This window comes from Aquirufa sp. 5-AUSEE-100C1, assembly GCF_054558655.1.
Genome location: NZ_JBPXKO010000001.1, coordinates 522,977 through 580,647, shown reverse-complemented (window position 1 = coordinate 580,647; position 57,671 = coordinate 522,977). Strand labels below are relative to the sequence as shown.

Genomic DNA, 57,671 nt, shown 5'->3' with positions numbered 1-57,671 from the left:
TAAAATTAATAATAATAAATCGGCTCAAGATTCGAAGAATACTGAAATCGATGGAAAATTAGCGAGTCAAGCATCTGCACTAGCTCAAGAGAAAATAGATCGAGAAGCGGCTTTAGCAGCTGAAAAATCTGCACGGGAATCAGCAGTTTCAGCTGAAAATTCTGCTCGAGTTGCAGCTTTAGCGTCAGAAAAGGCAGAGCGTGAAGCCGTACTTTTAGCAGAGAAACTGGCTCGTGAAACAGCAATTAATCTTGAAAAAGAGGCTCGCGTGGCTGGATTAGCATCTGAGAAATCAAATCGTGAGGCTGCCCTGTTGGCTGCTAAAAGCGTTCAAGACACAAAGAACAGCGAGATTGATGGTAAGTTGACCAGCAATGCTGCGGCGATTACAACTGAAAAGTCGGATCGTGAAGTTGCAGTATTAGCAGAGAAGAATGCACGTGAATCAGCTATATCAACAGAGAGTGCTGCTCGTATTGCTGGATTAGCATCTGAGAAATCAGATCGCGAAGCTGCGATGTTAGCTGCTAAGAATGCTCAGGATACAAAGAATAGTGAGATTGATGGTAAGTTGACCAACAATGCTGCTGCAATCACGACTGAAAAGTCGGATCGTGAGGCTGCCGTATTAGCAGAGAAAACAGCTCGTGAATCAGCTATCTCAACAGAGAGCGCTGCACGTGTAGCTGGATTAGCATCTGAGAAATCAGATCGTGAGGCTGCCCTATTGGCCGCAAAAAATGCACAGGATACAAAGAATAGTGAAATCGATGGTAAATTAGCAAGTAATGCTGCTGCGATTACGACAGAAAAATCAGATCGTGAAGCTGCTATTTCTGCAGAAAGTTCTGCCCGTGTTGCTGGTTTGGCTGCTGAGAAAACAGATCGTGAGAAGGCGATTGCTAATTTGACTTTGGCAAATGGTGATGTAAAATCAGCTTTAGATGCAGAGAAAGCTGCTCGCGAATTAGCAATTTCAACTGAGAGTGCTGCTCGTATAGCTGGATTAGCATCAGAGAAGTCTGATCGCGAAGCTGCGATGTTAGCTGCTAAAAACGCACAGGATACAAAGAACAGCGAGATTGATGGTAAGTTGACCAGCAATGCTGCGGCGATTACAACTGAAAAGTCGGATCGTGAAGTTGCAGTATTAGCAGAGAAGAATGCACGTGAATCAGCTATATCAACAGAGAGTGCTGCTCGTATTGCTGGATTAGCATCTGAGAAATCAGATCGCGAAGCTGCGATGTTAGCTGCTAAAAATGCTCAAGACACAAAGAATAGCGAGATTGATGGTAAGTTGACAAGCAACGCTACGGCAATCACGACTGAAAAGTCGGATCGTGAGGCTGCCGTATTAGCAGAGAAAACGGCTCGTGAATCAGCTATCTCTACAGAGAGTGCTGCTCGTGTAGCTGGATTAGCATCTGAGAAATCAGATCGCGAAGCTGCGATGTTAGCTGCTAAAAATGCTCAAGACACAAAGAATAGCGAGATTGATGGTAAGTTGACCAGCAATGCTGCAGCGATTTCTACTGAAAAGTCAGATCGTGAAGCTGCATTACTTGCTGCCAAAAATGCCCAGGATACCAAGAATAGCGAGATTGATGGTAAGTTGACAAGTAACGCTACAGCGATTTCAACAGAAAAATCAGATCGTGAAGCTGCAGTATTGGCTGAAAAAACGGCTCGTGAATCAGCTATATCAACAGAGAGTGCTGCTCGTATTGCTGGATTAGCATCTGAGAAATCAGATCGTGAAGCTGCGATGTTGGTTGCGAAAAATGCTCAGGATACAAAAAATAATGAGATCGATGGTAAGTTGACAAGCAATGCTGCTGCGATTACGACAGAAAAATCAGATCGTGAAGCTGCAGTATTGGCTGAAAAAACGGCTCGTGAATCAGCTATATCAACAGAGAGTGCTGCTCGTATTGCTGGATTAGCATCTGAGAAATCAGATCGCGAAGCTGCGATGTTAGTTGCGAAAAATGCTCAAGACACAAAGAATAGCGAGATTGATGGTAAGTTGACAAGCAACGCTACGGCAATCACGACTGAAAAGTCGGATCGTGAAGCTGCAGTATTGGCTGAAAAGACGGCTCGTGAGTCATCTATCTCAACTGAGAGTGCTGCACGTGTTGCGGGACTAGCATCAGAGAAATCAGATCGTGAGGCTGCCCAATTGGCTGCTAAGAATGCCCAGGATACGAAAAATAGTGAGATTGACGGTAAGTTAGCAAGTAATGCGGCTGCAATTACCACGGAGAAGTCAGATCGTGAAGCTGCAATTAATGCAGAAAGTTCTGCACGTGTTGCGGGTTTAGCTGCTGAGAAAACAGATCGTGAAAAAGCAATTGCTAATTTGACTTTGGCAAATGGTGATGTGAAATCTGCTCTAGATGCTGAAAAAGCTGCACGTGAATTAGCTATTTCAACAGAAAGTGCAGCTCGTGTAGCTGCATTAGCAACAGAGAAATCTGATCGTGAGGCAGCGATGTTAGCTGCTAAGAACGCTCAGGATACCAAGAATACTGAGATTGATGGTAAGTTGACCAGCAACGCTACTGCTATTACAACCGAAAAGTCGGATCGCGAGGCTGCGATGTTAGCTGCTAAAAATGCTCAAGACTCGAAGAATACTGAGATTGATGGTAAGTTGACTAGCAATGCTGCAGCGATTTCTATTGAAAAGTCTGATCGTGAAGCTGCATTACTTGCTGCCAAAAATGCCCAGGATACCAAGAATAGCGAGATTGATGGTAAGTTGACAAGTAACGCTACAGCGATTTCAACTGAAAAGTCGGATCGTGAGGCTGCGATGTTAGCTGCTAAAAATGCCCAGGATACAAAGAATAGCGAGATTGATGGTAAGTTGACAAGCAATGCTACTGCAATCACGACTGAAAAGTCGGATCGTGAGGCTGCGATGTTAGCTGCTAAAAATGCCCAGGATACAAAGAATAGCGAGATTGATGGTAAGTTGACAAGCAACGCTACTGCAATCACGACTGAGAAGTCAGATCGTGAGGCTGCCCTATTAGCAGAGAAAACGGCTCGCGAATCAGCTATCTCGACTGAGAGCGCTGCACGTGTAGCTGGATTAGCATCTGAAAAATCGGATCGCGAAGCTGCCCTATTAGCTGCTAAGAATGCTCAAGACACAAAGAACAGCGAGATTGATGGTAAGTTGACTAGCAATGCTGCTGCAATCACTACTGAAAAGTCGGATCGCGAGGCTGCGATGTTAGCTGCTAAAAATGCTCAAGACTTGAAGAATACTGAGATTGATGGTAAGTTGACTAGCAACGCTACTGCGATTTCAACTGAGAAGTCGGATCGTGAGGCTGCAGTATTAGCAGAGAAAACGGCTCGCGAATCAGCTATCTCGACAGAGAGCGCTGCACGTGTTGCTGGATTAGCATCAGAGAAATCTGATCGTGAGGCTGCCCTATTAGCTGCTAAAAATGCTCAAGACACAAAGAACAGTGAGATTGATGGTAAGTTGACAAGCAATGCTACTGCAATCACGACTGAAAAGTCGGATCGTGAGGCTGCGATGTTAGCTGCTAAAAACGCTCAAGACACAAAGAATACTGAGATTGATGGTAAGTTGACCAGCAACGCTACTGCTATTTCAACTGAGAAGTCAGATCGTGAGGCTGCCGTATTAGCAGAGAAAACGGCTCGTGAATCAGCTATCTCAACTGAGAGTGCTGCACGTGTTGCAGGATTAGCATCAGAGAAATCGGATCGCGAAGCTGCGATGTTAGCTGCGAAAAATGCACAAGAGACGAAGAATAGTGAGATTGATGGGAAGTTGACTAGCAACGCTACTGCGATTTCAACTGAGAAGTCAGATCGTGAGGCTGCCGTATTAGCAGAGAAAACGGCTCGTGAATCAGCTATCTCAACAGAGAGCGCTGCACGTGTTGCGGGATTAGCATCTGAGAAATCAGATCGTGAGGCTGCCATGTTAGCTGCTAAAAATGCTCAAGACACGAAGAACAGTGAAATTGATGGGAAGTTGACAAGCATCGCTACTGCAATCACGACTGAGAAGTCGGATCGTGAGGCTGCCGTATTAGCAGAGAAAACGGCTCGTGAATCAGCTATCTCAACTGAGAGTGCTGCTCGTGTTGCTGGATTAGCGTCGGAAAAGACTGAACGTGAAAATGCAATTTCTAGTTTAACATTAGCTAATGGTAATGTTAAATCAGCTTTAGATGCTGAAAAAGCTGCTCGCGAATCTGCTATCTCTACAGAGAGTGCTGCTCGTATTGCTGGATTAGCATCTGAGAAATCTGATCGCGAAGCTGCGATGTTAGCTGCGAAAAATGCACAAGACACGAAGAATAGTGAGATCGATGGTAAGTTGACAAGCAACGCCACGGCAATTACGACTGAAAAGTCTGATCGCGAAGCTGCGATGTTAGCTGCGAAAAATGCACAAGACACGAAGAATAGCGAGATTGATGGGAAGTTGACTAGCAACTCAACTGCAATTTCAACTGAGAAGTCAGATCGTGAGGCTGCGATGCTAGCTGCCAAAAATGCTCAGGATACAAAGAATAGCGAGATTGATGGTAAGTTGACAAGCAATGCTACGGCGATTTCAACTGAGAAATCGGATCGCGAAGCTGCTATTGCTGCTGAAAGTTCAGCACGTACTTCTGCAATTTCAACTGAAAGAGCTGCACGTGAGTCGGCTATTTCTACTGAAAGTGCTGCTCGTTTAGCTGGATTAGCATCTGAGAAATCGGATCGCGAAGCTGCTATTGCTGCTGAAAGTTCGGCACGTACTTCTGCAATTTCATCTGAAAGAGCTGCACGTGAGTCGGCTATTTCTACTGAAAGTGCTGCTCGTTTAGCTGGATTAGCATCTGAGAAATCGGATCGCGAAGCTGCCCTATTAGCTGCGAAAAATGCTCAAGACTCGAAGAATACTGAGATTGATGGTAAGTTGGCTAGCAATGCTACTGCAATCACGACTGAAAAGTCGGATCGCGAGGCTGCCGTATTAGCAGAGAAGAATGCTCGTGAATCTGCTATCTCAACAGAAAGCGCTGCACGTGTTGCGGGATTAGCATCTGAGAAATCAAATCGTGAGGCTGCGATGTTAGCTGCTAAAAATGCCCAGGATACAAAAAATAATGAGATCGATGGTAGGTTGACCAGCAATGCTACTGCAATCACGACTGAAAAGTCGGATCGTGAGGCTGCAGTATTAGCAGAGAAAACGGCTCGCGAATCAGCTATCTCGACTGAGAGCGCTGCACGTGTAGCTGGATTAGCATCTGAGAAATCGGATCGCGAAGCTGCGATGTTAGCTGCTAAAAATGCCCAGGATACAAAGAACAGTGAGTTCGATGGTAAGTTGACAAGCAACGCCACGGCAATCACGACCGAAAAGTCTGATCGCGAAGCTGCGATGTTAGCTGCTAAAAACGCTCAAGACTCGAAGAATACTGAGATTGATGGTAAGTTGACTAGCAACGCTACTGCGATTACAACCGAAAAGTCTGATCGCGAAGCTGCGATGTTAGTTGCTAAAAACGCTCAAGACTTGAAGAATACTGAGATTGATGGTAAGTTGACCAGCAATGCTACTGCAATCACGACTGAAAAGTCGGATCGCGAAGCTGCAGTATTAGCAGAGAAGAATGCTCGTGAATCTGCTATCTCAACAGAAAGCGCTGCACGTGTTGTAGGATTAGCATCAGAGAAATCTGATCGCGAAGCTGCGATGTTAGCTGCTAAAAACGCTCAAGACACAAAGAATACTGAGATTGATGGTAAGTTGACCAGCAACGCTACTGCTATTTCAACTGAGAAGTCAGATCGTGAGGCTGCCGTATTAGCAGAGAAAACGGCTCGTGAATCAGCTATCTCAACTGAGAGTGCTGCACGTGTTGCAGGATTAGCATCAGAGAAATCGGATCGCGAAGCTGCGATGTTAGCTGCGAAAAATGCACAAGAGACGAAGAATAGTGAGATTGATGGGAAGTTGACTAGCAACGCTACTGCGATTTCGACTGAGAAGTCAGATCGTGAGGCTGCCGTATTAGCAGAGAAAACGGCTCGTGAATCAGCTATCTTAACAGAAAGCGCTGCACGTGTTGCAGGATTAGCATCAGAGAAATCGGATCGCGAAGCTGCGATGTTAGCTGCGAAAAATGCTCAAGACACAAAGAACAACGAGATTGATGGTAAGTTGACTAGTAACGCTACTGCAATTTCAACTGAAAAATCGGATCGCGAAGCTGCTCTATTAGCAGAGAAAATGGCTCGTGAATCAGCTATTTCAACTGAGACTGCTGCTCGTATTGCTGGATTAGCATCTGAGAAATCTGATCGCGAAGCTGCGATGTTAGCTGCTAAAAATGCTCAAGACACAAAGAACAACGAGATAGATGGTAAGTTGACCAGCAACGCTACTGCAATTTCAACTGAAAAGTCGGATCGTGAGGCTGCCCTATTAGCAGAGAAAACGGCTCGTGAATCAGCTATCTCGACTGAGAGTGCTGCTCGCTTAGCTGGATTAGCAATAGAGAAATCGGATCGCGAAGCTGCTTTACTTGCTGTTAAAAACGCTCAAGAAACGAAGAATAGCGAGATTGATGGTAAGTTGACTAGCAACGCTACGGCGATTTCAACTGAGAAATCGGATCGTGAGGCTGCTGTATTAGCTGAGAAGAATGCACGTGAGTCGGCTATCTCTACAGAGAGCGCTGCTCGTGTTGCTGCATTGGCAACTGAAAAATCAGATCGTGAAGCTGCAGTCTTAGCAGAAAAGAATGCACGTGAGTCGGCGATTTCCACAGAGAGTGCCGCGCGTGTCGCTGCTTTGGCATCCGAAAAAGTCGATCGTACTACTGCGATCAATGCGGAAAAAGCTGCTCGCGAATCAGCTATCTCGTCAGAGAGTGTTGCCCGTATCGCGGGATTGGCATCCGAGAAATCGGATCGTGAGGCTGCGCTACTGGCTGCGAAAAATGCCCAAGATACCAAGAATGCGGATTTAGATTCCAAAATCGCGACGCACGAAACAGCTATCACGGCTAACAAGTCTGCTCAAGATTCAAAAAATACGGAGTTAGATGGAAAAATCAACACGCAAGCCGCAGCGATTTTAGCTGAAAAGTCAACACGTGAGGCTGCATTTATCGCTGAGAAATCTGCCCGTGAATCAGCCATTGCTGCCGAAAATTCAGCTCGTATTGCTGCATTGAATGCCGAGAAGTCTGCTCGCGAAACAGCTATATCTGCTGAAAGTACAGCTCGTACCGCAGCGATCGCCTCTGAAAAATTAGATCGAGAAGCAGCATTACTTGCCGCTAAAACAGCACAGGATACCAAGAATACGGAAATCGACGGTAAATTAACAAGTCAAGGTGCCGACATTAGTGCACAGGGTACAGCTATTGCTTTAAATACGACGGCCATTAATTCAAACAAATCAGCCCAGGATGCGAAAAACAACGCAATTGACGCAAGTTTGAATTCGCATACGTCTTCAATCGCCGATAACACTGCCGCAATTTCTTCGCATGAAACCAAGATTTCTGCGAATGTTGCCTCAATCAATGCGAATGCCAATGCAATTATTGCCGAAGTAAGCGCAAGAGAATCCGATATCGCGAAAGAATCCGCTGCTCGTGCCGCACTTGCTAAGAAAGTAGATGATAACCTGGCTAGTATCCAAACTACCTTAGCTGCGGGTGTTACCACGGTTGGTTCAACCCTAACACAAGGGAATATCATCGTAGGTAATGCGAGCAATATCGCTGCCGCGGTGACGATGACGGGTGATGTAACGATTAACGAATCCGGTATCACGAGCATTACAGCGAATGCAATCGGTTCGAGTGAAATCATCAATGGAACGGTGACCAATGAAGATCTTGTCAACAAATCGATTTCCATCGGTTCGACGCAAGTTGATTTAGGTGGCACCACTTCTACCCTATCCGGCTTAACTTCCGTAAGCGCCACGATCTTCACGGGTGCTTTAACTGGAAATGCAAGTACATCTTCGAAATTAGCTACCGCCAAAACAATCGGCATGACTGGCGATGTAACCTGGACAAGTGCTGCTTTTGATGGTTCCGATAACGTTTCTGGTGTCGCTACCATTGGTACGGGTAAAGTGACCAATAGCATGTTGGCCGGTGGAATTGATCTTACTTCTAAAGTTACAGGGATTCTGCCTTTGGCTAATTTGCCGGCCGATTTGACCGCGAGGGTGAACATTGCAAACACAACGACGACGGGTTTATTGTCTTCGACGGATTGGAATACCTTTAATGGAAAACAAAATGTAATTTCATTGACCAACACGGGTTCTGCGGGTGCTGCAACGCTGACAGGTTCTACCTTGAATATCCCGAATTACAGTTTAGGTAATTCAGCTGGATTCACAGGTAATTTATCTGGTGACGTCACGGGTACACAAAACGGTACAGTTGTCTCCAAAATCAATGGCGTTTCTTTAGCCGGTTTGGGAACAGGTATCTTGAAAAATACGACAGGAACTGGTGAACCATCGATTGCGGTGGCTGCCGACTTCCCTATCTTAAATCAAAATACAACGGGATCAGCTGCAACTGCGATTGCTTCTTCTACGCAAGCTTTAGGTGATTCGACGACGAAGATAGCAACGACTGAATTTGTTGCCAAAGGTTTGGTGAGCAAAACCAACAAGACTTATGTAGACAATGCATTGTCAGCAAAAGCCAACCTAGCTTCCCCTACATTTACCGGGGCACCATTAGCGCCGACTGCCACTTCGACGGATAGTTCAACTGTCATTGCGACCACAGCTTTTGTAAAAGGAAGTTTATCTGCGAAAGCGTCTAAATCATATGTCGACAATTCAAATGCCCTCAAAGCGAATTTGGCCTCTCCTACATTTACAGGAGCTCCATTAGCGCCAACGGCCGCATCGAATGATAGTTCTGCAACGATTGCAACGACAGCCTTCGTAAAAGGAGGCTTAGTTTCCAAAGCGAGCAAAACCTACGTTGACAATGTGATCGCTGCCAAAGCGCCAGCTGCATCGCCTACATTTACAGGTACGCCAGTGGCTCCAACGGCCATCTCGTCAGATAGTTCAACAACACTAGCGACGACTGCTTTTGTAAAAGGTGGAATCGCTTTGAAAGCAAGTAAGTCATATGTCGATAATTCAATTGCTTTGAAAGCAAACTTGGCCTCTCCTTCATTCACGGGTTCGCCAGTGGCTCCAACGGCAACCTCAACGGATAGTTCGACGATTCTTGCAACCACCGCCTTTGTGAAAGGAGGTTTAGCGGGCAAAGCTTCGAAAGCTTATGTCGATAATGCAAAAGCATTGATGGCACCTTTGGCTTCTCCAGCGTTAACAGGTACTCCGACAGCTCCTACGGCTACTGCGGGGACAAACACGACGCAGGTTGCAACAACGGCATTCGTGAAAGCAGCCGTTGATGCTGCGGTAACCGGTAATGGTGTAACGCAAGATGCAAATGATAATTCGACCAATTTGGCAACGACCGAGTATGTGGATCGTGCGGATGCTTTAAAAGCAAATTTAGCTTCGCCAATATTTACGGGAGCTCCTTCTATGCCGACAGGAACTACGGGTGTAACTCAAGCTATATCTGATAATTCGACAAAAATTGCTACTACCGCTTTTGTTAAATCAAAAATGGAAGCATCCACAGTTACGATAGGTACTGACGGAACAACAAAAGGTAATGGGGTTAGAATTGGTAATGCACGATTTACGATAAATAAACCCTCCGAACCAACTTCTAGTTCAAGTGACACAGATTTATCTATTTCTCAAGTGTTAGAGGAAGGAATTTTTGTTGGAACATCCACATCATCAAATAAAACAATTAAAATTCCTACAGCGAAAGGCTCAACTGGTCTTGTCCAAGCTTTGCCAAATGCCGAAGTAGGTGATATTGTCTCAGTTTTAATTGTAAATGGAGGCAATAAAAGCCTTTTAATTGATGGTAGGGATTCAAGTGTAACCAAAGTGCCTTCCACTATGACTGTTCCTGCTGGTACTTCAAGACTAGTATATATACGTGTAACATCTATCACTTCGGGTAGTGAAACAGTTTCAATTTACTAACAACATGAAAAAACATTTAACACTCCTTGTTCTCTGTTTGATAGTTTGTTTGACATCCCGCGCGCAAAAGTTGATGAACTCAACCTTAAGCGGCGGAGGTGTCAGCAAGATGGTCAACGGACGGTATTTTTCAGGTGTAGTTGGCCAAACCAGCGTCGCGGGTTCCTATAAAAATGGGAATATGGCTATCCGACAAGGGTTTAAACAACCAGGTATTGGGGTGATGTATAAAACTCAGCCCGTGCCTTCTGTGACGAATCCCAACAAAGATCCGGCGGATGACATCGTCTTCACAGCCTTTCCCAATCCCTTTTTGGATCGGGTAACCATTTCTCTCTCGGATGTGATCGATTATCCTACTCAAATCATGATTTACGATTTAGTTGGAAACCCAATCTTCGAAAGGTCATTTCCTAACCTGATTAAAGAAATTGAAATTACCAATTTAGGCACCTTACGCGCGGGACAGTATATTTTACATATCACCCAGAAAGGCAAGCCAACCACAATGGTTTTAGTTAAACAGTTATAAGATATTAGTTCAGTCCATTAAAATTTTTAAGTTATTTTTAGAACTAGGAATACCCAAAGCTAATTCTCTTTGAGAATTAGCTTTATTGTTTTTGGCCTATCCCCTATTAATTCGTAAATTGAAACTATATTTTTGTTGACTTTGGATTCACATTTCCCCCTTCCCGCTCATTTCGAAGCCATCTTTCATGAGGCTGCCATTGGGATTATCGTCACCAATGCCTCCTTTGAAATGATCCTCTCGAATGAATATGCCCATAAACTTTTTGGCTATTCCGGGGAAGAACTTCAAGGACAAAATATCGCCATCTTAATCCCGAATCATCTTAAATCAAGACACGAAGGTCACTTAAGTAAAATCAACCACAGTCCAGTCTCCCGTCCTATGGGCGTCGGTCTGGATCTCAAAGCCAAACGCAAAGACGAATCCCTCTTCCCTATTGAAATTTCGCTAAGTCATTTTAAATCAGGGGACGACATGTTTTACATCGCCTTCGTGAGCGATGTAACCCTGAAACGTAAGGTAGAAATGGAATTGATTCTGCGTAATCAGGAAATCAACCAACTCAATGAATCGCTCGAGGCGGAAGTCGAACATCGTACCCAAGCCCTGAAAAATACCTTGGAGAAATTGGAGTTACAGACCCAAGAACTCGAAAGCTCCCTGCAAAAGGAAATCGAATTAGGTGATCTGAAAACCCGTTTCGTTTCCATGGCTTCCCATGAGTTTCGCACACCGCTTACCTCCATCCTATCTTCCGCGTCCTTAATCGAGAAATATAGCCAAACGGAAGATCAAGGAAAACGAAGTCAACATATCCAACGAATCAAATCGTCCGTTGCACATCTTACTGAAATCCTCGAGGAATTCTTGTCGGTCGGTAAACTCGAAGCCGGTAAAGTTGAGGTTCGCCCGGATCAATTTGACATTGCCGAATTCCTAAACGATCTCGTGACCGAATTAGACGGAATGCGTAAACCCGGTCAAACCATCGAACTACATATCGAAGGAGATTTGGCCGAATTTACCTCCGATACATCTATGCTGCGAAAAGTACTTTTGAATGGACTTTCCAATGCGCTGAAATTCTCGCAAAGAACCGTTTACCTCAAAGCGAAACGCGATGAGCTACATTTGAGCATTCAAATCATTGACCAAGGCATCGGAATCAGTGAGGCCGATCAAAAACATTTATTCGAACGATTCTTCCGAGGAGGCAATGCGAATGTCATTCCGGGTACCGGGCTTGGTCTACACTTGATGGATCGGTATATGCGCCTCTTGGGAGGCGAATTGACTTTATCGAGTGAACTCGGTCTCGGAACTACGTTAACCATTAAATTACCCAATTTGAGCCATGCCAACTAAAATACTGATCATAGAAGATAATAGCGATATCCGCGAGAACACCGCAGAATTATTGGAACTTTCCGGTTATCAAGTCGAAAAAGCCTCCGATGGAATCGAAGGGGTTCGCTTGGCGAAAAGTACCTTGCCCGATGTCGTCATTTGTGATATCATGATGCCGAATTTGGATGGCTTTGGTGTTTTGCAAGTATTCTCGAATCACCCGGAACTAGCGCGCATTCCCTTTATTTTTCTAACTGCTAAAACCGATCGAGCCGACATGCGTAAAGGCATGGAAATGGGTGCCGATGACTACCTGACCAAACCTTTTGAGGAAGTTGAACTTTTACGCGCCATTGAATCCCGTTTGAAGAAACAACGCCCCGCCACGGTACCTGCCGAAGTAAATCCATCCGAAATCGCCTTTGCCGAGGAGGCCTTATCCTTCTTGGATTTCGAGAACTATAATGCCGAGAAAAAAAATCAAAACCTGCCGAAGAAAGCACTGATTTACCACGAGGGTGATACGCCTAACCGGCTGTATTATTTAGTGAAAGGAAAAGTCAAAACCTATCATACGAATCGGGAAGGCAAATATTTTATTACCTCTTTCGTTAAGCCAGGAGAATTCTTTGGTTTCGTCGATGTCTTGGAAAATCAAGCCTATCGGGAATCCGCGGAGGCGCTCGAAGATGTACAAATTTTGAGTATTCCCGTTCGTGATTTCAAAGATAAATTGACGCAGAACATTCACATTGAGATTCATTTCCGCAAGGCATTGACTGGCTATTTATTGACGAACGAAGCCATTCTTTTCTCCATGGCCTATCAATCGCTTCGTAAACGTGTTGCACAAGCGCTGACTGAGTTAGTTAAAACCTACGGTGCCTCAACTGACGGCCCCGTTACCATGCGATTATCCCGAGAAGACCTTGCATCCCGCGTAGGTACGGCGACGGAATCCGTTATTCGTACGTTGAGTGATTTCAAAAAAGAAGGTTTGATGGATGTAAAAGGAGGCGAAATGACCATTCTTAAACCCAACGAATTAGCGAATCTTAAATACTAGAAAAGGGATGGCAGATGATTGGGCTCAAGGGAGAATGCTGTAAATAAGCTGATTGCGTCATGGCAATTCCCCAGGCTCCTCTGAATAAGAGCAAAATTGCCACTGCCCAGGCAATGTATTGGATAACATGATTGTAGTGGCCTACTTTATTCATCCCCCAAAGCGTGAGTTTCAGAGCTGGCAAGGTCGCAATTCCAAAGGAAATCATGCATAAAGCTCCCAGCCAAGCATGGGCTTGCAATAAGGCGATACTCAATCCACCCAATACCAATCCACAGGGTAACAAACCATTGCTCATCCCGAGAAAGAAATAGCCTAAGTGACCTAATTTCTTTCCAATCGAAATCAAAAATTTCCCTAAGCTTTGATGTAAAAATTTCAGTAAATGGTCGCCTATTTTCTTGCTCAACAACAAGACTAAAACCAATCCTGTAAACAGGTAATAGATATGCCACCAAGCTGGAAAAAGCCAAATGGAGCCAATTTTTGAAACAAAAAATCCCAAAATTCCATACATGAATAATCGTCCGAAGGTGTAAATCCACATTCGACTGGTTTGTATACCTCGTTGTTCAATTTGCTGCATAATCGGTCCACACATGATGGCGCAATGCCAACTTCCTGCTAAACCAATAAAAAAGGCATAATACCACGTATTCATTATTTCTTATTCGAGACGATACGATCTTCCTGGAGATAGGTTTTCCCATTCACCTGCCAGGTAATTGTTCTTTTCCATGGGCCGGGAACCAAAAAGTTCGTTGGCATTGTCCATATTTTACCCAATTTCTTTTCCCAGCCAATCTTTCTATCAAGCGTCGCATTAGACGGTCGGAAAAATTGTACGCTCGCTGATTCACAATCCTTGGGTAATTGGATCAATAAAAAATCATCATTGGCAATCCGCTGAACGCTAATCTGGTGCTCTTGCGGTATAGCTTGATTTTGCAAATTGATCTTTTTCTGATAGGCTTGCCCATCTGCATAGTAATTTTCTCCCACCAATTCGATCTTTTCGTGCGACATATGGATGTAGAAATAAGCCATAAATGCTCCAAAAAACACAAAGGTGAGAATGATTCCATGTCCCCAATGCAGGCCTTTTTTTGTTTGATTAATATCCATCAGGTTGTATAAAGCTTGTTTTTAATGTTTCTTCCTTGCCCTCTCCATTGCGTATGTGTATCGAGATTTTCTCTCCTTGTTGCCAAGCCCCCATTTTCGTACGAATGAAAAATTCCGTTTTGACTTGCTTACCCTTTTGAACCTGCTTGATACCCTCCCCAATCCAAATAAGTTCAAGCGGTTTGTCGACGCGCACGCTAAATTCCTGGTCCTCCATCGACTTATTCAGTATTTCTAAATTATAAATATTGCTCACGGTATGCAATTTTTCATCTACTTGAAAAGTCATGCCGGGTGTTCTCAATAACGTGGATTCCCAATTTCGACGAGTAATTAATAAGTAACCGAGTATCCCGAGAATCAACAACAATACGGTCGTATAGGCACCAATGCGTAGGTTAAATTTAAGTTTGGTCCCTGAATTGACCCCATTCAACGAATCATAACGGATGAGTCCCTGGGGCTTCTCGATTTTTTCCATGACTGCATCACAGGCATCAATGCAGGCGGTGCATCCGATGCACTCCAACTGATTACTGCCGTTTCGAATGTCAATGCCCGTGGGACAAACGCGCACACACCAGTGGCAATCAATACAATCCCCTTGGGTTTCCGATTTATTAGCTTTTCCTCTAGGTTCACCACGCTTGTGATCATATTGAACCAAAATGGAATTGTTATCTAATAAAACGCCTTGCAGTCGGCCATATGGGCAAACCACCATACAAACCATCTCACGAAACCGGGCAAATACAAAATAGAACACGGCTGTGAAAATGAGCATCGCGGAAAGTCCCTTGATATGCTCCAACGGATTTCCTTGCACGATTTGTAACCATTCTTGCTTACCAATAAGGTACATCAAAAAGGTATTTGAAATCGTGAAGGCAAGTAGGACGAACAGCGTATGCTTGCTCCCTTTTTTAAGGATTTTCTCCTGAGTCCAAGGCGATTCATTCAAACGTCTTTGAGCCTTATCATCTCCCTCAATCCAATATTCAATCTTCCGGAAAAGCATTTCCATGAAAATCGTCTGAGGGCAAGCCCAGCCACACCAGATCCGACCAAAAAGCACGGTGAACAGACTGATGAATATTAGGAAACAAACCAAGCCCAAGGCCACCAAATGAAAATCCTGAGGGAAAAAAGGTACGCCCCAGAAAATGAATTTTCTTTCTAAGACATTGAATAAAAAGATGGGTTGGCCCTTATGCTCGAACCACGGCAAGCCGAATAATAGCGCTAATAAGACATAGGAGACATAGCTCCTATATCGATAAAATGGACCGATGACACGTCCTGGATAAATCCACAGGCGTTTACCATCCTTGCTCTGGTTATAGAGATGATTACGAAAATCATCATTTTCAATACTAAACTGGGACATAAAAAAGAAGGTCCGATGTGAACCGGACCCTTTAAATTAGTTGAAACGAGGAGGTTCTTCCCGTAAGGTACTTTTATGCAATATTTTGTACAGCGGACAAATTCGATAAATTCCAGTAAGTCCAATAATAAGGGCTACTGCGTAAGCACCTAGACTAAAATCATTTGGAATTATCTTAGCGTAAGCTAAAATGATGATAACCGCTGAAATGGAAAATCGTACGATGCGATCCATTTTTCCGACGTTTTTTTTCATTTTGATATAGAGTTTAAATTTAGTTAACTTCTTCACCTTGTGGTTCTTTGGCCCCGGCAGGATTCGTTCCTTGTAGCGTTAAAATAAAGGAAGCTACTTTTTGCACCTGCAAAGGATTCAATGTTTTTTCCCAAGCGATCATACCCTTTTCGGGTACGCCATGCGTAATGGTCTTGAATAAATCCTTGATGCCACCTCCGTGTATCCAAAATTTATCCGTCAAATTAGGCCCCACGCCTCCCTGACCCTTATCGCCATGACAAGCTACGCAATTTGTTGAATAAATCTGAGAACCCTCTGTTAAATCTTTCGCTGACGTAGATGCGCTAACATTATCTTCATTAACTGAATTTGCAAATTGTTTCATGTAGGCTTCACGTGCCTTTTCTGCGATGGCTACCTCATTTTTATATTCAGATTCCTGAATATTTCCATCTTGATAGATATGATAATAGCCTAAGTAAATGACGCCAAAGAGGATTGTGAGGTAAAACAAATACATAAACCAGGGCGGTGTAGGATTATCCAATTCCGCAATGCCATCGTACTTATGTTCCATCAATAACTCCCCTTCTTGCTCCAAAGGTTTCAAGCCCTTAAATTTCTCCCACCAAGATAATTCCTCCTCCGGGTGAACTGCGGGATTGTGAGTTAGTTTCTTGACTGCTGCGTTCAGTTGTAAAGTCACAACCAAAATGATGATCCCCGTTAAGAAGATCAAACTAATCAGCCATATTTCCATCAATGTTAAAGCCATAATAATCAATTTTAATTCTGTTTTACGATTCGCTATTTCTCAAAGGGTAGATTTTTCATCCGATCCAAATGCTTGCGATCCATCCAAAACATGTAGATGCCTACCGCGGTAAAAAATACCATGAAGGTCAATAAAGAGAATATCATGTAAGAGTCAGCTCCTGGGATATTCGATATAAATTGCTTGAACATAGTTTATTTATTAGCGATGTCTGTTCCTAATCTTTGTAAGTAAGCAATCAAAGCAATGATTTCTTTGTCCGCTCCTACTTTAATCTTTTCAGCGGCCAATCGAGCTTGAATCTCCTTGGATTGCGTCGTTAAATCGGCAACCGCATGTTGGATTTGACTTTCATCATAGGGAACCCCCAATTTTTTCATGGCCTTCAATTTGTCTTGCGTCTGGCTCGTATTTAGACTTTGCTCATACAACCAATCGTAGGATGGCATAATCGAACCCGGCGACATGGATTGAGGATCACGCATGTGGTGATAATGCCAAGAATCGGGGTATTTACCTCCCTCACGATGCAAATCAGGGCCCGTACGCTTCGATCCCCATAAGAACGGATGATCGTAAACAAATTCCCCTGATTTCGAAAATTCACCATAGCGCTCCGTCTCCGAACGGAAAGGGCGTACCAATTGCGAGTGACATCCCACACAGCCCTCACGGATATAAATATCTCGACCCTCTAATTCCAAGGAGGTATAAGGTTGAACCGCCTCAATGCTTGGTACATTTGATTTGACCATAAATGTAGGAATCAATTCCACCAAGGATCCCACCAAAATCATAATCAAGGATGCAATCAATAATTGTATCGGTTTGCGCTCAATCCAACGGTGCCAATGTGCCCCCGCTTCGCTTTCCTCTGTCACCGACAATGGTGCTGCTTCAGCTGCTTCATCTGCTAATAATGTCCCTTGTGCCATTGTCTTGAATAAGTTGTAGGCCATGATAATTGCCCCAACTAAATACAAGGTTCCACCCACCGCACGCATCATGTGCATGGGTAAAATTTGCAATGTGGTATCCAAGAAGTTACCATATTGCAAGGTTCCCTCTTCGGTGAATTGTTTCCACATCATTCCTTGTGTAAATCCAGAGATGTACATCGGAATGGCATATAAGGCAATTCCAATCGTTCCAATCCAAAAGTGGGTTTTGACTAATTTTTCAGAAAACAGCGTAGTTTGGAAAATGCGAGGGATCAACCAATACAACATGGCAAAGGTTAAGAAACCATTCCATCCCAAGGCTCCCACGTGAACGTGTGCGACGATCCAGTCGGTAAAGTGCGCAATCGCATTAATATTTTTTAAACTCAACATTGGGCCCTCAAAGGTGGCCATACCGTAACTGGTAATTCCCACCACCATAAATTTCAATATGGAATTTTCGCGTACCTGATCCCATGCACCGCGTAAGGTCAATAAACCATTAATCATACCTCCCCAAGACGGAGCAATCAACATAATCGAAAATACCACGCCAAGGGATTGTGCCCAATCTGGTAAACTAGAGTACAACAAGTGGTGTGGCCCCGCCCAGATATAGATAAAAATCAATGCCCAAAAGTGGAGTATTGATAGACGGTACGAGTACACAGGGCGATTCGCCATTTTGGGTAAGAAATAATACATTAAACCTAAAAAGGGCGTTGTTAAGAAAAAGGCCACCGCATTGTGTCCATACCACCATTGAATCAAGGCATCCTGTACCCCGGCATACACGTAATATGATTTAAATGCCGAAATGGGTAATTGCATCGAGTTCGTCAAGTGCAATACTGCAACCGTAATAAACGTAGCAATGTAAAACCAAATGGCTACATACAAATGACGCTCACGACGCTTGAAAATCGTTCCAAACATGTTGACGCCAAAGGTCACCCAAATCAAGGTAATCGCGATATCAATTGGCCATTCTAATTCCGCATATTCATGCGAAGAAGTGATTCCCAAAGGCAAGGTAATCGCTGCCGATACGATGATTAATTGCCATCCCCAGAAATGAAGATTAGACAAGAAATCACTAAACATGCGGGCTTTCAATAAACGCTGTAAGGAGTAATATACTCCGGCAAATATGGCATTACCCACAAAAGCAAAAATGACCGCATTCGTATGCAAGGGACGAATACGACCAAATGATCCATATTGAGTGATGTTGGCTGCCGGTTCAACGAGTTGGGTGGCGATGATTACGCCGACCAGCATCCCGACAATCCCCCAGATGATCGTCGCAATCGCAAAGTTTCGAACAATTTTATTGTCGTAGGTAAATTGTTCCAAATGGGTAGACTTTGTGCTCATAAGCAATTATTTAGTATTTGTACTCTCTTTTTCTTCCATTAAAATGCGCATACCCGGCGTAATCAAATCATCTTGCTGCCCGGAACGTATTGACCAAACAAAGGCAAACAGAAAACCTATCGCCATTAGTAGACTCAATCCAATCATGACATACATAATTTCCATTATCCTTCATTTAGTACCTCAAAATTCTATGTATATGTGCGTAAAAAACATGACGCTAATCACCTTTAATTCTAGATAAATATGATTTCAATCGCCTTCCCTCCAGATTCATCCCAATATTGGCAATCAACAACATACTTATTGAGTTAACGGGCATAAGGATGGCGGCGATGAGCGGAGAAAGATTTCCTTGCACCGCATAACTTAAGCCAAACAGATTGTAAACGAGTGATAGCAAAAAGCTTGCTTTGATTAGCTTCAGGCCATATTTAGCAAACTTGAAAAATGCTGGTAAATGGATTAACTGGCTACCGCTTACTATTCCATCACTCGATGGTGTGAAATGAAGATGATCCTCCGAGACTGCAATGCCTACATGTGCCTGCTTTAATGCGCCTGCATCATTTAAACCATCCCCGACCATGGCTACTTTTTTTCCTTTAGATTGTAACCGTTGGATAAAATTCATCTTGTCCATCGGGCTACATTCAAATTGATAATGCGACGAATCGGGAAACCAATCCAATAATGTTCCCGCATGATTTTTCTTATCCCCCGACAGTAAATACACCTCGTAGTTGGCCTGCATCGCATGAAGCATATATTCCACGCCCGGTCGATTTGCCCACGGAAATTCGATGTACCCTATTCGCTCCTCGCCGATCCGAATAAACAATTGACTTTCCGAACGGATGAAATCCTGTTGTTTGGGCAATGCATGGCCGGTAAACCGGGCATTGCCAATTTGAAATAGAATTCCATTTAGGGTTAATTCCAAACCCTTTCCCATTTTTTCCTGCATCGAATTCAATTCAATCAACTGCGCTTTATTTTCCTCGGTCAGGAATTTGGTCAGTTGGCGCGACATAGGGTGCGTCGACTGGTTGACCATTGAATAAATCACATTCCACTCCCAGTCACTTACTTCACGATTTAAATGTAGGCTTGGTTTTTCATCCGTATGCAAGGTTAGTGTTCCTGTTTTGTCGAAAACCACTGTATCCACTTGGGATAAGCGTTCAAAGGCTTGTATGTCTTTGATGAAGAAGTTGAATTTAGCGAACCAACGAATTCCGTGTCCTAAGGCAAACGGATAAGATATCGCCAATGCACATGGACAAGCGATGACCAATACACTCACCACGGCATTTTGCCATTTGGTAGGATCTTGTTGGAACCAATAAATTCCAACCCCGGCAGCTAAGCTTAATAAGACGATGGTGAAATACATCCCAACTTTATTAGCAAAATTTTCCCAATTCTCCGTCTTATGTAAGGGGTCCTTGAACGCCTGCTGTTCCCATAATTGGGTTAAATGACTCTGATTTAAGGCTTTTTTTATTTCGATTTCGATCAAATCGCCATGATGACGGCCACCCGCATACATACTATTGCCGGCCTCTAATGCGATGTATTCACTTTCTCCGGTCACAAAACTATAATCCATTTGACTTTTTCCTTTGACTAAAATGGCGTCTGCAGGTATAATCTCTTGGTTTCGGATAATAATATGATCCCCTACCGCGATTTCTTCCAATGGACAAGTGACTTCTTTGCCTTCCATGAATTTGCTGATGACTAAGGGGAAATAGGCTTTGTAATTTCGTTCGAAGGAAAGAAAATCGAAGGATTTTTGTTGGAACCATTTACCGATCAACAGGAAAAATATCAATCCCGAAACGGAATCTATATACCCGGCTCCAGTATGGGAAAACACTTCATAAACACTGCGGGAATAGCCTACCACGATACCTAATAATATGGGTAGCTCGATGGTTAATTTACGTAATTTCAAATGCGACCATACATTGGAAAAATAATCCGAACCCGAGTAAAATACAGCGATGGTACCTAAAGCGATGTTTAGGTAGCCAAATAGACTTTTTAAATCCCCAGATTCAATTCCTAGATACTCGGGAAAGCTAAAAAGCATGGCGTTTCCGGCACAAAAACCAGCAATGCCTAATTTGAGAAATAAACGAGTTTGTTGGCCCGTCTTCTCTTGTTGATTCGTTTGCTCTTCCCCCGAATCAATCAAGGGCTCATACCCCAAACTTGCCAGTAAACTTGCCAACGAACCTAAATTTGTATGGCTCTCTCTAAACCAAATGGTTAACTCTTTTTTGCCAAAGTTGAGGCTTGATTTGACAACGGCCGTTTCGATTCGATTCAGGTTTTCCAATAAGTATAAGCATGATTGGCAATGAATCGCGGGTAAATGAAAATGAACTTTCGAAACTCCATTACCTGAAAAACTGATTAGAATATCTCGAAAATGAGGATGATTTAAAAAATCAAAGTTTTGTGCAGAGGGTGTCTTTCCAGGTTTGATATCGCAGGTATAATAATCCCCCAATGCATTCGAAGAGAGTAATTGGTAGACCTGTTCGCAACCATGGCAACAGAATGCCTTTTCTTCAAAAAGAATAATTTCTTCGGGGCAAGTCTCACCACAATGAAAACAGCTCGTCTTTGTTTCGATTTGAGGTATTTCAAGATCCAGCATGCGAATGATTTATTTACTCAACAAAATTGCTTCTAAACGGTCAAAGAGAAATTGACCAATCGCACCCCTAAACATGAGGATTATCATAATTTAACTGGTTGAATGCTTCTACTTTTGGGAAGTCAAAAAGACGAGGCATGAACGAATTGTTGGAAACAAGCAAAAAAGTACTGGCGAGTGGTATTGAGATCAATTATCTCGGGGATGAGTTTTTATTCCGTCAGGGTCAAAAGGCCGAATTTGTTTTTTACCTACAAGGAGGCTCACTTCTATTGGATTGGCCTAATGAGAATAAGCGTGTGACCGTGATTGATAAGCCAATTTTTATCGGAATTGATGAGGCGATGCATGGAGATAAATATGCTTGCTCGGCAATGACAACGAAGGAATCCACGTTTTTGGTTTTTGATCGATCTTACTTCAATCAATTAATCACGGAATTCGATCAAGCTAAATCGTATTTTGAAGCGATGCACTTGGATTTTATCCAGCAAATCAAGCAATTAGAAATCGCCTAAGATAGGTGTACAATATAGAGTGGTAAGTTAAATGGGTACAAGCACCTGCCAGATTTTATCTGGCAGGGCTTTTTATTTTAGTGGGCTATCTTTTTCCTTTTTTAGCGTATTATATACGAGCTTATCCATGAGACTATTGGCCCATTTGTTTAGGAATACAGTTAATTTACCCTGAAAAGTTAAGACCAAGGTCTTTTTCTTTTGCTCATATGCCTTTCGGATTTCGAAGGCAACCTCTTCAGCACTCATCATTTTTTCCTCTTCCCGCATACTCTCACCGGCAACGGATCCGTCGGCCGTCAAGGAGGCATTACGTATATTCGAGGCTGTGAATCCAGGGCATGCCGTTAACACATGAACTCCCGTGCCGATTAACTCGGTTCGAAGGGCTTCTAAAAAGCCATTCATCGCGAATTTAGAGGCTGAGTAACCGGTTCTTACGGGTAGTCCGCGATATCCTGCAATGGAAGAAATACCGATGATTCCGCCTTGGCTAGTTTTTAAATAGGGCAAAGCGGCATGGGTGGCATAAACCGTTCCCCAGAAATTAATATCCATCACTTGTTTCAAGACTTTCAAATCAACGGTCTCAAACATGGAGCGCATGGAAATCCCCGCATTGTTAATGAGTAAATCGATTCGCCCGAATTTCGTTACCACTTCGTTAATCATAGCTCGTGTTTGTTCCTCGGAACTACTGTCGCAAACGATGGGATGAGCATTTATTCCAGTCGAATTTAATTCGGCTGCTGCAGTGTTAAGATTGGCTTCGTTACGACCTGTTATGAAAACAATGGCCCCTAGGTTTCCATATTCGTAAGCGAGGGCCTTTCCAATTCCTGAACTTGCCCCTGTGATGATAACAACTTGATTCTTCATGCGCGTTAATTTCTTTGCGAAGTTAAGGTTTTATCGGGAATTGGTTGGCGTGCCCGCCAAAAGCCGTATTTTTGCGCATATTTTAATCGCATGAGTAAGAAGAAAGAAAAGAAAGCCCCGGTGGTGTTGGAACAAATCCCGATTTTGGATTTTGCAGCGGAAGCGAAATGCATCGCTAAAGTAAACGATGAAGTGATTTTTGTGCAAGGGGCCGTTGCGCCAGGTGATATTGCCGATTTACGTATTTTAAAATCGAAAAAGAGCTTTAAGCAAGCCCAGGCGATTAATATTCAAAAGCTTTCTAAACACCGTACCGATGTGGCTTGTAGTCATTTTGGGATTTGCGGGGGATGCAAGTGGCAACATGTAGATTATGCGTCGCAGACTGCCTTTAAGGCCCAACAAGTGAAAGACAATTTAACGCGCATTGCGAAGGTTAAATTGCCTGAATTTCAGCCTATTCTCGGCTCTGAAGAGACCTATTATTACCGAAATAAATTGGAATTCACCTTTTCTTGTGCCCGTTGGTTGACGGAGGATGAGATTGGAAAAGAGGATTTGGGTTCCATGAATGCGCTAGGATTTCACGTCCCAGGTCGTTTTGATAAGATTTTGCCCGTTGATCATTGCTATTTACAGCCAGATCCTTCAAACGCGATTCGCAATGGCGTCAGAGATTTTGCGCAGGCCAATGGTATTTCGTTTTATGAGTTGAAGTTTCAACAGGAAGGTGCACTCCGGAATTTGATTATTCGAAATACGGTAACAAATGAATGGATGGTCACGGTCCAATTTGCCTATGCGACGGAGGAGGAAATTCGCTTGGTGATGGAGTATTTGAAACAAAATTTCCCCATGATCACCTCGCTGAATTATGTAATTAACCAAAAAGGCAATGATACCTTCCATGATTTGGAGGTACAATGCTACCATGGAAAACCTTTTATGGTGGAAATGATGGAGGATTTGCAATTTCAGATTGGTCCTAAATCTTTCTTCCAAACGAATGCAAAGCAGGCTTTGAAATTGTACCAATTGGTTCGCGAATATGCGGATTTGCAGGGGAATGAGGTTGTTTATGATCTGTACACAGGAACTGGAACCATTGGTTTGTTCTTGGCCAAACATGCCCAAAAGGTTGTTGGCCTTGAGTACGTCGAAATGGCCGTTGAAGACGCGAAAATCAATGCAGAATTAAATGGAATTACGAATGCCACTTTCTTTGCGGGTGACATGAAGAAGGTGCTAACGACTGAATTTATTAATATTCATGGCGCACCTGACGTTATTATCACGGATCCTCCGCGTGCCGGAATGGATTTAGATGTCGTGAATCAAATCTTGGAAGTTAAGCCGAAGAAGATTGTCTACGTAAGTTGTAATCCTGCTACTCAAGCGCGTGATTTAGCCTTATTAGATGTTGCCTATGAGGTAGATGTCGTCCATCCGGTGGACATGTTCCCGCAGACGCATCATGTGGAGAACGTTGTTAGGTTGGTGATTAGACCTTAGACTTTGGACTATAGACGTTAGATCAACAAATTTAGAGACGCGATACTTCGCGTCTTTTTTTTGAAATATGAATTTCAATCATATTAATTACGCCACGTCTAAAGTCTAAAGTCTAAAGTCTAAAGTCCAACGTCTAACCTAAAAAGGGCTATTCAACGGATCAAAATCCCCTTCCGGAGGTAAATTCATTTTACTTCCTTTAAACACCGAATCCCCTCCGCCTTGTTCGAAATTGGACGTTTGATCGCCGAGATTACTTAAGTTGAAGCTCTCCCCTCCTTCAGCACCGCCAAAGGGTTGGAAATCCAAATCACAGTATTTAGTGAATTTACCAATGAATTTCAACCAAACGCTGTCCAATGAACCGGAACGGTTTTTGGCCATAATGATCTCTCCCATGCCGGCCAATGAATTTCCATTTTCATCCGCGGTGATTTGGTAGTATTCCGGACGGTAGATAAACATTACCTGATCAGCATCCTGCTCGATGGCTCCAGATTCACGAAGGTCAGATAATTGTGGTTTCTTATTTCCTCCACGTGTTTCCGTGGAACGATTCAATTGCGAAAGCGCGATAACAGGTACATCCAATTCCTTCGCTAATTGCTTCAAGGCACGCGAAATTTGAGCAATTTCCTGCTCACGGTTTCCAGATGCTCCCTTACCGCTTGTATCTCCTGTCATTAATTGTAAGTAGTCAATGACGATCAACTTAATATCTTTCTGTGCCTTTAAACGACGGCATTTCGCGCGTAATTCAAGAATGGACAAGGCCGGGGTATCATCGACGAAGATAGGTGCCTCGTATAAACGCTTGATTTTCGTGTGTAGTTGTTGCCACTCATGGGGCTCCAACTTCCCTTTACGAATCTTTTCAGCCTCAATTTCAGCTTCCGCCGAAATGATACGATTCACAAGTTGAACCGCACTCATCTCAAGTGAGAATAAGGCAACGGCATGTCCCCATTCAACAGCAGCATTCCGACATGCCGAAACGACAAATGCCGTCTTACCCATACCGGGACGAGCCGCAATAATGATTAGTTCCTGTTTCTGCCAACCCGATGTCAGACGATCCAAATCGGTAAAGCCTGATGGAATACCCGTCATTCCGCTCTTCTGTTGTTGTTTCTCCTCTAATTCGGCAACGGCTTTCAAGAGGATGTCCGACATACTTTCGTAGTTCTTACGAATATTGGATTCGGCTATCGTGAAAAGCTCTTGTTCCATGCGATCCAAAATCTGGAATACGTCCGTCGTATCTTCGTACGATAAGCGTTGGATTTCAGATGAAACATGAATCAGTTGGCGCTTAATGTATTGCTCAATGATAATACGCGCATGGAATTCCACGTTGGACGTTGAACTAACCCGAGAGGTTAATTGAGCCAAGTAAGCTGTTCCTCCTGCTTTCTCTAAATCACCAGTGGATTTTAAATGGTTATTGACCGTTAATAAATCGACAGGTTGAGACTGTTGGAACAAGGCCTGAATCGCACCAAAAATCTTATTATGAGCCTCTTTGTAAAAACTATCCGGTTTCAATAATTCGATGACATTCGCCAAAGGCTCCTTCTCAAGCATCAATGCTCCCAGAAGTGCTTCTTCTAAATCAACGGCTTGAGGGGGTAATTTACCTAAACCTAAATCACTTAGCCTTTGTGGCATATTTGACCGATTTGATGAATTAATTCCCTGTTTACCCTTGTTAAAAGCCTGCGATGTGTTATTCGAATCCATAGCTACAATTTTACAATTTTTTATCAAAAATATCACCTTGTTGGTGATATAAAATTTCAAGTTTTCGCTATTTTAGTACTTTAAAACATTTAATACCGAAACTACTTGCTAGAGAAAATTATTTCCTTGTCGGACATCTCCTTAATCGAATTTCTAGGTGTGTCCAATTCCCATTTTCAGTTGTTGACGGAGGCCTTTCCTCAGACAAAAATCATTTCGCGCGGCGACCAAATTATCATTCGTGGTTCCGATGACCAAATGGCTTTGGTTGAAGCAATTGTGAATCAATGCATTCAGCACTTGAATAAACACAGTACCTTCACGGCGGTGCATATGAAGGCGTATATCGATTCGATTTTGAACCCAACGGGCGAGGAAATGGAGACGCCATGGGTGGAGGATAAAGATGTATTGTTGTTTGGGAATAAAGGCATTGTTATTAAGGCAAAGACTCCGAATCAACGGAAGTTGGTCGATGCAGCGACGAATAATGATATTGTCTTTGCTATCGGTCCAGCAGGTACCGGTAAGACCTATACGGCGGTGGCTTTGGCGGTCAAGGCATTAAAAAATAAAGAGGTTAAAAAAATCATCATCACGCGACCAGCTGTGGAAGCGGGAGAAAATTTGGGATTTCTTCCAGGCGATTTGAAAGAAAAGATTGACCCCTATCTCAGACCTATATACGATGCATTGGATGATATGATTCCTGCGGAGAAATTGAAGTTCTATTTGGAGAATCGGACGATTGAAATTGCACCATTGGCTTACATGCGTGGTCGGACGTTGAATAAGGCCTTTATCTTGTTGGACGAGGCGCAAAACACGACTTCCATGCAAATGAAGATGTTTTTAACGCGTATGGGTATTCAATCTAAAACGATTATTACAGGAGATAAATCACAAGTGGATTTGCCCAAGAACCAAACTTCCGGTTTGGGTGAGGCGGAACGGATTTTGAGTGGGATTAATGGGATTTCCTTTGTGGAGTTAGATGGATCCGATGTGGTTCGACATCGTTTGGTACGTAAAATCATTGAGGCCTATGGAAAGCAAGACAAGTAGGATTATTCAGGCGGTTTCCGACGAACAAATTGCGCAAGTTTTTGAGATTCGAACGGAAGTTTTTGTTCATGAGCAAAAATGTTTGCCTTCGGAAGAGTTCGATGAATTAGATGCGCAAGCGATACATTTTGTTTTGTTGGAAGATGATAAGCCCGTTTCCACGGGTCGTTTTCGCAATACAGAAAAGGGAATCAAAATAGAACGGATTGCTACCTTGAAAGAATCCCGAGGAAAGGGATATGCGAGCCAAATGATTCGCCATGTCATTCAAGAAGCGAAAAAACGATACCCTGAAAACAATTATTTCTACTTACATGCGCAGGTGGATGTCATGCCATTGTATGCTTCATTAGGTTTCGAGCCATTTGATGGAACTTTTATTGAGGCGGATATTGTTCATCAAGCCATGGAAGCTCATATTTAGGCTTCTTTAATTTCATCGAATATGTCAATTAAAGCAATTGAGGCAGTTTATCCGCCTGGTCCTCCCCATTTTGTGGGCGATGGTTTTCGCGTACATAATTTTATACCGAGTCGGCATGGACTCGATATGCATCGCATGTCCCCTTTCATCATGATGGATTACGGGGCTAAATTCCACGTTCCTCCATCGGATAGCCCGAGGGGCGTGGGTGTACATCCGCATCGCGGCTTTGAAACGGTTACTATAGCCTACAAAGGGCGTGTGGCGCATCATGATAGTGCCGGTGGTGGCGGAATCATCGGTGAGGGTGATGTTCAATGGATGACGGCGGCATCAGGTGTTTTGCACAAGGAATACCATGAAGAAAGTTTTAGTAAGATGGGTGGTGAATTTCAGATGATTCAACTATGGGTCAACTTACCTGCCAAAGATAAAATGTCGGCACCCAAGTATCAGGCGATTGAAAATGCTGCCATGCCTAAAGTCGCTGTGGAAAAAGGATTTGTGGAGGTCATTGCTGGAAATTTTCAGGGAGTTCAAGGGAAAGCTAGTACGTTTACCCCCGTAAACATGTTCAATGCCCATTTAGAGGCTGGCGGAAAATCGGAGTTTGAATTTCCGGCTGAATTCAATACTTGTTTGGTGGTTGTCGAGGGAGAAATACGCATCAATGGTTCCGAAGAATCCGTTCCTTTAGATCATTTTGTACGCTTTGAGAACGAAGGGGAAACCTTCCAAATTGAAGCAACCGAAAATTCGAAGATTCTTATCCTAAGCGGTGAGCCCATTCGTGAACCTATTGCGGCTCATGGTCCGTTTGTGATGAATACAAGACAGGAGATTTTGCAGGCTTTTCAGGATTTTGAGGAAGGGAAGTTTGGACAACTTGAGAACTAAGAACTAAGAGTTAAGAACTAAGAACTAAGAGTTAAGAACTAAGAGGTAAGAACTAAGAACTAAGAGTTAAGAACTAAAAGCCAAATATTTCGAACTGAAAATCGTGAGTAGTTCGTATAAAACGAAAAGGTTAGAATTAAGCTTCGTAAGCTTAACTCTAACCTTTAACTTTTTAACTCTTAGTTCTTAACTCTTAGTTCTAAAAAGGCAAATCATCCCCACTCTCCGCCGCTAATGGAGGAAAGTTATTAGCTGGTGCCGCACTAGGAGCTGCTGCTGGAGCAGAAGTAGGTGCCCAGCCCGCGTTATCTTGTGCCGGTGCAGGCGCTGCTGCTCCCGAACGATCTAAACGATAGGCACGAATTTCGGTGTACCAACGCTCATTGTATTCTCTTGATTCCACATTGAATTGTACTTTCACGATTTCACCCTCTTGAATCGGTGCTAAATCTTGCGTCTTGTCTCCCCAGACCGACATACATACTTTCTTTGGGTATTGATCTTGAGTTTCTAAAACAAACTCTTGTTTAATCCAGTTTGTTCCGGTTCTGCCTGTCCCTGTAACCTCAGGCATTTTCTTAATAAGTTTTCCGCTTAGTTCTAAAGCCATTACTTGATATTTTTGAATGATTGAATTGTTGGCAAGTAAGTAAATATTTGGTAATTTTACTAACCGTTTTTGGCGATGTGGTGAAATTGGTAGACACGCTACTTTGAGGTGGTAGTGCCGCTTTAGGTATGGGAGTTCGAATCTCCCCATCGTCACTTAATTTTTTGTTTAATCTGTAAATCATGTTGAAGATGAAGCCTTACAGTGTATTACTTTACTATAACTATACTCCTATCCCTAATCCCGAGGAGTATCGTGTCAAACATCACCTTTTCTGCATTGAAAATAACCTTTTAGGGCGCGTTATTGTCGCTTCCGAAGGTTTAAATGGAACGGTTTCGGGTTTAAAGGCCGACTGTGACGCCTACATGAAATGGTTAGAGAATGACCCCATTTTTGCAGGCACTGATTTTGATTTCAAAGTCGATTACCACGAAGCTCATACGTTCAATAAACTTCACGTTCGGGTGAAGTCGGAGATCGTGCATTCTGATTTGCCTGTCAATCCACGAGTAAAAACGGGCAAACACCTTAAGCCAAAGGAGTTTAAAGAAATGTTGAAGAACGACCCAGATGTTGTTTTGGTAGATATGCGTTCCAACTACGAGCATGAGCTCGGAAAATTTAAAGGTGCCTATACCTTTGATATGGAGAACTTACGTGATCTTCCAAACCACGTGCAGGAAATAGAGCACCTAAAAGACAAAAAGGTTATCACATATTGCACCGGAGGAATCAAATGCGAAAAGGCTTCCGCCTATTTATTGGAGAAAGGTTTTTCCAACGTCTACCAATTACATGGTGGGATCATTAAATATGGTTTGGAAGAAGGCGGTGAAGATTTTGATGGTTCCTGCTATGTATTTGATAACCGTGTGGCAACTCCCGTGAATACGATTAATCCAGAGGTTATTTCAAAATGCCACGTTTGTCAGGAAACGTCCGATCACATGGTCAACTGTGCAAATCCAGAGTGTAATGAGCATTTGGCGATCTGCCCTACCTGCTTGAGGGAAATGGATGGCGCCTGTTCGCAAGCATGTAAAGAACATCCCCGTAAACGGCCTTACAATGAAAAGGGATATTATTCGAAACAATCCGTGGGTTATTCACCCGAATTAGGATTTAAATCCTTTGGACGAAACGAAAAAATAGAAAAAAGAAAAATGGCTCAATCTTGAGCCATTTTTTATTTACTGACTTCCTCCACGCGAAATCGCGTGATATCTTTTATTAATTCCAGCGGCATGGGTAAATGATATGGAAACTTTACCGCCCCTTTTGATCCTTCGAAGGCACTCAAACGCTCTTGAAATACGACCAATGGTTTTGGTGTCGGATAAAATCCCAAATGATTATTCCAGGCCGCAAAATGGACTAAATTTTTCTTGTACTTAAAGGTTGGCATTCCGTAAGCCATTGTTTCCTCCGTTCCTTCCGGTACGACTGAACGAATCGCATCTCGCACTTCTCGCAAGATTTTCTGAGTGGCTTCTGGGAATGTATTGATGTATTCTTCCATATTAGGCTAATTGACGATGTCTAACGAATAAAAATAAGGGAAATGCGAACGCAAACCCGATTAACACGGTTGCCAATAAATACAAGTATAGGTATTTGATTTTGATGCGGAGTCCTTCGACTAGCATAAAAAATGTCCCCGCTATGGCACCCGTCCAAAAATCAAAAGTTAAACTTTTGGCGTAGGGATTTGAAATCCATGTACTTTGAATAAAATTTAAAACATCAAAATTTCCATTGTTTTCCTGTATGCCTATGAAAACATAGGATACGGTAATTCCGCCTCCAACAAGTGACAGGAATAAATATAAGTAATGTGCGTTTTTCATGAGATTTGTTTTATGATGATGTTTCGTCCACGTAATTCAATCGTATCTCCCACCCTTTTCCCTTTCATTAATTCCCCCAGCGGTGATTCCGCAGAGATGGCATAGATCGTTCCAAAGCTTCCGGGAATAGCCCCTAATCCGATTGAAATATAATAAGTTTCAAAATTAGTCTCGACCAAATGGCCCAACCCAATTTGCTCATTGGTTTTATGACTCATTAAATGCTGCATGGAAACCAATTGCTGTTGATAGGTATCGATACTCGCACTCAGTTTATCCATTTCACGCTGCATCATTTCCCGTCCCGTTTCATATTTATCCCCTGCACTACTCTTGGTATCAGAATCCCGGGATTCTTTCGCCAACGCAAAATCCAGTCGGGCCTGATGGAGTTTCTCCTCCAAAAGAGCTAGCATTGTTTCATGAATTTCTGATTTGTTGGCCAACTTATTTAATTTGATTTCGGAAATTATCAATAATTTCGCGTATGACCTATTTCTCACCGACCGACTTAATCATTAATCCCGATGGAAGTTCGTATCATTTGGCAATTCGCCCCGATCAAGTTCCTGCGCAAATCATTTTGGTTGGTGACCCCGAACGTGTTCCCAAAGTATCTCAATACTTTGATCGGGTCGATACTAAAATTCACAAACGAGAATTTGTTAGCCATTTTGGTGAGTTGGGCGGAAAGCGAATTAGCGTGATTTCAAGTGGAATTGGAGCAGATAATGTTGAGATTGTATTGAATGAGTTGGACGCCTTAGTGAATATTGACTTTGAAACGCGTTTAGAAAAATCAAACAAGACATCCCTTGAGCTCATTCGTTTAGGGACCTCAGGAAGTATTCAAAAAGATGTACCCGTCGATACCTTTTTAATCTCTGAAGCGGCCATTGGTTTTGATAATTTAGGCCAATTTTATGGCTTTGAGGGTCCCCATATGCTTCATCAAGGCGCCCTGAACGACTGGTGTCAGCAAATACAATATCCGATTCCGGTTTATGGTGCCAAAGCGAGCCCCTCATTAATAAAAACGTTTGATTCGATTCCTTACAAGGGTTACACGCTCACCGCACCTGGATTTTATGCACCCCAAGGACGTACCGTGCGAATGCCATCTCGGTTGCCTGAATTTTTACAGGACGTATCTGCAACCCACTTTGAAGGTAATCCGATTACGAATATTGAGATGGAAACGGCTGCATACTATGCCTTTGCGTCTACATTAGGCCATAAAATGATTTCCTTGAATGCGATTTTGGCGAATCGAATGACGCATGAATTTTCAATGGATCCGGAAGGTCAAATGCGGAAACTTATTGAGTTGGCCCTAGATTCAATTGCATAACGTAATCATCCATCACGTAGCCATTGCCGATATCTAAAACCATTTCTTTTGCTCGGATAAAGCCTTTTTTCTCGTAAAACTGAACGGCTGAATTGTATTTATTCACATTCAATTCGATTTGATTAACACCCTTATCTTGAGCGATTTCCTTGATTCGTTCAATGATTTTCGTTCCCGCACCTCGAGATTTAAAACCGGGACGTAAGTAAATCTTGTGTAATTTCATTTTACCGGGTTCGGTGACCTCAATGGAAAAATATCCGAGCGTATTTCCATCCTCTTCGGCCAAATAAAAATCGATGCTCGAATCTATTTGTCTTTCAAGTACCTCGGTGCCGTACATCATGTCCAACATGTAAATTGTCTGCTCCTCGGACAAAATATTTCCATAGGTAGGCCGCCAAGTTGCCTCGGCGATTTCTTGGATGGTAGGAATGTCAGAAATTCGTGCTTTTCGGAATTGCATAGTCAAATTTAATGCGCGCAAATTTGTAAATTGCATACAAATATACAATCTATGAAGCCACTTATTTTAATTGCTAACGATGATTCGATTTCTTCCAAAGGAATTCGTGTTTTAACTGAAATTATGTCCGAAATGGGCGAAGTGGTTGTCATCGCTCCGGATACGCACCAATCGGGAATGGGTCATGCAATCACGATGGGGGTTCCATTGCGCGTGACCGAAACGCAAGATTTCGGTCCAAACGTAAAATCTTACAAATGTTCAGGTACTCCTGCTGATTGTGTGAAAATTGGGAAGCACTTAATTTTAAAGGATCGAAACATTGATTTAGTCGTTTCCGGAATCAATCACGGTTCCAATGCCTCGATTTCCGTGTTATATTCAGGAACCATGTCGGCCGCAATCGAAGCAGCGATGGAAGGAATTCCGGCGATTGGTTTTTCCTTGTGTGATATCAAGTCGGATGCCGACTTTAGTCATTGTCATGATTTTATCATCAAAATTTGCCAACAAGTATTAGTTCATGGTTTGCCGAAGGGTTTAACCCTAAACGTAAACTTCCCGGCTAAGTCAGACGTCGCCCCCAAGGGCATCAAAGTGGTTAAACAAGCCGATGCAGTTTATAGGGAGCGATTTGCGGAACGTAAAGATCCGTATGGGCAATCGTATTATTGGATGGATGGCGACATCGAGCATTTTGATAAGGGGCAAAATACCGACCTCGACGCATTAGAGGAAAATTACGTGAGTATCGTTCCGATAAAATATGATTTAACAGACTACGATGAATTACGGGAGATGCAATCCTGGGACCTTTAAGGCGTAAGTCAATAAGGTCGTAATCGATAAAATATCTTTAATTTCCCCGTTTAAGGCCATTTCAATTGCTCTTTGAACGGGGATTTTTTTGATTTGTAATTGTTCGGTGTCCTCAGGTTCAGATTCGGTTAATGTTAATCCTTCTGCGAGGTACATGCTCGCTTTTTCATCAGTCACCGAATTAGATAGGTAATTCTCACCGAGCAAAGTCCAGTTATCGGCAAGGAGTCCCGTTTCTTCCTTTAACTCTCTTTTGGCTGCATCCAAGGGAAGCTCGTTTTGGCAGCCTCCCTCGGGTAATTCCCAGGAATAGGCCCCAATCGTATAGCGGTATTGTCCCACTAAATATGTATTCCCCTCAGTATCAATGGGCAGAATGGCGATGGCATGATTCTTAAAATGTACCTTACCATAGATTCCCGGTTGGCCATTCGGTTTTATAACCTCATGATGTTCTAAGCGAATCCAATCGTTTTCATAGGGAATACTGATATCTTGTGTTTTCCAAGGGTTTATTTCCTGTTCCATCCGACAAAAATACTATCTTTGTCCAGATTTTCCCTGTATGAAACAAAGGCTAATTTTATTCTCGTTCTTTTTGAGTTTGCTGATCATGTCGGCGAAATTCTATGCCTATTACGCAACGGGATCCACGGCGGTTTTAACAGATGCATTGGAGTCAATCATCAATGTGGTTGCGGCAGCATTTGCCTATTATTCCGTTTATTTGGCCTCTTTACCGCGTGATTTGAATCACCCCTATGGGCATGGGAAAATTGAGTTCTTTGCCTCGGGATTGGAAGGTGTTTTGATTCTATTGGCTTCCGCATACATCTTTTTGCATGCCTCGCAGCATTTATTAGCAAAACCTGCGCTTACTCAGTTAGACTTAGGTCTACTCGTTTCCCTTTCATCCACGGTTTTAAACGGTTTGATGGGATTCTACCTAGTTCGTGCGGGAAAAGCATCCCATTCGCCCGCATTGGTTGCCGATGGGAAACATTTGACATTAGATGCCTACAACGGTATTTTAATTGTCATGGCCATTGCCCTGACTTTGTTTACCGGTTGGCTTTGGGTGGATGCGGTTGCTTCAATTGCTTTTGCGCTATTGATGTGTTGGCAAGGTATTCGTCTGATTCGTGAGTCGGTCGCAGCCTTAATGGATGAGACAAATCCAGCGGTATTTACGAAGGTGATCGAATGGATCAAGAAGCACCAAAAAGCGAGCTGGATCGATTTACACAATTTACGTATCCAACAATATGGAGGTGATTTGCACATCGATTGCCACTTAACCCTACCCCGTTATTGGGATTTAAATCGGGTTCATGATGAAATCCATGATTTTGAGGTGAAGATGGCTGAAGTTCTACCAACTGAAATCGAGATTTTTGTGCATGTGGATCCGTGTTTGGATGCTTGCTGTTCACATTGTGAAATAGCAGACTGCCCAATCCGTGCGCATGCTTTCAAGCAGAAGATTGAATGGAACGCCACTAACATGGCGCTCAATCAAAAACATTTCAACGAGCTCTAAGCAGGCTTAAGACTTCCCATTCCTCCATCGACGCCGATGATTTGACCCGTTATCCAAGAATTTGCCGGAGATAATAAGAATGCGGTTAGGTTTGCCACATCGCTCGATTCTCCCACACGGCCCAAGGGATGACGTTTTCCGCCAGCTTCAATTTTCTCAGGACTACTTAATAAATTAGCCGCTAAGGGGGTATTGGTCAAGGAAGGTGCAATTGCATTCACTCGAATTTGTTGGCTTGCTAACTCAGCTGCCAACGATCTTGTCAATCCTTCGATTGCTCCTTTCGAACTCGCAATGGACGCATGGAACCCCATTCCTGTTTGAACAGCTACCGTACTGTAAAGTACGATGGAACCAGAACCATTTTGCTTTAGGTTGGGTAGGTAGTTTTGTATTACCTTCACAGCTCCCAATACATTCAATTGAAAATCAGTACTAAAATCAGCCTCTGTCAATCGATGAAAGGGTTTTAGGACAATACTTCCTGGGCTGTAAACAATTCCAGCAATGGGACCTTCGACGTTGGGTAATGTCTCATTTGAAGAGGCATCCCAAGTATGATTTTCACAAGCTGGGTTTGCAGTTCTAGCAATGTTGATAACGCGATGACCTTCTTTGATTAAGGCGTCAGCCGTTGATGCGCCAATCCCATGACTAGCGCCCACGATAATAAAAGTTCCCATAAGATTTAGCTATGAAGTGAATCTAAAAATTCGCGTTTGGTTGATTCCTCTTGGAATTTACCCCCATAATAAGATGTAATCGTCGAGGTTGCATCATCCTTTACGCCTCTAGAGGAAACACAAAGGTGTTTTGCATCGATGAAAACAGCCACGTGTTCTGTCTTTAAGACTTTTTGTAAATACTTCGCGATTTGCATCGTTAAGCGTTCTTGTACTTGAGGACGTTTAGCGAAATACTGAACGATGCGATTCAATTTCGACAAACCAATTACTTGGCCAGAAGAAATGTAAGCGATATGTGTTTTACCCATGATCGGTACAAAGTGGTGCTCACAATTCGAATAGAAACTGATGTTCTTTTCAATAAGCATTTCATTGTAACCGAATTTGTTTTCAAACAAGGCAATTTTAGGCTCATTCGCTGGATTTAATCCATTAAAGATCTCCTCCACGTACATTTTAGCAACACGCTTTGGCGTGCCACGTAATGAATCGTCTGTTAGGTCTAAACCTAAGGTCAACATGATCTCACGAAAATGTGACTCGATTTTAGCAATTTTTTCTGCATCAGAAAGAACAAAGGCATCCTCCCTCATCGGTGTCTCGATGGAGGTGGCTACATGATTGTCTCCAATTTCTTCGTCGGTCAACAAGAAACGGTCTGTATCAATTAGCAGGGAATTCAACGAAATTTCTTTCTGTTTCATACAATTTGATTTTTAAATCTAGCTCTGCAGCAATTTCTGGTCTTAATTTATTATAAATCACAATGGCAATATTTTCGGCCGTTGGATTTAGGTTAGCGAATTCGGGTACATCTAAATTTAAGTTCCGGTGATCGAATTTCTTGCAAACTTCGCGCTGGACTAAATCGGATAAAACCTTCGTATCGATAACATAACCCGTTTCTGGATTAATTGTTCCCGTAACTTGAATAATTAATTCATAATTGTGCCCATGATAGTTCGGATTATTACATAAACCGAATATTTCCTTGTTTTTTTCTTCACTCCACGCTGCGTTGTGCAAACGATGTGCAGCGTTGAAATGCTCTTTCCGGAAAATGCTTACTTTAGGTGAGTCGCTCATTTTTTTATAAATCTTATAAATTTACAAGAGTAATTTCATTAAATTTCAATTTCATCATCTAATTACCTATTTAATCAAATATGAAACGGAGAAATTTTATTACTAAATCTCTTGTTTATACTTCAGGTGCAGCTCTTTTGCCACATTTATCTCAAGCACAGAACATAGAACAAACAAAAGTACGATTAGGTTTCATTGGTGTCGGATTACGGGGTCGAAATCACCTTGAAATGGCCTTGTATCGAGACGATGTCGAAATCGTTGCCATCTGCGATGTGGATCCCAAAGCAATTCAGATAGCTCAAAAAATGATTAGCGATAAAGGCCGCAAACCTGCGGTAGCCTATCAAAAAGGGGATCATGATTTTGAAAACCTAGCTAAACGTTCGGATATCGATGGCGTTGTCATCGCAACCCCTTGGGAATGGCACGTGCCAATGGCACTCGAAGTGATGAAACAAGGGAAATATGCGGGTGTCGAAGTATCTGCAACCGTGACCTTGAAAGAATCTTGGGACTTAGTTAACATGTACGAGAAAACGGGATCACATTGCATGATTCTGGAGAACGTATGCTACCGCCGGGACGTTATGGCGACCCTCAACATGGTTCGTCAGGGGATGTTTGGAACGCTTTCACACGTTCAATGTGGCTACCAACATGATTTACGTGAAGTGAAATTCAACGATGGGAAGCAAGCCTATGGTGGTGGAGTGGAGTTTGGCGAGAAGGGATTTTCGGAGGCCAAATGGCGCACGCAACACTCCATTGATCGCAATGGTGATTTATATCCAACTCACGGTTTGGGACCCGTGGCTGAGATGTTGAACATCAACCGCGGAAATCAATTTGCCTATTTAACATCCATGGCCTCACCTGCTTTGGGTTTGCATCAATACATTGAAGAAAAAGGCGGCAGGGATCATCCTAACGCCAAAGTAAAGTTTAAATGTGGGGATGTGGTGCAAACCATGATTAAATGCCACAATGGGGAAACCATTTTAATTACGCACGATACGAATTTACCTCGTCCTTATTCCTTAGGCTTCCGAGTTCAAGGAACTAAAGGAATCTGGATGGATGATAATAAATCGATTTATTTAGAGGGCGTTTCTGCTAAACAACACCGTTGGGAGGACTTCAAGCCTTATCAAGAGAAATATGATCATCCATTATGGAAATCGCATTCAGCTGATGCCGAAAATGCAGGTCACGGTGGAATAGATTATTTCGTTTTACGAGCCTTTATCGAATCCATTAAAAATAAGGTAGCCCCACCTATCGATGTGTATGACGCAGCGGCGTGGTCGGCGATTTCGCCTCTATCCGAGGAATCTATTGCGAAGGGCTCCGCTCCTATTCAAATACCAGATTTCACCCGTGGAAAATGGAAAACCAATCAACCAATTTTTGCTTTAAACGATCAATACTAAACCTATGTCAACTTCAAAATCTTCCAACGGACCTTTAATCATGATCGGAATACTCTTTTTTGTTTTCGGATTTGTGACGTGGGTTAATTCAGTACTTATCGCATTCTTTAAGGGTGCCTTCGATTTGAATAATTTTCAATCGCTATTAGTTACCTCCGCTTTTTTCATCTCCTACTTTGTGATGGCGATTCCTTCGTCATGGGTTTTAGCAAAAACAGGCTTTAAGAATGGAATGTCTTTTGGGCTTTTAGCCATGGCCGTAGGAACTTTATTATTTATTCCTGCCGCTAAGGTTGAAAATTATGGGCTTTTCTTGGTGGGTTTATTTGTGATTGGAACGGGTCTAGCTTTGTTACAGACAGCCTCTAATCCTTACGTGACCATTTTAGGTCCGTCGGAAAGTGCGGCTCAACGTATCTCGGTGATGGGTATCTGTAATAAAGTGGCAGGTATTTTAAGTCAAGTTATTTTTGGAGGACTCTTTTTGTCTTCCGCAGCAGGGGCAGCCAAATTAGAAACTGTGATTATGCCTTATGGAATTATGACGGCCATCTTAGTTGCGCTAGCTATATGGGTTCGTTTTTCTTCTTTGCCGGAAGTGGAAGCAGAAGAAACGGAGGAAGAAAAAAGTGCGTCCAAAGCTAGCGTTTGGGCATATCCAAACTTAGTATTAGGCCTCGTGGCCTTCTTCTTGTATGTAGGCGTGGAAGTGATGGCGGGTGACACGATTATCAATTACGGCGTGTCCAAGGGCTTTAGCATGGATGTGGCCAAATCATTTACGAGTTACACCTTGTATGGCATGTTGGCGGGGTATATTGTTGGTATTTTATTTATTCCTAAATATTTAAGCCAACAAAAAGCCTTGAATTATTCTGCACTTTTAGGAATCCTTTTTTCAGTAGGTGCTGTAGTGTTGGACGGATATTTATCTGTTTTATGCATCGCGCTTCTGGGATTAGCCAATGCATTAATGTGGCCAGCGTTATGGCCTTTGGCGATCCAAGGATTAGGTAAGTTTACCAAACTTGGTTCTGCACTCATTATCATGATGATTTCTGGAGGCGCATTAGTGCCTTTGTTGTACGGTTCCATTGCTGATCGCATGGGAGATACCCAAACCGCCTATGCGATTATGGTTCCATGCTATTTATTTATTCTGTACTACGCAACAATTGGCCATAAAATGAGTTCTTGGTAATAGAAAGATAATTCACAGAGGCCCCATCTTTCATTGTGAGATGGGGCTTTTCTTTGTAAATTTGATTTATGAATCGATTATTTGAATCCCCCAATGCGCACCTAATTGCCGATGGCAATCAATATGCGCCTTCGCTTTGGACTTACCAACGACGTGAAACCATCCCGGTTCAGATTGGGGATTTATATATGGGCTCCGACTTCCCTATTCGCATTCAATCGATGACAACTGTCGATACAATGGATACGCAAGGGTCAATTGAGCAATCGATTCGTATGATTGATGCTGGATGTGAGCTAGTTCGTATTACAGCCCCATCTGTCAAAGAGGCCCAAAATTTAGAGAATATTCGCAAGGGCTTGCGCGAACGAGGATATAATACCCCGTTGGTTGCCGATATTCACTTTACTCCTAATGCCGCGGAATTAGCCGCACGCATCGTAGAAAAGGTTCGTATTAATCCCGGAAATTATGCGGATAAAAAGCGTTTCGAAACCATCGATTATACAGACGCTTCTTACCAAGCTGAATTAGAACGCATTCGTGATAAATTTTTGCCATTAGTAAAGATTTGCAAGGAATATGGAACCGCCATGCGCATCGGTACAAACCATGGTTCGTTGTCGGACCGTATTTTAAGTCGGTATGGCGATACGCCCCTCGGTATGGTAGAATCCGCTTTGGAGTTCTTACGTATTTGTGAGGATGAGAAGTATTTCAACATTGTGCTTTCCATGAAATCTTCCAACACGCAAGTCATGGTGGAAGCCTATCGTTTGTTGAGCAAAAAACTTGCCGACGGTAATTTTAAGGCCTATCCGATGCATTTGGGTGTTACCGAGGCAGGCGAAGGCGAAGATGGTCGAATCAAATCTGCAGTTGGCATTGGAACGCTTTTAGAAGATGGTTTAGGTGATACGATTCGTGTTTCCTTAACGGAAGATCCAGAATTCGAGATTCCTGTGGCGCAAGAATTAGTTCGTCGTTATCAATTTAGGGCACAAAATAGTACACCAATCGAGCCAATTCAATTAGCTGAAAAACAATTGGTATCCCCGATCAATCCATTTGCACATGAACGTCGATTGACCAAGGAGATTGCCAATTTTGGAGGTCATCAAGTTCCTCGTGTGCTAGCTGATTTTTCACACAACCCGCATATCCAAATGGAGGATTTAAAAGCCATCGGGCATTTTTATCTTCCCGAACCGGATAAATGGGTGATGAATGATTTAGGCGCCGATTATATATATACAGGTAAGTATGCTGTGGATTTCATGTTACCTAATGGTTTGAAGCAGATTGTCAATGCAGAAAATTGGACGGGTGATCCACAAGTTTTCCCATTGTTTAATTTAGAAGAATGGCAACAGGCAGATTCAAAGCATGCCAGCTTGAACTTTGTAGCTATTAATGCAGAGGATTTATCTGAATTGAATGCCTTGAATTTAGAAACAGTGGTTCTTGTCTTGAGGAGTGAAAATGCACACCAAATGGCAGCACTTCGTCGGGCCTTTTTTGGATTGATTCAATTAGGTATTCAAACGCCGGTTGTACTTCATTTAAGCTATCCGAATGTAGATGCGGATCAATTGCAGCTTTTTGCTCCAACGGACGCAGGAGGCTTATTGATCGATGGATTTGGGGATGGGATTTTGTTATCCATGCCGTATAGTCAAGACAAAAATGCGTTGATGAATGCAACGGCCTTTGGTATTTTACAGGCGAGTCGGGTTAGAATCTCCAAAACGGAATACATATCATGCCCTTCTTGTGGTCGGACCTTATTTGATTTACAAGAAACAACCGCTCGTATTCGCCAAGTCACCGATCACTTGAAAGGAATCAAAATCGGGATTATGGGTTGTATTGTTAATGGCCCGGGTGAAATGGCTGATGCTGATTATGGCTATGTGGGCATTGGAAAAGATAAAATTGCTTTATATCGCGGCCATGAGGTTGTGAAAAAATCCGTTCAGGCTGATTTAGCTGTGGATGAATTAATACAATTAATTAAAGAGGACGGAAATTGGCGTGAGCCCCAACAAACCAACTAAACATGAGTAGATTAAGAGAACAGTTCCGTATTGGTGAAGTATTCACGTATTTCATTCGTGTATTTCAAAAGCCTAAGCCCGGTGCACCCACGAATTTTAATATTCGTACAATGCATACGATTAACAAGATTTCTATTGTCATGTTCTTGTTCTGCGTATTGGTGATGCTTTATCGGGCGTTTACGCGTTAATTAGCGCATACCAAATTTACACCAATTCGTTTGAGCGAATTTTAACGCTGCTTTGTCTTTTGTTTTCGACTTAACGAAATCACATAAGTACTGGTATTCCTTTGGCCCAGGTGCGCTTGGAAGTTCATTAATCAGATTCTCGATTACTTTGATAGCTGCCATAGCCTTTTTTTGCTTGAATAGCATGATACTTTCTGCCATCCAAGTCCGACGAACGATTGATCCTTTGTCGATACCCGCTTTAGCCATTTGGTTTTTCAATTTTTCAACATCAGCCTTACTCAATTTGTTAACCTGAGAGCTGGTCATTACAATTTGGAATACATTCTCATAAATCATTTTAACCATGGCAGGATCAGCAATTCGATTGTATTGATCTAAATGGCCCACAAAATACTCAAATAAGGTATTGTTGTTGTTCATCATGATTAGTTGCATCATATTCAATGCACTTTGATTGATGTACTGAGTAGTAGGTAGAACTCGGACTAATTCATTCACCATCTTGATATTGGTAGCCGTATCTGCCGTCAAACGTGCAAATTGTGCGTAATTGTAGAGAAATGCGACACTTCGTTCTCCCGACTTAAATTTATTCGCAAAATTACCCGCTTGTTCAGTTGGATTGGCTGCTTTCTGGGCAATCGCATTGACATTGACTAAACTATTTTCCTTCTCTCCGAATGCTCTTGCCTGAACTAATTTCATGCTCTTGGGATCAAAGAACAAAAACGTTGGAGTGGCATTGATGATAATTTTTAACTGTTGGAGAATTTTTTGATTCTCCGGTTTACGAACATCTAATTGATAATTGATGAATCTCGCATTGTAAATGGCCCCAACTTGCGGTTGGGCAAATGTTCCTGTGAAGGAATTGCAAACATGGCAATCCGGGGCATACACCTCGACAAACAATAGTTTATTTTGCTTTTTTGCCAAAGCAATAGCAGTATTTAAGTTGCTGTTTTTGAGGAAGTTAATCCCTTTTTGAGCAAAAATACTTGAAGTAATTAAGCAAAATGTCAGAATGAATTTGAGGTGTCGCATATGACTGAATTATTGCCCCTGTGATGCGGCGGTGATTTCTTTCTTGAGGTTTTGAGAAAGCTTTTTACAAACTTGTTCTACTTCCAAAGCAAACTCGGAATCGCCGGTGGCTTGCAAGGCAGCATCCCCCACCGTTCCCATGATTTCGATGAAAAAACGCTTCATATCGAGTACTTCCATGTCTTTTGTCCATAGTGGTAAGGCTAAGGTCCCTTTGTGATAGGGATCCCATGTGGCAACTAGAATGGCTTTGGTTTCCTCAATCCCTTCGTTGGGGTTGTCGGTCGCCGACCAAGATATTTGTTCCGGAATGCTATTATCGTCTAACTGTATTTTGAAATTGATTTCAGATTGTTTCATGATGGCTTTTGTTTTTCGATTCATCTCTGTGTTTCCAAAGCAAATAAATCGTATTTTCGTACAAAAGTAAGAAAACTAAATGGTTCGAGCAGAAATAATTACCATTGGCGATGAGATTCTCTATGGCCAAATCTTGGATACCAACACCCAATGGATCAGCTTAGAACTCGATAAAATCGGGATTAAAACCGTGCGTAAGTCATCTGTGGGTGATCAGCGTGAAGAAATCGTACAAATCCTTCAAGAAGCGCAAAAACGTGCTGATATTGTCTTTATAACGGGTGGTCTAGGGCCAACCAAAGACGATCTAACGAAGAAAATCTTGGCAGATTTCTTTGATTGCAAGTTGGAGTATCACCCGGAGGCTTTGTCGGATGTCACGGAATTTTTTGCAAAACGAGGACGTGAATTGAGTGATATTAATCGCGATCAGGCCTTGTTGCCTACTAAATGCACATTTATCCCGAATAAACAAGGTACAGCTCCTGGGATGTGGTTCTATGAGCAAGATACCATTTGGGTTTCCATGCCAGGCGTTCCTTTTGAAATGAAGGCAATTATGGAGACGGAGGTATTGCCGCGAATTACCCAGCATTTTAAATTACCTGTTATTGTTCATCAAATTCGCAAAGTCGTTGGAATTGGGGAATCTTATTTGTCGGATTTAATTCAGGATTGGGAATTGCAATTACCCGCGCATCTTAAGCTCGCATATTTGCCATCTTTAGGGATTGTGAAACTTCGGTTAACAGGATTTGGACAGGACAAGCAAGAATTACATAAGCAGATTGAAGCTGCTTTTGAACAAGTTATGCCTTTGATCAAAGGCTATGTTTTCGGAAAGGAAAAGGATGAATTAGCTGCGGTGGTGGGCCAACTACTTGTTTCGCAACATGCGACGCTAGCTGTTGCAGAAAGCTGTACGGGAGGTTATTTGGCACATCAGTTTACGCAACATGCGGGTAGTTCTGCATTTTTTGAGGGTGGCGTTTTAAGTTATTCGAATGCTGTAAAAATGAAACAATTGGGTGTTTCTGAAGATATTTTGAAAAATCATGGAGCGGTAAGTGCAGCATGTATTTCAGCTATGGCGACTGGTGTCAGGACCGATTTGGGGACAACGTTTGCTTTGGCTACCTCAGGTATTGCGGGTCCAGATGGAGGAACGGACGAGAAACCGGTTGGCACCATATGGATCGCTTTAGCTCATCCCAATGGCGTGATAACTCGAAAATTAACGCAAGGTGGTACTCGCTTGCAGAATATACATTTAAGTTCTTTGGCGGCAATTAATTTGTTGCGTCGCTATTTGTTAAACGATTTAGCAGACTAATATGGCTATTACAGAAATCATCATGCCTAAGATGGGCGAAAGTATCATGGAAGCGACCGTTTTAAACTGGTTGAAGCAGCCAGGAGATTACGTCGAAGCAGATGAATTTATTTTAGAGGTTGCCACGGATAAGATAGATACCGAAGTTCCTTCGCCTGTCGCGGGAATCTTGAAACAAATATTGATTCCTGTGGGTCAAGTGGCGACCATCGGCAAGGCAATTTGTGTAATTGATGCCAATGATGATGTCCCAATTGAAAAGAAGTCCTTTGATGCTGATGAGGTATTTCATCCGGAGCCTGAATTAGCTGTCCTGACCGATCTAAGTTTAGGGAATATTGATGTAAGTACTGATAAGGCCAATCCATGGGTTTCTCCGTTGATTAAGCAGATTTGCCAACAAGAGAAAGTATCACAGCGTGAATTGAGTGAGATTCGTGGATCAGGCATGGACGGTCGGGTAACGAAAAAAGATGTTTTGAATTACATTGCGGTCCGCAATTCGAAGCGTATGATTGCTTCTGGGACTTTGAGTCAAGGGCCGGGTTTGCGTTTGCCTGGTGATGAAGTGATTGAAATGGATCGCATGCGTAAGATGATTTCGGAACGCATGTCGGATTCAAAGCGAATTTCACCCCATGTAACATCATTCTTGGAGGCTGACATAACGAATTTGGTACAATGGCGTGAGCAAAATAAGACCAAGTTTCAGGAAAAATACAAGGAGCCGATTACTTATACTCCCCTCTTATTTATGGCAACGACGAAAGCCATCAAGGATTTTCCAGGAATTAATATTTCCGTTGAGGGTAATTACATCGTACAACATAAACAAATCAATATCGGAATGGCGGTCGCCTTACCGAATGGAAATTTAATTGTGCCTGTCATTCACAATGTAGATGAATTGTCTTTGCTTGAATTAACGAAGAAGGTCAATGATTTGTCCAACCGTGCACGTAAAAACAAGTTGACCCCAGCAGATTTAGAGGGAGGAACCTATACAATATCAAATATTGGTGGTTTCGGTAATTTGATGGGAACTCCGATCATCGTACAGCCTCAGGTGGCGATTATGGCTTTTGGTGTCATTGAGAAAAAACCAGCCGTGATTACTGGACCGAATGGCGAAGATCAAATTGCTATTCGTCAGAAGATGTTTATTTCTCATTCCTATGATCACCGCGTGGTGGATGGTTCATTAGGAGGAGGATTTATAAAAAGAGTAGCGGATTACCTCGAGAATTTTCAAGTTGATTTAGAAATCTAATAAAAAAGGCTATCAATTTTGATAGCCTTTTTTATTCATTTAGAATTTCGCATTCGGGTCCTTGACATTAGGTCGAATGATTCGTAACCATGTCAGAAGTTTGATCATTGGGTAGGTAGGATCAAATTCAAACCACTTCGTTGCGAAGTTTACACGATTGGGTAATTTGTGGTGGTTATTTTGAAATAACTCACCCATCATAACGACATCAAAAACCAATGAATTACGCGAATGATCGTGATTATCATAGTTTTGGTAGCCATATTTATGTCCAGACCAATTGACAATTGCGCCATGTACGGGTCCCATTAAGAAGTGTACTGGAAGCAAAAAGAAAAATGCCCAATGCATATCAAAATAGATGAATGCTACAATGTAAAGCGAAGCATATGCAACTCCCCATCCAATTCGAGAAATCCATGAATCACCAATCTTCTCAATCGTTTTAGAGACAGGGTAATCATGCTCAAAGCGCTCTTCAATTTTTTGCTTACGGTTCAATACCGCATTGTAAATATCTTTGGTCTTCCACATCATGGTAAACACATTACTCGAAAACATGGGTGAATGTGGATCTTTTGCTGTATCTGAAAAAGCATGGTGCATGCGGTGTAAAATTGCATAAGCACGTGGACTTAAGAAGGAAGAGCCTTGCGACAAGTAGGTTAAAAAATAAAAGAATTTCTCCCAAAATTTGCTCATTAAGAACATTTTATGTGCCGAATAACGGTGTAAAAAGAAAGTTTGACTAAAAAGAGATACGTACCAATGAATGATAAACGCGGGAAGTACTAACTGCATAAAAAATATTTAAAGTTCTATATTACAAAATTACAACTGAAATTCTCCCGATTTTGTTAATTAAAAAAATACTTTTCTGATTTTGGTCAGGTTAATCATTCTCCCGAACTAAATGAATGGCAAGTGTACAGGCGATTCCTGCTGTTTCAGTTCGCAAAATGGCCTTTCCTAAACTGAATGGAAAAAATGAGTTAGAAAGCATTTCTTTAGTCTCTTGCTCTGTAAAGTCACCTTCGGGTCCGATGAAGATATGATAATGCTTTACCTTTTTCATTTGTTTGGATAATGTGACGACGGGCGGCTCACTAATGTGTGCAAAGAGAATTTGGGATTCTGTCGTTGATTTAATCGACTTGATTATTTCATTAAGGGCTTGCAGGGGTTGAATTTTTGGTAGATAAAGATTTTTGGACTGCTTGAGCGCTGCAATGGCAATTTTTTCCAACCTTAAAGTCTTCATCTCTTTGCGTTCTGAATTCTTCGATGTGAAAAAGATGATTTCATGAATTCCAAACTCGCAGCACTTTTCTACCATCCATTCCATGCGTTCCATTTGTTTGGTGGGCGCAACATAGAGATGTATTTGATAATTGGGCTCGGTCTGTCTTTCTATTAGTTGAACATTCGTGAAGCTCGTTTTTTTCGCATCAACCTTATCAATTGTTGCCTCAAAAAGTCCACCAATGCCATCTAACAAGCGTATTTTATCGCCATTTCGGATACGCAAAACCCGACAAGCATGAAACGATTCCTCCTCATTGAGGGTTCCGATGCTAGTCGGGTTGGGTGCATAAAATACATATTTACTCATGTATTACTCGGGGTCTTCTGATCGGAATGAAAAACGAGAGGGATCTAAGGATAGTGTTCCTCCGTTAAAATCAGCGATGAATTTTTCAATAACCTCATCCTCCAAGGAAGGCACATACAAGGCAGCTTCTAATCCAATACCGAAATCGAAATTTTCATCGATTTCAATGTATTCACTCACTTTAATTTCGTCGTTTTCTTCTAACTCATCGATGATTTCGAGAATCATTACTTCAACCTCTTCATCAAGTGATTCGTTTTCTACATACGTCTCATCTCGATTTTCGATGGGTACATACAATGGAAAATGGTGAATAGCTTCTTGTTCCGCAGCCTCGTATACAGCACTCGCATAATGCAATTGGAGTGTGCATAAAATGGCATCGTAAATCACTTCTTGTTTATTGAAATGGCCCACGAATTGAATGTGAATCATTTCTTTCTCATTACCTGTAGGCAAATCATCGTCTTCAATAACGATAAATGATTTTTTAGCCTGTGTACACTGGTCTTTTAATTGTTGGATTTCTTCCGCAGAAAAACCAGGGTTTGTGGGAGTTGCCATAAGGTTAATTTATTTAATAAGTAATAATTCGCGGTATTTCGGTAATGGCCACTCATCATCGTCAACGATAAGTTCGAGTTTATCTACCGCATAGCGAATTTCTTCAAAATACCCTTTTACCTTAGTTCCATAAAGTTGAGCACGCTCTTCAAGATCTTCTATATTATTGGCTTCTTTCCGTGCTTCTGTCATTTCATTTTGCAAACGAACAATCGTTGAGGTGTATTCTGATATCTTTTTAATCATCTCAACGGTCGGCGCGAAATATTGAGGATCAATACCAATCTCTTTTTGTCCTTTCACATTTTCAACCAACTGAGTTTGGTACTTTAGTGAAGTAGAAACAATGTGATTGATGGCCATATCACCAATAACACGTGACTCAATTTGAATTTTCTTTACATAGTTTTCCAATTCAATTTCATGGCGTGCATGCATTTCCTCTTTTGAGTAAATCCCGTGTTTGGTAAATAATTCAATCGATTCAGGACGCGCATAAACTGCCAAGGCCTCTGGAGTAGTTTTTAGGTTAGATAATCCTCTTTTTTCAGCTTCGATGACCCATTCATCCGAATATCCATTTCCTTCGAAACGAATTTTCTTTGACTCTTTTACGTATTTCTTGAGAACTTCCATGATGGCAAGTTCTTTCTTAACGCCTTTTTCTAAAATTACCTCAACTTCCTTGCGGAATTTAATTAATTGATCGGCAACAATGGTATTCAAAACCGTCATTGGTGCTGCTGAGTTAGCTGATGAACCTACAGCGCGGAACTCAAATTTGTTACCGGTAAAGGCAAATGGAGAAGTTCTATTCCGGTCCGTATTATCTAAGATAAGTGAAGGGATTTTGTTGATACCTAACTTAAGGTAAACATTGTCTCCCTTTTCCAAAGTGATGTCATCGATATCACTCATGTTTTCCAAATCATCTAACACCTGGCTCATGGTAGAACCTAAAAAGGCTGAAACAATGGCTGGAGGAGCTTCATTGGCACCTAAACGGTGTTCATTGCCCGCTGAAGCAATCGATGCTCTTAATAAATCAGCCTTATCGTGTACAGCCTTCAATGTATTAACGAAGAAGGTTAAGAAACGAAGGTTTTCCTTTGGTTTTGAGGATGGTCCCAATAAATTAACACCGGTATCCGTTGCTAACGCCCAGTTGTTGTGTTTACCCGAGCCATTGATTCCTGCAAAGGGTTTTTCATGGAATAGTACTTTCAATTTGTGTTTAGAAGCAACTTTATTCATTAAATCCATCAACAAGGCATTGTGGTCACAAGCTAAGTTGGCCTCTTCAAATGTTGGAGCTACTTCAAATTGCGCCGGCGCTACTTCATTGTGACGCGTACGAACTGGCATACCCAATTTCAAGGCCTCGATTTCGAAATCAACCATAAAAGCATTCACGCGATTTGGGATAGATCCAAAATAGTGGTCTTCTAACTGTTGGCCTTTAGCTGGAGCGTGACCAAAAACGGTGCGCCCAGACATAACCAAGTCGGGTCTTGCATTAAATAATGCTTCATCGACTAAAAAGTATTCTTGCTCTGCACCTAATGTAGGGATTACTTTACTGACGTCTCGATTGAAAAATTCTTTTACCACAGCAGTGGCAGCTTTATCAATTAATTCGATTGATTTTAACAAAGGTGTTTTGTAGTCTAGTGCTTCTCCTGTGTAGGAAACAAAAACGGATGGGATACATAATGTGGCTGTCCCTGCCGCGTTTTCCATAATGAACGCAGGTGATGAAGGATCCCAACCTGTATAGCCTCTAGCTTCAAAAGTAGAACGGATACCTCCGTTAGGGAAAGATGAAGCATCAGGTTCTTGTTGGACTAAGGCAGAGCCTTTAAACTTCTCAACAGCTTTTCCTGTGCTTAAATCAATATCAAAGAAAGAATCATGTTTCTCAGCTGTTGTTCCCGTCAAAGGTTGAAACCAGTGTGTGTAGTGAGTTGCACCTTTCGATATAGCCCAAGATTTCATGGCAGCTGCAACTTCGTCAGCTGCATCGCGGTCAATCTTTGACCCCGTTTGTATCGCCGTATTGATTTTCAAATAGGCTTCTGGAGACAATAGAGAACGCATAACCTCATCGCTGAAAGTCATGCTACCATAATAATCACTTACTTTTTCAGTGGGTAATTTCACAGGAGTTCCTGCGCGCATTTGAGCTAATTCAAGTGCTTTAAATCGAGTTATAGCCATGATTTATCTTAATTAATTGATTTATAAAGCTAATCAAAATGGCTGACTTTTCCACGTTAGCATTTGCTTGATTTCAAATTGCATTTCCGATGGTATTAATTTGATTTTTTGCGGATTTAGCAAATATGAGTTTGATTTTTTATGTTTTTGTGAAATTTTCTGTTGGTTTTGTTAAAATCTCGTTTAAATTTGTATCAAGTTTTCGCAAAAAAGTATTTTTATTATCATTTTAAGTATAAAATCATGGCTAAATCAAAATTAGAGTACATTTGGTTGGACGGTTACAAGCCAACACAGAGTTTACGTTCTAAGACTAAAATCGAGAACAATTTCAGTGGTAAATTAGAGGACCTTGATATGTGGTCATTCGATGGTTCATCTACGCAGCAAGCTGAAGGTGGTTCATCTGATTGCTTGTTAAAGCCTGTGTATGTTTGTCCAGATCCAGCACGCCGTGATGGTTATTTAGTGATGTGCGAAGTGTTAAATGCGGACGGTACTCCACATGAGACAAATGGTCGTGCGACAATTGATGATGATAATGATTTTTGGTTTGGTTTTGAGCAAGAGTATTTCTTGTGGGATCCAGAAACGAATAAGCCTTTGGGTTTCCCAGCAAATGGTTACCCAGGTCCACAAGGCCCTTACTACTGTTCAGTAGGTGCAAAAAATGCATTTGGTCGTGAGATTATTGAGGAGCACATGGACTTGTGTATTGATGCTGGTTTGAATATTGAAGGTATCAATGCGGAGGTGGCTGCTGGTCAGTGGGAATTCCAAATGTTTGCTAAAGGTGCAAAACAAGCAGGTGATGAAATCTGGTTGGGACGTTACTTATTGGAGCGTTTAGGTGAGAAATATGGTGTTGCTGTTAACTGGCACTGTAAGCCGCTTGGCGAGTTGGATTGGAACGGTTCAGGTATGCACGCGAACTTCTCAAATACGGCTTTACGTACAGCAGGTAATAAAGATGTATACGACAAAATTTGTCAGTCTTTCGCTCCATTTGTTAAGGAGCACATTGAAGTATATGGAGCTGATAACCATATGCGTTTAACAGGAAAGCACGAGACGGCATCGATTCACGATTTCTCTTATGGAATCTCTGATCGTGGTGCTTCGATTCGTATTCCTATTGCTGCAGTAGAAAAAGGATGGAAAGGCTGGTTAGAAGATCGTCGTCCAAATTCAGCGGCAGATCCATATAAAGTAGCTGCGCGTATCATCAAGACGGTGAAAACAGCGAAACTTTAATACGTTTTTATCTTGCATTTATATACTTTATGATTAAAAATGGCGGGTTTTCCCGCCATTTTTGTTTTATTTTGTATCCTCAATCGCAGGCATGAAAAAAGTTGCTTTTTATACATTAGGTTGTAAGTTGAATTTTGCGGAGTCAAGTTCCATTGCTCGCTCTTTAGAGCCCTTGGATTTTGTTCGTGCGGAATTTCAAGATTCTCCCGACTTGTTCGTGATAAATACTTGCAGCGTTACCGAGCAGGCTGATAAAAAGTGTAAAAAAGTTGTTCGTGAGGCAAAAAAAATCAATCCAGATGCGGCTGTTGTGGTTATCGGTTGTTATGCACAATTGAAGCCGGAAGAGATTGCAGCCATTCCGGGAGTTGATTTGGTTTTAGGGGCAAATGAAAAGTTTCAAATTCCTGATTTGATTTCTCCTTACTTGTCGCGTGAATCATCTGATTTGCCCAAACTCATCGCTTCAGAGATCCGGTATGATTTAGATTATCACGCATCTTATAGTTTGAATGACCGTACGCGTACTTTTTTAAAGGTGCAAGACGGTTGCGATTACCCTTGCTCCTATTGCACCATTCCGCTGGCGCGTGGTCAATCGCGTTCGGATTCAATTGAAAAAGTGTTAGGTTTAATTGAAGAGGTTGCCGCCAATGGGGTGAAAGAAGTTGTATTGACAGGTGTTAATATCGGTGATTTTGGGATCCAACAGGGTAAGCGAGTTGAAACATTTTATGATTTAGTTAAAGCGATAGATTCTCAATCTAGCATTGACCGTTTTCGAATTTCAAGTATCGAGCCTAATTTGTTGACGCCTGAAATGATAACATTTCTTGCACAATCTAAACGCTTTGTCCCACATTTCCATATTCCGTTGCAGTCGGGCTCCAATGCCGTGTTGCGCCTGATGAAGCGTCGGTATCAACGAGAATTATATCATGATCGGGTTAAATTAATTCGTGAGGTGATGCCAAATGCTTGTATTGGTGTCGATGTCATTGTTGGCCACCCCGGCGAATCACCTGAATTATTTTTTGAGACCTATCAGTTTCTAAATGAATTGGATATCTCCTATTTACATGTATTTCCGTATTCGGAACGAGCGAATACCTATGCGGTTGATATTTTTCCCAAGGTAGACGGCATGCAAAAAGCGGAACGGTCAAAGATGTTACATATTCTCTCCGATAAAAAACGTCATGCATTCTATGCGAGTCAACTCAATAGAGTTGGTTCTGTATTATTTGAGGAATCTACCTCTAATGGATTCATGGAAGGTTTTTCGGAAAACTATGTTCGTGTATCCGCGCCTTACGATCCGCTCTTGATTAACACTATACAGCCCGTTCGGTATAAAGCAATCACAGATACAGGTGATGTTAAGGGGGAGGTATTATTAGTCAGTAGTCCGTAGGCAGTTGACAGTATTTAAGTCCGAAGTCCATAGTCCGAAGTCCGAAGGCTATTCTCTTACCTCTAAGTTCTTACCTCTTTTCAAACGTCCAAAGTCTAACGTCTAAAGTTCAGTTTAACAAAAAAGCCAGCAACTAGAAGTCACCGGCTTTTTGATTGAAACAAAACCACAAGAACCATTACTTGCGGTCCTGCTGTTTGGATTATTCTGCAATCGATTCGTCGTGTTGCGAGATATCTAATCCTAATCTTTCTTCTTCTTCGTTAACACGCAATGGGATAATTTTATCCGTGATGATTAACAAAACATAGGATAAACCAAAAGCAAATGCAGAAACAATTGCCAAGGCTAATAAGTGCTTTAAGAATAAAGTGGTCTCTCCGTAGAATAATCCTTGTTCAGCCACGGCAGCATTGACAGCGGATGTTGCGAAGATACCAGTCATCAACATACCTACCATACCCCCTAAACCATGGCAAGGGAATACGTCTAAGGTATCATCAAGGTTTGAACTTGCTCTCCAATGTGCAGCAATGTTTGAAACAATCGCTGCAATTACTCCGATGAAGATGGCTACTGGTACAGTTACGAAACCAGATGCTGGAGTGATCGCTACTAATCCTACTACAGCTCCGATACAGAAACCTAAGGCAGAAACTTTCTTACCACGCGTCACATCAAATAAGATCCAAGATAAACCTGCTGCAGCTGCTGCTACGTGCGTTGTTGCAAAAGCTGTGACTGCCAATCCGTTAGCTCCTACCGCAGATCCTGCGTTGAAACCAAACCATCCGAACCATAATAAACCTGTGCCTAACAATACGTAGGGAATGTTTGCTGGAGGCAAGATGTTTGATTCAATATGTGACTTACGACGACGTAAGTATAAAGCACCTGCTAAGGCAGCCCAACCGGCCGACATGTGAACGACCGTTCCTCCCGCGAAATCAAGTACTCCTAAGTTGAAAAGGAATCCGTCCGGATGCCAAGTCCAGTGTGCTAAAGGTGCATAAACAACTACGCAGAAAAGTACCATGAATAATACGAATGCACGGAAATTGATACGCTCAGCTAAAGCCCCAGAAATAAGAGCTGGGGTAATAACGGCAAACTTCATTTGGAAAAAGGCAAACAAGGCAAATGGAATCGTAAACTTCAATTGGTCTGATGAGCCTAAAGAAAGCTTATGGTCAAAAACACCATTGAACATAAAGAAAGTACGAGGGTCTCCGATCCATCCGCCTAGCGAATCTCCAAATGCTAAAGAGAAGCCAAATACAATCCAGATAACCGAAATAACACCCATTGCAATGAACGATTGCAACATGGTCGAAATCACGTTCTTGTGATTAACCATACCTCCGTAGAAATAAGCTAATCCGGGTGTCATTAATAATACCAAACCGGATGCTACAATCATCCAGGCGGTATCACCTGTGTCTAAACCTTCCGTCGGCATTGCGCCCGGAACAGAAGTTGTGAATAAGGCAAGTACTGCAACGGCGAGCAATACGAGCAATGGAATCCATGTTGGTTTTTGTGAAGTCATGATGGTTCTATTTAAAGTGAAAAAATGGTTTTATTAAAATTTATAAATGAAATGCATTCCAAGAGTTGTTTGTGATTTTTGCTCCTTGCCATCGCCATCAACAAACTGTGCTGTTTTATATGCATCAGAGCGTAATTCTGGCTTAATCAATAAGTGTCCGTCTGCTGCCGTGAATGTAGCTGTCAATGTTACAGAACTTACATCGGTACCAGATCCATCTGCAGCACGCAAAGCTCGTGCGCCAGATGTATTATCAAATACCTCATAACGACCACCTAAGCTGAATTTATCAGTAAAGGCATAGTTCGAATAAAGAGCAACTCCACCCCATGTTTTGCTATCCCCAACATTTCCTCCACCTTGAAAATCACCAGTTTGAGATCCGTATGCTGCGTTTAAGCCTAACAAGTATTTAGGAGTGATTTGGTAAGAAGTTGTCAAATCCAATAAATTGTAACTACCAGAATCGTCTTTTCCAGAAGCTAATGGAGCAGATTCGTTCGACGTAATTCCGTTTACGTAGACATTCCAACCTGAAGCAGGAGAAGTAAATACTTGATAGATAAATCCTTTAGATGAATTGTTATCATTTAAATTATCCACATTGTTGACCAATCCAACCATGGCAGAAAATTTGTCAGAGAATGCATAATTCGCTTTAGCGCCAATGTGATAAAATGGTCCATTGTTAAATAAATTAGAAAGTGAATAGTTATAATTTACCGGGGCATCAATTACCTCGTATCCAATATGTGTTCCGAACTGTCCAACCGTTAAGGTTAATTTATCGGAAGCTTTCCAGTTGAAATATGCTTGTTTGATGGCTAAGGCAGTCGACCCCTTCCCAGCACCCAAAGGTCCAATGACGTTACCGTACTGTCCAAGGTCTGCGTTTGGTCCAAATGTTAAGTCGACAACCACATCTGAATTTTTAGTCGCATAACCGAACTTTGTTTGAACAAGTCCTAAAGAAAATTGACTCGACTTTTGATCGAATGCTCTTTCATAGCCAGATGCGCCTAGGTTACTCCGACTATTTGGGCTGTTGAAGTTCAACATATAGTACGAATCAATGTAACCGGAGAAAGTAAACTTTGGTGCCTCGGCTTCTTTTTCTTGGGAAAATCCACTAAAAGCAGTTGCTGCAAAAAGGGCTGTTAGGATAGATTTCTTCATGTGCGGAATAATTTAAAAGTTTATAAATGCTTGATTACATATCAAAGATTGAACAAAAAATAATAGCGTGCAAGCTTTTTGGTATTTTTTTTAACCTGTTTTTGCGTAATTTTCAAAAAAACATGAAAAGTCGGTCTATTTTTAAACGTGTTTTTCAGTATTTTACAAAAAATATTAATAAATGAAATAAAATTGAAACCTCTTTTTTATCTATTGGAAAAATACAAACCGTAGATAATTATGATGATTGATCATAGTTGGACAAAAAAAAGAGCCCAACTAACGTTGAGCTCTCAAATCTATAGGAACGAAGTCTTAGGCTTCTGCATGAAGCCATGCTTTCTTAGCTTCTAATGTTTCTTTATCTTCTACATGGTCAGGATCTGGTACACAGCAATCAACTGGACAAACAGCTGCACACTGTGGTTCCTCGTGAAAACCAGTACATTCGGTACATTTATCAGGTACGATGTAATAGAACTCTTCCGATATAGGTTCAATAGCTGCATTCGCATCCATGGTAGAGCCATCTTCTAATTCAACCTCAGTTAAAGCAGTTCCGCCAGCCCAAGTCCATTCTACTCCCCCCTCATAAATTGCTGTATTTGGGCATTCTGGTTCACAAGCCCCACAGTTAATACATTCGTCTGTAATGATAATTGCCATAACAAGTATTAAAAATTTTGTGCAATTTACACAAGAAGTTTTGAATAGTATATAATTTATCAAGAGTATTATAAATTTTTAAGAACTTTGCATTTCAATATTTAGTGTTTCATCTCTCCGATTATGCCAAAAGAACGATTCTTGTCCTTAATTAAAGCGTTACATCAGTATTTTTCAGATTCATCTAATGAAGAAAAAATAGAATTATTTATAGAAAAAGCAAAAAATGAAAATGCTTGGTTTTCGGATTATTTGATTCGTAATGCCATGAAGGCGATTGATGAACAATTTTTGAATCAGGAAATTTGGGTTCATTTTTTCGAGAAATACCCTGACTCTTCCTCTAATTCCAAGAGGATTGGATTAATTCTTTCAGGTAATCTTCCAGCCGTAGGTATGCATGATGTGTTAATGACTCTAGCGGCGGGGCATCAACTTGTTGTTAAATACAGTTCGCAAGATCAAGCCTTAATGAAATTATATATTGATGCAATTAAGTCAATAGATTCTCATTTTATAGTTGAATCCGTGGATCGCTTGCCCGCTGTTGACGCGGTTATTGCGACCGGTTCAGATTTTTCATCCGCTTACTTCAGTAATTATTTCGCTAAAATACCTCATATCATTCGTAAAAATCGTAGTTCCGTAGCTGTTTTAACAGGCAATGAAAATGAGGCGGATTTTAAAGCTTTGGCAGGCGATATTTTTACCTACTACGGGCTAGGTTGTCGGAACGTTTCTACCCTCGCTGTCCCAACTGATTTTGACCTAACTCCCCTATTTGATGTGTTGACAAAGGTTGATTGGGTGTTGGAGCACACGAAATACTCCAACAATTATCAATATCATAAGACATTATTGCTGCTCAATCAGATTCCTCATTTTGATTTAGGGAATTTGATTGTAACCGAAAATGAACAATTGGTTTCACCAGTTGGGGTATTGCATGTTCATCGCTACGAGACTGAAAATGATTTGTCAAAATGGCTAGACCAACATGCCGATAAGATTCAATGTGTTGTTGGATCACATACGATTCCTTTTGGTCAGGCTCAAATGCCAGCCTTGGATGATTTTGCAGACGGCATAAATACCTATGAGTTTTTGGTTAATTTATCGTAAACCAAGTTTTTTAGAATAATTGCACCGGATAACCCGACCAAGGCTCCTGTCATTACATCTAAGGGAAAATGAACTCCCAAGTAAATACGACTGTAGGAAATGAGTGTCGCCCAGATAAACAATGGGATGCTTAACCATTTGTTTTTTGTCAATAAGTAGAAGCCCATGGCTATCGCAA

The 57,671-nt window shown here is 42.0% G+C and carries 52 protein-coding genes and 1 tRNA gene (2 of these 53 running past the window's edge); 23 read left to right on the top strand and 30 right to left on the bottom strand.

Features of this window, described 5'->3' with window-relative positions:
- The 4 genes from ACMH5P_RS02560 to ACMH5P_RS02545 form a co-directional block, all read left to right on the top strand.
- Window positions 1-10,123 carry the 3' portion of a hypothetical protein gene (locus tag ACMH5P_RS02560; protein WP_459492746.1) on the top strand. It extends 2,978 nt beyond the left edge of the window, so the window shows 10,123 of its 13,101 coding nt (coding positions 2,979-13,101); the start codon falls outside the window, past its left edge; the stop codon is at window positions 10,121-10,123.
- A 4-nt stretch (window positions 10,124-10,127) separates the two neighbouring features.
- Window positions 10,128-10,655 carry a T9SS type A sorting domain-containing protein gene (locus tag ACMH5P_RS02555; protein ID WP_459492745.1) on the top strand — a complete coding sequence of 176 codons (528 nt, stop codon included), beginning with the start codon at window positions 10,128-10,130 and terminating at the stop codon, window positions 10,653-10,655.
- Window positions 10,656-10,796: 141 nt separating this feature from the next.
- A complete protein-coding gene (locus tag ACMH5P_RS02550) occupies window positions 10,797-12,023 on the top strand; it encodes a PAS domain-containing sensor histidine kinase (RefSeq protein WP_459492744.1) in 1,227 nt (408 codons plus the stop codon).
- Entirely contained in the window at window positions 12,013-13,071 is a 1,059-nt protein-coding gene (locus ACMH5P_RS02545) for a response regulator (RefSeq protein WP_459492743.1), read from the top strand. Before ACMH5P_RS02550 ends, ACMH5P_RS02545 begins: the two co-directional genes overlap by 11 nt.
- Here the strand turns inward: ACMH5P_RS02545 and ACMH5P_RS02540 are convergent.
- The 9 genes from ACMH5P_RS02540 to ACMH5P_RS02500 are packed head-to-tail and all read right to left on the bottom strand — an operon-like array spanning window position 13,061 to window position 21,584.
- Window positions 13,061-13,732 carry a sulfite exporter TauE/SafE family protein gene (locus ACMH5P_RS02540; protein ID WP_459492742.1) on the bottom strand — a complete coding sequence of 224 codons (672 nt, stop codon included), beginning with the start codon at window positions 13,730-13,732 and terminating at the stop codon, window positions 13,061-13,063. The two genes, ACMH5P_RS02545 and ACMH5P_RS02540, sit on opposite strands and share 11 nt — an antisense overlap.
- Window positions 13,732-14,196: a FixH family protein gene (locus ACMH5P_RS02535; RefSeq protein WP_459492741.1), complete on the bottom strand. Its 465-nt coding sequence runs from the start codon at window positions 14,194-14,196 to the stop codon at window positions 13,732-13,734. The genes ACMH5P_RS02540 and ACMH5P_RS02535 overlap by 1 nt, the downstream gene beginning before the upstream one ends.
- The gene (gene ccoG, locus ACMH5P_RS02530) at window positions 14,186-15,583 is read right to left on the bottom strand and encodes a cytochrome c oxidase accessory protein CcoG (RefSeq protein WP_459492740.1); all 1,398 of its coding nucleotides are present in this window, start codon (window positions 15,581-15,583) and stop codon (window positions 14,186-14,188) included. The genes ACMH5P_RS02535 and ccoG overlap by 11 nt, the downstream gene beginning before the upstream one ends.
- A 36-nt stretch (window positions 15,584-15,619) precedes the next feature.
- Window positions 15,620-15,838 (bottom strand): YgaP family membrane protein, encoded by a 219-nt coding sequence (locus tag ACMH5P_RS02525; RefSeq protein ID WP_459492739.1) that lies wholly within the window; start codon window positions 15,836-15,838, stop codon window positions 15,620-15,622.
- Between the two features lie 19 nt (window positions 15,839-15,857).
- Window positions 15,858-16,595 carry a cbb3-type cytochrome c oxidase N-terminal domain-containing protein gene (locus ACMH5P_RS02520; RefSeq protein ID WP_459492738.1) on the bottom strand — a complete coding sequence of 246 codons (738 nt, stop codon included), beginning with the start codon at window positions 16,593-16,595 and terminating at the stop codon, window positions 15,858-15,860.
- A 32-nt stretch (window positions 16,596-16,627) separates the two neighbouring features.
- Window positions 16,628-16,786: a hypothetical protein gene (locus ACMH5P_RS02515; RefSeq protein WP_459492737.1), complete on the bottom strand. Its 159-nt coding sequence runs from the start codon at window positions 16,784-16,786 to the stop codon at window positions 16,628-16,630.
- A gap of 3 nt (window positions 16,787-16,789) precedes the next feature.
- A complete protein-coding gene (ccoN, locus tag ACMH5P_RS02510; protein WP_459492736.1) occupies window positions 16,790-18,913 on the bottom strand; it encodes a cytochrome-c oxidase, cbb3-type subunit I in 2,124 nt (707 codons plus the stop codon).
- A gap of 6 nt (window positions 18,914-18,919) precedes the next feature.
- Window positions 18,920-19,078, bottom strand: coding sequence for a cbb3-type cytochrome oxidase assembly protein CcoS (gene ccoS, locus ACMH5P_RS02505; protein ID WP_459492735.1), 159 nt, complete (start codon window positions 19,076-19,078; stop codon window positions 18,920-18,922).
- A 55-nt stretch (window positions 19,079-19,133) separates the two neighbouring features.
- A complete protein-coding gene (locus tag ACMH5P_RS02500) occupies window positions 19,134-21,584 on the bottom strand; it encodes a heavy metal translocating P-type ATPase (protein WP_459492734.1) in 2,451 nt (816 codons plus the stop codon).
- 137 nt (window positions 21,585-21,721) lie between these two features.
- Here ACMH5P_RS02500 and ACMH5P_RS02495 point away from each other — a divergent pair, with 137 nt between their 5' ends.
- Window positions 21,722-22,102 carry a cyclic nucleotide-binding domain-containing protein gene (locus ACMH5P_RS02495; RefSeq protein WP_459492733.1) on the top strand — a complete coding sequence of 127 codons (381 nt, stop codon included), beginning with the start codon at window positions 21,722-21,724 and terminating at the stop codon, window positions 22,100-22,102.
- 72 nt (window positions 22,103-22,174) lie between these two features.
- Here ACMH5P_RS02495 and ACMH5P_RS02490 read toward each other — a convergent pair whose 3' ends face one another.
- Window positions 22,175-22,981 carry an SDR family oxidoreductase gene (locus tag ACMH5P_RS02490; RefSeq protein ID WP_459492732.1) on the bottom strand — a complete coding sequence of 269 codons (807 nt, stop codon included), beginning with the start codon at window positions 22,979-22,981 and terminating at the stop codon, window positions 22,175-22,177.
- 90 nt (window positions 22,982-23,071) lie between these two features.
- Here ACMH5P_RS02490 and rlmD point away from each other — a divergent pair, with 90 nt between their 5' ends.
- A complete protein-coding gene (rlmD, locus tag ACMH5P_RS02485) occupies window positions 23,072-24,493 on the top strand; it encodes a 23S rRNA (uracil(1939)-C(5))-methyltransferase RlmD (protein ID WP_459492731.1) in 1,422 nt (473 codons plus the stop codon).
- Window positions 24,494-24,631: 138 nt separating this feature from the next.
- Here the strand turns inward: rlmD and dnaB are convergent, their stop codons facing one another.
- A complete protein-coding gene (gene dnaB, locus ACMH5P_RS02480) occupies window positions 24,632-26,161 on the bottom strand; it encodes a replicative DNA helicase (protein WP_459492730.1) in 1,530 nt (509 codons plus the stop codon).
- A gap of 177 nt (window positions 26,162-26,338) precedes the next feature.
- On the opposite strand from dnaB, the gene ACMH5P_RS02475 reads away from it, so the two are divergent.
- The 3 genes from ACMH5P_RS02475 to ACMH5P_RS02465 are packed head-to-tail and all read left to right on the top strand — an operon-like array spanning window position 26,339 to window position 28,619.
- Window positions 26,339-27,298, top strand: a complete 960-nt coding sequence (locus ACMH5P_RS02475; protein ID WP_459492729.1) for a PhoH family protein — start codon at window positions 26,339-26,341, stop codon at window positions 27,296-27,298.
- On the top strand, window positions 27,279-27,722 hold the full coding sequence (locus ACMH5P_RS02470; protein WP_459492728.1) for a GNAT family N-acetyltransferase: 444 nt from the start codon (window positions 27,279-27,281) through the stop codon (window positions 27,720-27,722). The genes ACMH5P_RS02475 and ACMH5P_RS02470 overlap by 20 nt, the downstream gene beginning before the upstream one ends.
- Before the next feature lie 21 nt (window positions 27,723-27,743).
- A complete protein-coding gene (locus tag ACMH5P_RS02465) occupies window positions 27,744-28,619 on the top strand; it encodes a pirin family protein (protein WP_459492727.1) in 876 nt (291 codons plus the stop codon).
- 199 nt (window positions 28,620-28,818) lie between these two features.
- Here ACMH5P_RS02465 and ACMH5P_RS02460 read toward each other — a convergent pair whose 3' ends face one another.
- Window positions 28,819-29,229 (bottom strand): DUF3127 domain-containing protein, encoded by a 411-nt coding sequence (locus ACMH5P_RS02460; RefSeq protein WP_459492726.1) that lies wholly within the window; start codon window positions 29,227-29,229, stop codon window positions 28,819-28,821.
- Between the two features lie 71 nt (window positions 29,230-29,300).
- Here ACMH5P_RS02460 and ACMH5P_RS02455 point away from each other — a divergent pair.
- Together ACMH5P_RS02455 and trhO are read left to right on the top strand one after the other, a co-directional pair.
- A tRNA-Leu gene (locus ACMH5P_RS02455) sits at window positions 29,301-29,384 on the top strand.
- A 36-nt stretch (window positions 29,385-29,420) separates the two neighbouring features.
- Entirely contained in the window at window positions 29,421-30,410 is a 990-nt protein-coding gene (gene trhO / locus ACMH5P_RS02450) for an oxygen-dependent tRNA uridine(34) hydroxylase TrhO (RefSeq protein WP_459492990.1), read from the top strand.
- Between the two features lie 8 nt (window positions 30,411-30,418).
- On the opposite strand, the gene ACMH5P_RS02445 is transcribed toward trhO, so the two are convergent.
- The 3 genes from ACMH5P_RS02445 to ACMH5P_RS02435 are packed head-to-tail and all read right to left on the bottom strand — an operon-like array spanning window position 30,419 to window position 31,525.
- Window positions 30,419-30,751, bottom strand: coding sequence for an iron chaperone (locus ACMH5P_RS02445; protein ID WP_459492725.1), 333 nt, complete (start codon window positions 30,749-30,751; stop codon window positions 30,419-30,421).
- 1 nt (window position 30,752) lies between these two features.
- Window positions 30,753-31,079: a DUF2834 domain-containing protein gene (locus ACMH5P_RS02440; protein ID WP_459492724.1), complete on the bottom strand. Its 327-nt coding sequence runs from the start codon at window positions 31,077-31,079 to the stop codon at window positions 30,753-30,755.
- Entirely contained in the window at window positions 31,076-31,525 is a 450-nt protein-coding gene (locus ACMH5P_RS02435; RefSeq protein ID WP_459492723.1) for a hypothetical protein, read from the bottom strand. The genes ACMH5P_RS02440 and ACMH5P_RS02435 overlap by 4 nt, the downstream gene beginning before the upstream one ends.
- A gap of 41 nt (window positions 31,526-31,566) precedes the next feature.
- Here ACMH5P_RS02435 and ACMH5P_RS02430 point away from each other — a divergent pair, with 41 nt between their 5' ends.
- Window positions 31,567-32,430, top strand: a complete 864-nt coding sequence (locus ACMH5P_RS02430) for a nucleoside phosphorylase (protein ID WP_459492722.1) — start codon at window positions 31,567-31,569, stop codon at window positions 32,428-32,430.
- On the opposite strand, the gene ACMH5P_RS02425 is transcribed toward ACMH5P_RS02430, so the two are convergent.
- Window positions 32,399-32,896, bottom strand: a complete 498-nt coding sequence (locus ACMH5P_RS02425) for a GNAT family N-acetyltransferase (protein ID WP_459492721.1) — start codon at window positions 32,894-32,896, stop codon at window positions 32,399-32,401. The two genes, ACMH5P_RS02430 and ACMH5P_RS02425, sit on opposite strands and share 32 nt — an antisense overlap.
- Before the next feature lie 51 nt (window positions 32,897-32,947).
- Between ACMH5P_RS02425 and surE the strand changes: the two genes are divergently transcribed.
- On the top strand, window positions 32,948-33,715 hold the full coding sequence (gene surE, locus ACMH5P_RS02420; protein ID WP_459492720.1) for a 5'/3'-nucleotidase SurE: 768 nt from the start codon (window positions 32,948-32,950) through the stop codon (window positions 33,713-33,715).
- Here the strand turns inward: surE and ACMH5P_RS02415 are convergent.
- Window positions 33,686-34,243 (bottom strand): NUDIX domain-containing protein, encoded by a 558-nt coding sequence (locus ACMH5P_RS02415; protein ID WP_459492719.1) that lies wholly within the window; start codon window positions 34,241-34,243, stop codon window positions 33,686-33,688. The genes surE and ACMH5P_RS02415 overlap by 30 nt on opposite strands.
- A gap of 37 nt (window positions 34,244-34,280) precedes the next feature.
- On the opposite strand from ACMH5P_RS02415, the gene ACMH5P_RS02410 reads away from it, so the two are divergent.
- The gene (locus ACMH5P_RS02410; RefSeq protein ID WP_459492718.1) at window positions 34,281-35,255 is read left to right on the top strand and encodes a cation diffusion facilitator family transporter; all 975 of its coding nucleotides are present in this window, start codon (window positions 34,281-34,283) and stop codon (window positions 35,253-35,255) included.
- Here ACMH5P_RS02410 and ACMH5P_RS02405 read toward each other — a convergent pair.
- Genes ACMH5P_RS02405 through ACMH5P_RS02395 form a run of 3 tightly spaced genes read right to left on the bottom strand, consistent with a single transcriptional unit; the run spans window position 35,252 to window position 37,027 of the window.
- Window positions 35,252-35,938 carry an SDR family NAD(P)-dependent oxidoreductase gene (locus ACMH5P_RS02405; protein WP_459492717.1) on the bottom strand — a complete coding sequence of 229 codons (687 nt, stop codon included), beginning with the start codon at window positions 35,936-35,938 and terminating at the stop codon, window positions 35,252-35,254. The genes ACMH5P_RS02410 and ACMH5P_RS02405 overlap by 4 nt on opposite strands.
- Before the next feature lie 5 nt (window positions 35,939-35,943).
- Window positions 35,944-36,645 carry a GTP cyclohydrolase I FolE gene (folE, locus tag ACMH5P_RS02400; protein ID WP_459492716.1) on the bottom strand — a complete coding sequence of 234 codons (702 nt, stop codon included), beginning with the start codon at window positions 36,643-36,645 and terminating at the stop codon, window positions 35,944-35,946.
- Window positions 36,605-37,027, bottom strand: coding sequence for a 6-pyruvoyl trahydropterin synthase family protein (locus ACMH5P_RS02395; protein WP_459492715.1), 423 nt, complete (start codon window positions 37,025-37,027; stop codon window positions 36,605-36,607). Before ACMH5P_RS02395 ends, folE begins: the two co-directional genes overlap by 41 nt.
- A gap of 80 nt (window positions 37,028-37,107) precedes the next feature.
- Here ACMH5P_RS02395 and ACMH5P_RS02390 point away from each other — a divergent pair, with 80 nt between their 5' ends.
- From ACMH5P_RS02390 to ACMH5P_RS02375, 4 genes are all read left to right on the top strand, one after another.
- Window positions 37,108-38,460 (top strand): Gfo/Idh/MocA family protein, encoded by a 1,353-nt coding sequence (locus ACMH5P_RS02390; RefSeq protein WP_459492714.1) that lies wholly within the window; start codon window positions 37,108-37,110, stop codon window positions 38,458-38,460.
- A gap of 4 nt (window positions 38,461-38,464) precedes the next feature.
- Window positions 38,465-39,661, top strand: a complete 1,197-nt coding sequence (locus tag ACMH5P_RS02385) for a sugar MFS transporter (protein WP_459492713.1) — start codon at window positions 38,465-38,467, stop codon at window positions 39,659-39,661.
- 68 nt (window positions 39,662-39,729) lie between these two features.
- Window positions 39,730-41,718 carry a (E)-4-hydroxy-3-methylbut-2-enyl-diphosphate synthase gene (gene ispG / locus ACMH5P_RS02380; protein ID WP_459492712.1) on the top strand — a complete coding sequence of 663 codons (1,989 nt, stop codon included), beginning with the start codon at window positions 39,730-39,732 and terminating at the stop codon, window positions 41,716-41,718.
- A 2-nt stretch (window positions 41,719-41,720) separates the two neighbouring features.
- Complete coding sequence (locus tag ACMH5P_RS02375; RefSeq protein WP_459492711.1) at window positions 41,721-41,909, top strand: DUF6728 family protein; 189 nt, start codon at window positions 41,721-41,723, stop codon at window positions 41,907-41,909.
- Here the strand turns inward: ACMH5P_RS02375 and ACMH5P_RS02370 are convergent, their stop codons facing one another.
- On the bottom strand, window positions 41,910-42,956 hold the full coding sequence (locus tag ACMH5P_RS02370; protein ID WP_459492710.1) for a thioredoxin family protein: 1,047 nt from the start codon (window positions 42,954-42,956) through the stop codon (window positions 41,910-41,912).
- Window positions 42,957-42,965: 9 nt separating this feature from the next.
- A complete protein-coding gene (gldC, locus tag ACMH5P_RS02365) occupies window positions 42,966-43,316 on the bottom strand; it encodes a gliding motility protein GldC (RefSeq protein ID WP_459492709.1) in 351 nt (116 codons plus the stop codon).
- A 79-nt stretch (window positions 43,317-43,395) separates the two neighbouring features.
- On the opposite strand from gldC, the gene ACMH5P_RS02360 reads away from it, so the two are divergent.
- Window positions 43,396-44,649, top strand: coding sequence for a competence/damage-inducible protein A (locus ACMH5P_RS02360; protein ID WP_459492708.1), 1,254 nt, complete (start codon window positions 43,396-43,398; stop codon window positions 44,647-44,649).
- A 1-nt stretch (window position 44,650) separates the two neighbouring features.
- Window positions 44,651-45,919, top strand: a complete 1,269-nt coding sequence (locus tag ACMH5P_RS02355; RefSeq protein WP_459492707.1) for a dihydrolipoamide acetyltransferase family protein — start codon at window positions 44,651-44,653, stop codon at window positions 45,917-45,919.
- Window positions 45,920-45,958: 39 nt separating this feature from the next.
- On the opposite strand, the gene ACMH5P_RS02350 is transcribed toward ACMH5P_RS02355, so the two are convergent.
- The 4 genes from ACMH5P_RS02350 to ACMH5P_RS02335 form a co-directional block, all read right to left on the bottom strand.
- On the bottom strand, window positions 45,959-46,720 hold the full coding sequence (locus ACMH5P_RS02350) for an acyl-CoA desaturase (RefSeq protein WP_459492706.1): 762 nt from the start codon (window positions 46,718-46,720) through the stop codon (window positions 45,959-45,961).
- A 91-nt stretch (window positions 46,721-46,811) separates the two neighbouring features.
- Entirely contained in the window at window positions 46,812-47,531 is a 720-nt protein-coding gene (locus tag ACMH5P_RS02345) for an RsmE family RNA methyltransferase (protein ID WP_459492705.1), read from the bottom strand.
- A gap of 3 nt (window positions 47,532-47,534) precedes the next feature.
- The gene (locus ACMH5P_RS02340) at window positions 47,535-48,095 is read right to left on the bottom strand and encodes a hypothetical protein (protein WP_459492704.1); all 561 of its coding nucleotides are present in this window, start codon (window positions 48,093-48,095) and stop codon (window positions 47,535-47,537) included.
- Window positions 48,096-48,104: 9 nt separating this feature from the next.
- Window positions 48,105-50,312, bottom strand: a complete 2,208-nt coding sequence (locus tag ACMH5P_RS02335; protein ID WP_459492703.1) for a glutamine synthetase III family protein — start codon at window positions 50,310-50,312, stop codon at window positions 48,105-48,107.
- Between the two features lie 243 nt (window positions 50,313-50,555).
- Between ACMH5P_RS02335 and ACMH5P_RS02330 the strand changes: the two genes are divergently transcribed.
- Entirely contained in the window at window positions 50,556-51,566 is a 1,011-nt protein-coding gene (locus ACMH5P_RS02330; RefSeq protein ID WP_459492702.1) for a glutamine synthetase beta-grasp domain-containing protein, read from the top strand.
- Between the two features lie 91 nt (window positions 51,567-51,657).
- Window positions 51,658-52,980, top strand: coding sequence for a tRNA (N(6)-L-threonylcarbamoyladenosine(37)-C(2))-methylthiotransferase MtaB (gene mtaB / locus ACMH5P_RS02325; RefSeq protein WP_459492701.1), 1,323 nt, complete (start codon window positions 51,658-51,660; stop codon window positions 52,978-52,980).
- Window positions 52,981-53,182: 202 nt separating this feature from the next.
- On the opposite strand, the gene ACMH5P_RS02320 is transcribed toward mtaB, so the two are convergent.
- From ACMH5P_RS02320 to ACMH5P_RS02310, 3 genes are all read right to left on the bottom strand, one after another.
- Complete coding sequence (locus tag ACMH5P_RS02320) at window positions 53,183-54,529, bottom strand: ammonium transporter (protein ID WP_459492700.1); 1,347 nt, start codon at window positions 54,527-54,529, stop codon at window positions 53,183-53,185.
- Between the two features lie 33 nt (window positions 54,530-54,562).
- Window positions 54,563-55,705 (bottom strand): outer membrane beta-barrel protein, encoded by a 1,143-nt coding sequence (locus ACMH5P_RS02315; protein WP_459492699.1) that lies wholly within the window; start codon window positions 55,703-55,705, stop codon window positions 54,563-54,565.
- Between the two features lie 315 nt (window positions 55,706-56,020).
- Entirely contained in the window at window positions 56,021-56,371 is a 351-nt protein-coding gene (locus ACMH5P_RS02310; RefSeq protein ID WP_459492698.1) for a 4Fe-4S dicluster domain-containing protein, read from the bottom strand.
- 123 nt (window positions 56,372-56,494) lie between these two features.
- Between ACMH5P_RS02310 and ACMH5P_RS02305 the strand changes: the two genes are divergently transcribed.
- A complete protein-coding gene (locus ACMH5P_RS02305) occupies window positions 56,495-57,493 on the top strand; it encodes an acyl-CoA reductase (protein ID WP_459492697.1) in 999 nt (332 codons plus the stop codon).
- Here ACMH5P_RS02305 and ACMH5P_RS02300 read toward each other — a convergent pair.
- Window positions 57,466-57,671, bottom strand: the end of a protein-coding gene (locus tag ACMH5P_RS02300; RefSeq protein ID WP_459492696.1) for a phosphatase PAP2 family protein. Its footprint extends 343 nt past the window's final position; the window shows 206 of its 549 coding nt (coding positions 344-549); the start codon falls outside the window, past its right edge; the stop codon is at window positions 57,466-57,468. The genes ACMH5P_RS02305 and ACMH5P_RS02300 overlap by 28 nt on opposite strands.

Coding starts and splice junctions, on each gene's coding strand:
- dnaB (WP_459492730.1), bottom strand. CDS start 26,161: ATGCCACAAAGGCTAAGTGATTTAGGTTTAGGTAAATTACCCCCTCAA.
- ACMH5P_RS02410 (WP_459492718.1), top strand. CDS start 34,281: ATGAAACAAAGGCTAATTTTATTCTCGTTCTTTTTGAGTTTGCTGATC.
- ACMH5P_RS02305 (WP_459492697.1), top strand. CDS start 56,495: ATGCCAAAAGAACGATTCTTGTCCTTAATTAAAGCGTTACATCAGTAT.
- ACMH5P_RS02555 (WP_459492745.1), top strand. CDS start 10,128: ATGAAAAAACATTTAACACTCCTTGTTCTCTGTTTGATAGTTTGTTTG.
- trhO (WP_459492990.1), top strand. CDS start 29,421: ATGAAGCCTTACAGTGTATTACTTTACTATAACTATACTCCTATCCCT.
- ACMH5P_RS02345 (WP_459492705.1), bottom strand. CDS start 47,531: ATGAGTAAATATGTATTTTATGCACCCAACCCGACTAGCATCGGAACC.
- ACMH5P_RS02535 (WP_459492741.1), bottom strand. CDS start 14,196: ATGGATATTAATCAAACAAAAAAAGGCCTGCATTGGGGACATGGAATC.
- ACMH5P_RS02310 (WP_459492698.1), bottom strand. CDS start 56,371: ATGGCAATTATCATTACAGACGAATGTATTAACTGTGGGGCTTGTGAA.
- ACMH5P_RS02375 (WP_459492711.1), top strand. CDS start 41,721: ATGAGTAGATTAAGAGAACAGTTCCGTATTGGTGAAGTATTCACGTAT.
- ACMH5P_RS02330 (WP_459492702.1), top strand. CDS start 50,556: ATGGCTAAATCAAAATTAGAGTACATTTGGTTGGACGGTTACAAGCCA.
- ACMH5P_RS02465 (WP_459492727.1), top strand. CDS start 27,744: ATGTCAATTAAAGCAATTGAGGCAGTTTATCCGCCTGGTCCTCCCCAT.
- rlmD (WP_459492731.1), top strand. CDS start 23,072: ATGAGTAAGAAGAAAGAAAAGAAAGCCCCGGTGGTGTTGGAACAAATC.
- ccoS (WP_459492735.1), bottom strand. CDS start 19,078: ATGGAAATTATGTATGTCATGATTGGATTGAGTCTACTAATGGCGATA.
- ACMH5P_RS02385 (WP_459492713.1), top strand. CDS start 38,465: ATGTCAACTTCAAAATCTTCCAACGGACCTTTAATCATGATCGGAATA.
- ACMH5P_RS02515 (WP_459492737.1), bottom strand. CDS start 16,786: ATGTTCAAGCAATTTATATCGAATATCCCAGGAGCTGACTCTTACATG.
- ACMH5P_RS02495 (WP_459492733.1), top strand. CDS start 21,722: ATGAACGAATTGTTGGAAACAAGCAAAAAAGTACTGGCGAGTGGTATT.
- ACMH5P_RS02500 (WP_459492734.1), bottom strand. CDS start 21,584: ATGCTGGATCTTGAAATACCTCAAATCGAAACAAAGACGAGCTGTTTT.
- ccoN (WP_459492736.1), bottom strand. CDS start 18,913: ATGAGCACAAAGTCTACCCATTTGGAACAATTTACCTACGACAATAAA.
- ccoG (WP_459492740.1), bottom strand. CDS start 15,583: ATGTCCCAGTTTAGTATTGAAAATGATGATTTTCGTAATCATCTCTAT.
- ACMH5P_RS02320 (WP_459492700.1), bottom strand. CDS start 54,529: ATGACTTCACAAAAACCAACATGGATTCCATTGCTCGTATTGCTCGCC.
- surE (WP_459492720.1), top strand. CDS start 32,948: ATGAAGCCACTTATTTTAATTGCTAACGATGATTCGATTTCTTCCAAA.
- ACMH5P_RS02415 (WP_459492719.1), bottom strand. CDS start 34,243: ATGGAACAGGAAATAAACCCTTGGAAAACACAAGATATCAGTATTCCC.
- ACMH5P_RS02545 (WP_459492743.1), top strand. CDS start 12,013: ATGCCAACTAAAATACTGATCATAGAAGATAATAGCGATATCCGCGAG.
- ACMH5P_RS02460 (WP_459492726.1), bottom strand. CDS start 29,229: ATGGCTTTAGAACTAAGCGGAAAACTTATTAAGAAAATGCCTGAGGTT.
- ACMH5P_RS02490 (WP_459492732.1), bottom strand. CDS start 22,981: ATGAAGAATCAAGTTGTTATCATCACAGGGGCAAGTTCAGGAATTGGA.
- folE (WP_459492716.1), bottom strand. CDS start 36,645: ATGAAACAGAAAGAAATTTCGTTGAATTCCCTGCTAATTGATACAGAC.
- ispG (WP_459492712.1), top strand. CDS start 39,730: ATGAATCGATTATTTGAATCCCCCAATGCGCACCTAATTGCCGATGGC.
- ACMH5P_RS02425 (WP_459492721.1), bottom strand. CDS start 32,896: ATGCAATTCCGAAAAGCACGAATTTCTGACATTCCTACCATCCAAGAA.
- ACMH5P_RS02360 (WP_459492708.1), top strand. CDS start 43,396: ATGGTTCGAGCAGAAATAATTACCATTGGCGATGAGATTCTCTATGGC.
- ACMH5P_RS02340 (WP_459492704.1), bottom strand. CDS start 48,095: ATGGCAACTCCCACAAACCCTGGTTTTTCTGCGGAAGAAATCCAACAA.
- ACMH5P_RS02350 (WP_459492706.1), bottom strand. CDS start 46,720: ATGCAGTTAGTACTTCCCGCGTTTATCATTCATTGGTACGTATCTCTT.
- ACMH5P_RS02445 (WP_459492725.1), bottom strand. CDS start 30,751: ATGGAAGAATACATCAATACATTCCCAGAAGCCACTCAGAAAATCTTG.
- ACMH5P_RS02440 (WP_459492724.1), bottom strand. CDS start 31,079: ATGAAAAACGCACATTACTTATATTTATTCCTGTCACTTGTTGGAGGC.
- ACMH5P_RS02470 (WP_459492728.1), top strand. CDS start 27,279: ATGGAAAGCAAGACAAGTAGGATTATTCAGGCGGTTTCCGACGAACAA.
- ACMH5P_RS02525 (WP_459492739.1), bottom strand. CDS start 15,838: ATGAAAAAAAACGTCGGAAAAATGGATCGCATCGTACGATTTTCCATT.
- ACMH5P_RS02390 (WP_459492714.1), top strand. CDS start 37,108: ATGAAACGGAGAAATTTTATTACTAAATCTCTTGTTTATACTTCAGGT.
- ACMH5P_RS02405 (WP_459492717.1), bottom strand. CDS start 35,938: ATGGGAACTTTTATTATCGTGGGCGCTAGTCATGGGATTGGCGCATCA.
- ACMH5P_RS02370 (WP_459492710.1), bottom strand. CDS start 42,956: ATGCGACACCTCAAATTCATTCTGACATTTTGCTTAATTACTTCAAGT.
- ACMH5P_RS02520 (WP_459492738.1), bottom strand. CDS start 16,595: ATGGCTTTAACATTGATGGAAATATGGCTGATTAGTTTGATCTTCTTA.
- ACMH5P_RS02395 (WP_459492715.1), bottom strand. CDS start 37,027: ATGAGCGACTCACCTAAAGTAAGCATTTTCCGGAAAGAGCATTTCAAC.
- ACMH5P_RS02335 (WP_459492703.1), bottom strand. CDS start 50,312: ATGGCTATAACTCGATTTAAAGCACTTGAATTAGCTCAAATGCGCGCA.
- gldC (WP_459492709.1), bottom strand. CDS start 43,316: ATGAAACAATCTGAAATCAATTTCAAAATACAGTTAGACGATAATAGC.
- ACMH5P_RS02540 (WP_459492742.1), bottom strand. CDS start 13,732: ATGAATACGTGGTATTATGCCTTTTTTATTGGTTTAGCAGGAAGTTGG.
- mtaB (WP_459492701.1), top strand. CDS start 51,658: ATGAAAAAAGTTGCTTTTTATACATTAGGTTGTAAGTTGAATTTTGCG.
- ACMH5P_RS02315 (WP_459492699.1), bottom strand. CDS start 55,705: ATGAAGAAATCTATCCTAACAGCCCTTTTTGCAGCAACTGCTTTTAGT.
- ACMH5P_RS02355 (WP_459492707.1), top strand. CDS start 44,651: ATGGCTATTACAGAAATCATCATGCCTAAGATGGGCGAAAGTATCATG.
- ACMH5P_RS02430 (WP_459492722.1), top strand. CDS start 31,567: ATGACCTATTTCTCACCGACCGACTTAATCATTAATCCCGATGGAAGT.